Below are 45129 nucleotides of genomic sequence, written 5' to 3'. Positions count from 1 at the left end.
ATTTTTCTGGAACCGTGGTTAAAGGCTGTCGCTGGAAGCGCGAAAGGACTTATTCACATCAGTGAAGATTTTGACGATGAACTCCCAGATTTCAAAGAGTACATGGAATGAGATACCTGCTTGATACGAATGCGCTGCTTTGGTTTCTCGATAACGACAAAAAACTGAGCCACAGAGCACGACAGTTAATTGAGAGTTCAAGTCACGAAAGTTTCTGCAGCATCGCCAGCCTATGGGAGATAGCAATCAAAACGAGGTTAAGGAAACTTGATTTAGGCGAACCGTTTGAGCAGATGTTTCCAGAACAACTGCATCTCAATCGCATTGACATATTGGATATCACAGTTGATAGCCTCATAAAGCTGACTACGTTACCTTTTCATCACCGAGATCCGTTTGACCGTTTGATAATCGCTCAAGGGCTTGTTGAAAACCTCCCAATAATTAGTGTAGACACCGTCTTTGATGCTTACGGCATAGACAGAGAATGGTGAAAATACGACAAATACGGAACCAACGTTGGATTTCAAGTGAAACCAATCAAGGCAAGATTGTCGAATGGTCTGAAGAGGACCAATGCTTCATCGGTTATTGTCCAGGAGTGATTGGCCCGTGTTGTCATGGCGACGATGAAGTTGAAGTACATCGGGAGTTATGCCGGATTGTTGATGAGTGGTTGGTAATCGCTCATCAAGAAAATAAGGCACTACCACCCCCAACTATTGGTAGGAACGTTGCCGAACTCTTAACGACTGCCTGACCTAACAAGCAGGAGGAAGGATATATGTTTTTTGCCTTACTGTTGGTCACATTCGTCTTAGCGGTTGTTGTCTCATTTTGCGTTGTGAAGGTCTTTGATAAGCCGATTGCCGCCATCTTCAGGCGCATTATTCAGGACGAGATCAGCAGTGCATGGCACAAATATGTGAAATTTGCTGCTTATGTAGTTGGCATTTCCGGGGGCGTGAGAATACATCAGCTAGAAAGATATATAAGTGCACCTGCCAAAGATTCCCGGGTTTTGGAGTTGAATGACAAGCGATGGATACTAGAACTGTATCGAACCATCATCGAAACCCTTCAATCAATTGCTTGGATGTACTTAGTGGTATTTATATTTGCCTTAATTGCATACGTTATAGTTAGGGCTTTTGAGTTAAGGAGTTCCAAATAAAAGCAAATGCCCTGCAATAAGTGTGGTAAGCGGGGCTAAACTTCCGTAGAAAGGAATTTACGGTTATAATTACCTATGGATCTACAACAGATTAACATCAAGGTCTTCACCACCGAAGACAGCCATATCAATTACGAGAATTTCATCAGGGTCTTCAACAGGTGGATGGCAGAAGGGGAACCAGAAGAGTACCTGAACTACGCCGATTACTCGTTTACCCATGCGGGTCCAGGCGTTCTGCTAATTTCGGCAAGCACCAATTATAGCATTGATGCAGCCAGAAGTCGTCACGGTTTTCTCTATAACCGGAAGCATAAGGTAGAAGGGAAGAATCGCGAAAAGATTCATCAGGCGTTTACTGAAACGCTTCAAAGATGCGTTCGTATAGAAGAGGCCGAAGAACTAGAGAACGCTGTACATCTAAACGGAGATGAGATTCTGTTTTTTATTAACAATCGCCATATTGCACCGAACACCCAAGAGATGTTTGATGCGATTCAGCCGGACTTAACCGCGGTGCTAGAGCAGATGTACGGTGGGACCGACTTTACGGTTGAACTTGCATTTGAAGATATTCGGGAACGGTTTGCGGTTCAAATCTCTGCACATTCAGGCAAAGGAATTGCGGATCTACTGGCAAACTTGGAAAATAACTAGAATCGATTCTTGCGGTTCATAACGAGGGAATTTTTAGATGCACAACTTTAGTAGTGAGCAAATTGAACGATATAGTCGGCACATTATCCTCAAAGAGGTTGGGGGAATGGGTCAGACCAAGCTGCTTGAGTCGAAGGTGCTTCTCATAGGTGCAGGTGGGCTTGGGTCACCGGCGGGACTGTATCTCGCAGCAGCCGGTGTTGGAACACTCGGAATCGTTGACGATGATGTTGTGGATGTGAGTAACCTCCAGCGACAGGTTCTCCACGGGACGAGTGATGTGGGAAAATTGAAAACAGAGTCCGCAAAAGAGACAATCGCAGACATCAATCCAGATGTTAAAGTTGTTACACATACCGAGAAAATTGTTTCAGCGAATGCGTTTGAAATACTTGAGGGTTATGACCTGATTGTTGATGGGTGTGATAACTTACCGACCCGCTATTTGCTGAATGACGCCAGTGTGATGCTTGGTAAACCGATTGTGCACGGCAGCATCTTCCAGTTTGAGGGGCAGGTGACAGTTTTCCATCCTGGCAGGGGACCGTGCTATCGTTGCCTTTATCCATCGCCGCCGCCCCCTGATATGGTGCCAAGTTGTCAGGAAGCGGGTGTGATAGGTGTGTTGCCGGGCATTGTCGGGAATGTGCAAGCCGTTGAAGCCATTAAGGTTTTACTTGATATAGGGAAACCGTTGGTCGGTCAACTCCTTCTGTTTAATGCATTGTCGATGGAGTTTAAGAAACTCACACTTCGCCAGGACCCTGAGTGTCCCGCCTGTGGGAAGAACCCAACGATTCACGAACTGATTGACTATGAGGAGTTTTGCCAAGTACGTTGGTAATCCACTATCAACCCCAGATAATAAGCAGCCCCAAGACACAGAAGTGCGGAGTCTTGGGGCTTTTTGTGCACGCTCAAGGGTGTGCTGCAGAGCGATATGTTTGTTCTTGACAGCATCTATGATGGGTGCTATACTAAAGCCTATTCTAAAAAATAAGTTACACACGAATAAAGCCTATCGAATCGTGAGGCTGCGAAGATTTGAGCCTTGAGGATCGGTATAATATAAATTCTGTGAAAGGAGCTTTTGTAGCATGTTGAAAAGAAGAGTGATTTTACTGGGATTGATTCTATTTGCGGCTGCGTTGGTAACAACCGTACCCCACGCCAGCGGACAATGGAATGTGTTACAACAGATGGACATGGAGGATGTTCGGGACTACAATGGAGTTGCTTTTATCAGCCCCAAGGAAGGCTGGGTTGTCGGTATTTCAGCATTGGATATGGACAGTCCGGGATATATTGGGCACACTAGAGATGGCGGCAAAACGTGGGAGAAAGCGGAAGTCCCTATTGAGCAGATGCTCAACGATATCTACTTTTTCGACAAAAAACATGGATGGGCAGTTGGCCAAGAGGGCATGATTGTCGGCACAACGAATGGCGGCAAGCGCTGGGATGTCCAGACAAGTAAGGTTGGGAACTGGCTTAAGGGTGTCCACTTTGTCAATCCCAAAATCGGCTATGCGGTTGGGATGAATGAAACAATCGTTCAAACCACGAACGGTGGTAAACAGTGGAGCGTGCTTCGCGGTGGTGAAGTGGCGGCTGCCGTGGGTGACGAAGAAACAGTCGTACTTAACGCTGTCCAATTTCTTGATGAATCTACCGGCTGGGTAACGGGGGTTCGGATCAGTCCTGAGACCGGGGGGCAAGATGGCCTAGTCCAGAAGACCACTGACAGTGGACAAACCTGGGTGGATCAACCCACAAATATCCCGGATATTCTTGAGGACATTTTCTTTGTCGATGCCAACAACGGTTGGGCGGTCGGAGAGAACGGTATTGTTCTTCACACCACAAATGGCGGCGATAGTTGGGATATCCAAACGAGCGGCACGGAGGAGAAGCTATTGAGCGTCAGTTTTGCCGACAGTGCGGTCGGTTGGGCAGCCGGCGGAGGGCTAGGTGTCAGTATTATCCTTCATACAACCGACGGCGGAGCAACATGGGAAGTGCAGACCATTGATGATCCAATTATCAGCAAGGTGCCGGCAAACAGCATTTTTGTGCTAGATGCAAGCAACGTTTGGGTTACCGGAAATAATGGTTTTGTTGTGTCATCTTCAAAGTAGAATTTAGCAGTTTGAGTACGATATTAGGATAGGAGAATCCATTTTCAAAAAATTGAGGTGATAGATGAATTTTGCAGATCGAATGGACCGTTTGGGAACGGAATCTGCCTTCGAGGTACTTGCCAAAGCCAAAGGATTAGAAGCACAGGGAAAAGACATAGTCCATCTCGAAATTGGTCAACCCGATTTCATAACCCCTGGGAACATTATCGAGGCCGCTTTCAAGGCGATGAAGGATGGTCACACTGGATATGGGCCCTCCGCGGGTTTACTGGAGTTTCGCGAAGTGATTGCTGAACATATTTCAGAAACGCGGGGTGTAGAGATTCATCCGGACGAAGTAACCGTGACGCCCGGTGCCAAACCTATCATCTTCTTTACCATCTTGGCACTTGCCAATGAAGGAGATGAAGTTATCTATCCTAACCCTGGATTTCCGATTTATGAATCGGTCATTGATTTCATCGACGGGAAGGCAGTCCCTTTGCCGTTGCGCGAGGAGGTTGATTTTCGCTTCAGGATTGAAGATCTTGAGGCTTCTGTTTCCGATCAGACGAAGCTGCTGATCATCAACTCACCCCAAAACCCGACAGGCGGTACATTGGCAAAAAGCGATTTGGAAGCAATCGCCGAGTTAGCGATTAAGCACGATTTCTATGTGTTGACAGATGAGGTCTATTCACGGATCCTTTATGAGGGCGTGCACGATAGCCTTATCAGTCTACCGGGCATGAAGGAACGGACGATTCTACTTGAGGGTCACTCCAAAACCTATGCTATGACCGGCTGGCGGTTGGGCTATGGGATTGCTCCTATAGAACTAGCGGATAAGATTACACAACTGACCATTAATTCCAATTCCTGCACGGCAACCTTCACGCAATTTGCGGGGATCGAGGCACTAACGGGACCACAAGACTTTGTCCACGAAATGGTTACTGAGTTCAGACATCGGCGTGATGCGATTGTTGATGGTCTCAATGCGATTGAGGGCGTGAGTTGTATCAAGCCCCTCGGCGCGTTCTACGTATTCCCCAATGTCTCACGACTGCCCCTCTCCTGCCAAGATCTATCGGACTACCTACTTGAGGACGCAGGCGTTGCCGTCCTACCCGGTACTGCGTTTGGTAAATATGGCGATGGCTACTTAAGACTATCGTATGCCAATTCGTTGGAGAATATCCAAGAAGCCTTAGCCCGGATGGATTCGGCAATTTCAAGGATCCGGTAATTGCCCTTAATTTCCGAAGGTAGATTTAATGCCCAATAAAGCGACCGCTCGTGTTCCAGCGAGCACCACAAACTTAGGTCCCGGTTTTGACGTCCTTGGGCTCGCCCTGCAACTCTATAGCACAATTTCGCTTGAAGAAATTGACAAAGGAACTGAGATTAAGGTCACCGGCGTCGATGTAGATAAGCTCTCCAACAACGAAAGTAATATCGCTTACCGTGCGGCAAATTTGGTATTCAACAAGTGCGGGTATAAGCCGAAAGGGCTGCGATTGGGTCTAACAAATGGCGTTCCCGCAATCCGGGGACTGGGTGGCAGTGGCACAGCCATACTCGGTGGTCTGTTGACAGCGAACGTCCTATGCGATGCCCCTTTTTCGCGTACTGAATTGCTCGATTTTGCCACTGAGTTTGAAGGGCATCCGGATAATGTTGCTGCATCGCTGCTTGGTGGTTTGGTCATATCTATGATGCAGGGTGGCCACGTCCATTCGATCCAATTGGATTGCGATTTGGATCTGCGGGTGGTGGTGGCAATTCCCGATTTTTCGTTGTCAACCAAAGCGGCCCGTAGCGTTCTGCCCCAAACCGTCGATTTTGCTGATGCAATCCACAATGTGAGTCGTTCGTCTATGTTAGTAGCAGCCATTGCAACAGGTAAATTAGAGATGTTATCGCTTGCCATGGCAGATCGACTCCATCAACCGTATCGAACCTCCCTCATCCCTGGATTTGATGATGTCGCCGAATCTGCGATGCGTGCAGGCGCATTAAGTGTGGCGCTAAGTGGAGCAGGTCCCAGCGTTGCAGCCTACTGCACAACATCAACAGATCAAGTCGGTTCGGAAATGAGCCAAGCTTTCAGCCGAAACCAGATTTCTTGCGACATCAAGGTGTTACCCATCGATTCTGCCGGGGCAACTGTGCAGATGAATGGACTATAACCACCTGAGATCTGTTGTCTATATCCCTAACGAATCCACCGATTTTCCCCTCCCACCCTCTAGTTTTCTGTTTCATTCACCATTTACTATGCGTTTTAAGAAGTGAGGAAGCGAAGAAATGATGAACACAGATACCGCGACAATCTATGCGAAGGGCGGTGGGGGCGGAAACGGCTGCATCAGCTTTCGCCGCGAAAAGTTTGTGCCGCGCGGTGGTCCGAATGGCGGCGATGGGGGACACGGCGGAAGCGTTATTTTGGAAGTTGCCGAGGGAATAAGTACGCTCATTGATTGCCGATATAACCCCCACCAGGTTGCGGAGAATGGTCAACACGGCATGGGGAAATTGATGCACGGGGCGGACGCTGACGATCGAGTCGTCAAAGTCCCAGCAGGTACGATTGTGCGAGTACCGGAAACAGAAGAAGTTATCGTTGATTTGAAAATGGTCGGACAGCGTGCGGTTATCGCACGTGGTGGGATTGGCGGCAGAGGCAATGCGCGATTCAAGAGCAGCACGTTCCAAACCCCACGTGTCGCCGAAAAGGGGGAACCAGGGGAGGAACGTAACGTCACGCTAGAGGTCAAGTTGATTGCGGACGTTGGCTTGGTCGGTTATCCGAACGGCGGCAAATCGACACTGCTTGCACGCACCTCCGCGGCAAAGCCGAAAATTGCGGACTATCCGTTTACAACGCTGACCCCCAACCTAGGGGTTGTCCGAGTTGATCCTGAACAGAACTTCCTGCTCGCAGATATTCCCGGTCTCATTAAGGGGGCGCACGAAGGTGCCGGACTGGGCCATGACTTTCTGCGACATATTGAACGCACGAAGATGCTCCTCCACATCATCGACGCTGCTTCTGTCGATGGACGCGATCCAATCGCCGACTACGAACAGATCAACATGGAACTCGAACGGTACAACCCTCGCTTGATTCGCCTGCCACAGTTAATTGTCCTCAATAAAATTGACCTTCCTGATGCACAGACCAATTTGCAGCGAGTCAAAGACTACTTCGGGAAACGGCGTGTTTTTCCGGTCTCTGCAGTTACCGGCGACGGGATAGCCCGGCTCATTAGAGCAACATATCAACTCCTGCAGCGGATAAATGAGCGGATTCGTGAACAGCAAGAAACTACGGAACCTCAACCGACCTTCCACCTCCCCAAACCCAACGAACGATTTGAACTCGTCGCGCGGTCAGGTCGTTTTATCGTGCGTGGCGAAGAACCTCGTCGCGCTGTTCTCATGACCGATATGGACAATGACCAAGCACTGGTTCTCCTCCATCGAAAACTAAAAAAAATGGGCGTCCTGAATGCGCTCATCAAAGCTGGTATCACGGACGGCGATACCGTCCAAGTCGATGCCTTCGAGTTTACATATAGCGCTGATGAAATCAACACAAATTGAACCACGTCAACTGTTGGCGCGCGCTCGACGCGTCGTCGTGAAGGTTGGCAGCACGACCGTCTCAAAGAACTTCGACCTTAATCCCGAGCGATTGGATGCGTTGGTGCAAGATCTCGCCTCGGTGAAGCAAAAGGGTAAAGAGATCATCCTCGTCACCTCTGGTGCAATCGCTGCTGGCACAGGAAGATTAGGGCTCACACAACGTCCACAGACGCTCCCCGGACTGCAGGCCGCAGCGTCAGTGGGGCAGACCCGCCTGATGCACGCCTATGAACAGCGATTTTCACAATACAGCCAGATCACCGGGACGATGCTTCTGACGCAGGATGACTTCAATTTCCGCGAACGTTATACACATATGAGCAATACCTTACGCGCACTTCTGCGACTTGGTGTACTTCCAATCATCAACGAAAATGACACGGTCGCGGTAGAGGAGATCAAGGTCGGCGACAATGATACGTTGGCGGCGTATGTGACTAATCTCGCAGAAGCGGATTTGCTAATTATCTTGTCGGATCAGGATGGATTTTATACCGCAGATCCTCGCAAGGATCCCGGCGCAAAATTAATCAGTTTCGTCTATGACGTTACTGATGAACTCAAACGGTCGGCGGGAAGTGCTGGTAGCCAGAGTGGCACCGGCGGTATGACAACGAAACTACACGCTGCTGAAATTGTGACCGGATCGGGTGAGATGATGGTACTTGCAAATGGCACCGAGTTCCAAGTTGTCAGCCGCATACTAGCGGGGGAAAAGATCGGCACGTTATTCCTCCCACAGGAGCGGATGTCAGGACGGAAGCGGTGGATTGCCTATTCGCGCCCACCAAAAGGACATCTATTCGTGGACGGAGGGGCACGCCGTGCGTTGGTTCATCAAGGTAGAAGTCTTTTACCGTCCGGGATTCAACGGGTAGAGGGAAACTTTAATCACGGAGACACCGTCTCCTGTCGAGACGAAAACGGCATTGAACTTGCCAGAGGGCTTGTTAATTATAATACTCATGAATTGAAACGGATTATGGGTAAGCAGACCAGCGAAATTGAAAAGCTACTCGGCTACTACTCTTATAACGAAGTGATTCACCGGGATAATTTGGTTGTGATGCACAGGATAGAAACGTGAGAAGCGTATGGTGCTCAATCCAAAATATCCAATAATTGAACATGAACAGGCTGCCGAGACTGTTGCGGATTTCTTTGCCGTTTCCCCAAAGGTTCAAGCAGCCTCTGACAAAAAAACGGGCTTCAAAGATTAAATCTCTGAAGCCCGTCGATTACTTTAGTGTTTAAGATTGGATTCGGAATATCGATTTAGCTCAATTTATCAAGTTCACTCAATACCTGATTCACGGCAAGGGTGTTGTCTGGTGGGGCATCTTCGACATGCTTGAAAGCAATATTGCCTTCCGAATCAATGATGATAACGCCGCGATTCGTGATTCCGACCTCTTCAAGTGCCATCCCAAACTGCTTTGATACTTCAAGATTCATGTCGGCGAGGAGCGGGAATTTAACACCACCAAGTTGCTCGCTCCATGCTTTATGCGCAAACGCTGAGTCACGGTTAATCGCGATGATATCAGCATTTTTCGCGCGAATCTCATCAACCTTTTCATTAAAATCAGGAATCTGTTCGGAGCAAACTGGCGAGAAATCGAGTGGATAGAATATCACCACTAGATTCTTGCCTTTGAAGTTGTCCAGAGAGACTTCTGTATCCTCGGCACCGAGAGTGCCAGCAAGTTTAAAATCAGGTGCAGTGCTTCCTACATCTGCCATATAAGTAAACCTCCTCCTAAAAGTCTTGTTGTGATTCAATAGTTGGTACAGTTGTGTTTGCGCCGCAAAGTCTATCACACATTTATGGATGTGTCAAGTGGAGAGTCGGGCTATGAATATTTGAACATCGAGCAGACAAGGACAGACAGATTGCTTGGGGATTATTATGGGCATGCCTAGCCCTTGTCAATGAACCATCGCCGCCACCGCTGCCAGATTAATTTTCGCTTGAGGCTTTTCACATGGATCCGATGCACAAACAACTGTTTTCCTTCCAGCTCAAGCACAGGAATTAATTCTTTATATTTTATGAATAAACCCAAATTTGCTGTGATGTCGATTTCTTCAATCTGGATTGGGAATTGCGCTGCGATCGATTCTAGGCATTCCTTCGCTTCATCGCAAAGCGGGCAATCAGCTTTCGTGTAAAGTTGGAGTTTGATTTTATCCATTAGTTGGGGACCTCAGATTTTATGGCGGTGTATTGGGCTGATTAAGCGATGGGCAGATAGGCAGTAATCAGACACATCTCTATTTTCGCAAAAGTAGGTATCAGCGTCAAACTTTTTTAGCACTATTCTCGCTTGACATGGGGGTTGCCATGAAGTATAATCATGCTTTTCAAACTTTTTGGGAGACCTATCATGAATCTTGTTTCGTTAAAAAACTGGTCGACAGAAGATGTGATCGCGGTTGTTGAGGGCAGCATCGCAATCAAAAACAACCAAGAACAGTATGCGAATACTACGAATCGGCGCAGCCTTGCCATGCTTTTCCAGAAGACCTCAACCCGAACCCGTTGTGCTGGGGAAGTCGGTATGACTCAATTGGGTGGTCATGCCGTTTATCTGGATTGGCGTACCACCAATTTCGCGCTTGCAGATTTGCGCGATGAAATTCGTGTACTGTCGGCTTATTCAGATCTTATTCTCGCTCGTTTTCTCAAACATGCAGATGTCGTGAAAGCAGCCGAGAGCGCAACGGTTCCGGTCATCAACGGGTGCTGCGACCGTTACCATCCGACCCAAGCACTCGGTGACTTGATGACCATACAGGAAAAATTCGGACGTATCGAAGGGATTAAGCTCACTTATATCGGGGTGCACAATAACGTATGCAACTCGTTGATTACCGCCGGGCTAAAGACAGGCATGGAAGTAACGGTCGTTGCGCCGGAGATGAATCCTGCAGCTGTCGATGAGGAACTCTATGAAACAGCGCGTAAAGCGGGGACCTATAAAGCATCAGATCAGCTCCACCCAACGATTGCAAACAGTGATGTTGTGTATACAGACACATGGGTCGATATGGAGTTTTTTACGGATCCATCGTTTAAGGAGGAGAAGGAACGACGAATTGAAACCCTATCACCCTATCAGTTGAACGCTGAGTTACTCGCGGGGCAGGAGGTCCTCGTTATGCACTGTCTGCCCGCTCACCGTGGTTATGAGATTTCGGGCGCAATCGTTGAGGACCCGAGATCGATTATGTTTGATCAGTCGGAGAACCGACTTCATAGCATGAAAGGATTAATCCTGAAACTGTTGGGAGCACTATGAGTTATTTCACTCACCTCGAATGCAGCCGTTGCGCCCAAACCTACGACCCCAACCTCCCACAGAACTTGTGCACGGAGTGCGGGAAGCCTCTATTTCCGCGTTATGCGTTGGATAAGATTGCTCAAACTTGGGATAAATCTTCCCTATCGGGACGTGAGGCATCAATGTGGCGATATGCCGAACTTCTTCCCGTAATTGACTCGCGCCACATCGTTTCCCTGAATGAGTCGATGACACCGCTCCTGCCAGCACAACGGCTTGCTGCCTTCTTAGGACTCGAAGCGTTGTGGGTGAAGGATGAGTCCCGTCTGCCAACCGGCAGTTTTAAGGCGCGTGGATTGGCAATGGCGGTTTCCAGAGCCAAAGAACTCGGATTAACTAAACTCGCGATTCCGTCCGCAGGTAACGCAGCGACTGCACTCGCTAGCTATGCAGCCCAAGCGGGGATGGCGGCGCATATCTTCATGCCCCAAGATGTTCCGCCGTTTAACCGTAACACCTGTCAACTGGCGGGCGCAAATGTTACGCTCATTGACGGATTAATTACGGATGCGGGAAAAATCGTTGCCGAGCGTAAGGAAGATGAAGGGTGGTTCGACGTTTCAACCCTCAAAGAACCGTATCGCGTTGAGGGAAAAAAGACGATGGGCCTTGAGATCGCGGAACAGTTTAATTGGGAGCTTCCCGATGTCATCGTCTATCCGACGGGAGGAGGCACGGGAATCGTCGGAATGTGGAAAGTATTTCAGGAGTTGGAAGCTATCGGGTGGATTGATGAGAAACGTCCGCGTATGATCTCCGTACAGTCGACGGGTTGCGCGCCAATCGTCAAAGCGTGGCAGGACGGTGCAGCTGAAGCCGAACCGTGGTCAAACGCACATACATCTGCCGCCGGCTTACGAGTGCCACAGGCTGTCGGCGATTTTTTGATTCTCGAGGCTATTTACCAGAGCAATGGTGCTGCAGTTGCCGTCACCGATGGCGAAATACAGGAGGCAATGGCAACCTTGGCAACGCAGGAAGGCATTTTGGCTTGCCCTGAAGGTGCAGCAACGGTTGCGGGACTCTGTAAACTGCTGAAAGCCGGGGAAGTTCAGCCGGATAACAGGGTGGCACTGTTCAATACAGGTGGATATCAGGCGTGAATCCGCCTGTCAACTCTTTATTCGAAATGTAGATAAAAACTATGAACGAAACAACGTCAATTCTTGAAATTACCAAGCTGACCAAGCATTTTGGCGGCGTGACCGCCGTGTCAAATGTTGATATATCTGTGCAAGAAGGACAGATTGCCAGCCTAATTGGTCCCAACGGCGCGGGCAAAACGACACTTTTTAACTGTGTCACAGGACTGGAACCTCCATCCGAAGGGAGCGTCAAGTTTCAAAATCGAGACGTTGTTGATCTGCGTCCGGATCAGATTGCGGAAATTGGAATGGCGCGCACATTTCAAAACATCCGGCTGTTTTCTGAACTGACGGTGTTAGATAATGTGAAAATCGGGAGGCACTGCCGGTCAAAAAGCCGCCTCTGGAACTCAATCAGTCGTAACCAAAAACAGCGTCAAGAAGAATCACACATCACGTCGCATGCGTTTCAGCAACTCAACTTCGTGGGATTAGAAGGCTTTCGGGATCAGCTTGCCGGCAATCTTTCTTATGGCGACCAGCGACGAATTGAAATTGCACGGGCGTTAGCGATGGGGCCAAAACTGCTGCTTTTAGATGAACCCGCGGCGGGCATGAACCCGCAGGAAACACAACAGTTAATAGAACTCATCCATGCGATCCGTGACAAAGGAATCACGATTCTGCTGATTGAACATGACATGAAAATGGTCATGCAGATTTCAGACTGGGTTACTGTAATCGCTCAGGGAGAAAAGATCAGCGCTGGCGAACCTGAAGCAGTTCAAAACGATGAGCGTGTAATCAAAGCTTATCTTGGGGAATCCTACGATGCTCAAACTTAACGAGATTCACACCTACTATGGCAATATTCGGGCCATCAGGGGTGTCTCCTTTTACGTTGAAGAAGGGGAAATGGTCTGTTTGATTGGAGCCAATGGAGCGGGCAAATCAACGACATTGATGACAATATCGGGCATCCATCACCCCGCGCAAGGGACAATTACCTTCGAGGGGGACGATTTGACCGAGACCTCAGCAGAAAAGCGCGTCCAATTGGGAATTTCGCAGGTACCCGAGGGGAGACTGATTTTTCCTGAAATGACAGTGTTAGAGAATCTTGAACTTGGTGCATTCCTGCGCAAGGATACCCCCGGCATCAGAGAAGATCTTGATCGGGTTTTTGATCTTTTTCCAGTTTTGCGTGAGCGAAGAGGGCAGCAGGGCGGCACATTGAGCGGTGGTGAACAGCAAATGCTGGCTATCGGTCGTGCGCTTATGTCACATCCCCGTCTCCTGCTGCTTGATGAACCTTCGCTTGGACTTGCACCACTTCTGGTTGAGCAGATTTTTGAGATAATTCAAGAAATTAACAACCAAGGCACCACTATTCTTCTGGTTGAGCAGAACGCGTATCTCGCCTTACAGACTACCCATCGCGGCTACGTTATGGAGACAGGGGAGATAGCTATCGAAGGCACATCATCGGAACTTTTGAACGATGCACGAGTACGGGAGGCGTATCTAGGGGAATAGCGACGGGGCAGGAAGATTTTTTTTGGCTGCGAGGATTGGATTTCACTTGCGCCCCCGAGCAAAACATCGTGTTGAGGGACAGAAACTCAGCTGCGCTTGATAGTGAATCCCTTCAAGTGTTCAACCCAACCTACGATACTTCGCAAGCTAGAGGCAGCGGGGCGCATTCAACCCGTAAACAGAGCGGTGACATTCAATGTGGGTGGGGATCAGGCGTGAAAGCGTTTTTGGGTTGCCATAACCTGCTGGACACCCATTTCTCTCTCAACAGCGGGTGGTTTGTTGCTGTTGACCGCTTCTAAAATGAGGACGCCCACAGCGAGTACAAGAACAGCAGCACAACAAATAACTCCCCACTTCCCCTTCAAAATCTCCATGAATAGGAAAGTCATACCGAGTAACACATAAAATATACCCGCATAGATACTTCCTATTGCCAAAGAATACACCCCAATAGAAATAATGATAACTGAAGCCACAAGACCGAGAGGTTTTCTGATTGCCATTATTTTATCTCCGATGTGATCTATATGCAGTAGGAGATTTAGTAACAGCAAGCCAATACAAACTGCACCGATGGCGACAGCCCCTTCATTGAACCCTTTTCGCCAAAAAGATAGTGCGAAGAAAAAAGTTACCACTACCGGCACATATTGTAGGATTCGTGCAATATGGCGAATTTTCTTGTTTCCTAGCATTCTCATAAAATTCCTCCTCTGCTCTTTTTTGGTTCAGTAATATACAAGACAGTGTGGAGTGTTTTTTTCGGGGTTCGTAGGAATAGGATTCAAATTTCTCTATCTTCAAGCCGTGTCCAACCCCGTCCGGGGTGGAATGCCCCTGCTCCATGAAAGCGCTCCCGGATTCTACGAAATTCTTCTGGGCTGCGAACCTCCTGCTCCGGGTGTTCGGGATTACGCAGGACAAAATCGGCTTCTGGCGGATAACATGCCATAGTAACTGTTTCGCGTTCCGGCGTATAGGATTCCGGACCTTCATCTGCGTTGTTTGGGGCTTCAGCACTTTGGTAGCGCAAGTCTACGCTCCAGCGCACCTGTTCACTGTGATTTTCAAATGAGGCATGTGGGGTCAAGTTGGTCATGAACAACACATCCCCTGCCTTCATCTCCATCGGAATGGGTCCCGTGTCTGGAAATTCATCGGTGGGTATTTCGAGGAACCCACCATGTCCCCCGGTATAATGCCGATAAACGCCCCGCCGATGCACCTTGGGCATCACGTAGAGACAACCGTTATTCCGGGTCGAATCAACTAGAGGAATCCAGCAGGTAACGAGCAGGTGTTTATCACAGTGAGGGAGGAAATACCCGGAGTCTTGATGCCACGGCACTTCACCACGTTCCCACTCTGGTAGTTTCGGGCGAATACGATACGCAGAAGCACCAATAATGGTGGGACCGATAAGGCTTTCGACGCAAGAGAGTAGGGGAGAGTGGGTGAGCATACCGAACATTGATGCCCCACTAAAACCACCCCCGCCAGACCCCATGACACCTCTGGTAATCTCTATCGCAGCGTCGAGGTTGGATTTTCTGATATGCCCCAAACGGTTGCCGAAAGGTTCGTCGGGATAGATGTTCTCCAGGACGCCTTCAGCTTGCAGGCGTTTCGCTTCTGCGTCGACTATTTCGCTAAGCGCATCTTGGATTGGTTGTAGGGCTTCTACCGAAAAGACACCCGATTTCACCACATATCCCTCTTCATTAAACTGTTGTAACTCCGTATTGGTAAGGCTCATTGATATCTCCTCCAAAGTTGATTTAGTCCGTTTTAGCGATTTTCTATAATTGCTCAAAAATAGTGATAGGTGGTTATGGATTTGTTTAGTGTACCAAAATCGAAACAGAAAAGGCAAGCAGGAAAAATATGAGTAAAAAAAAGACATGGGATGTCATTGTTGTACGGGATGTTACGGTCCCCATGCGAGACGGCGTGAATTTGGTCGCAGATCTCTACTTTCCGGCGGCAGACGGTCGTCCGTTGGAGGGCAAACTGCCCGCTGTTCTGCAGCGAACCCCCTACAAGAAGGAAAGTTACGAGAACATGGGGAGTTTCTTCGCCAAGCACGGTTACCTATCGGTGGTGCAGGACTGCCGTGGTCGCTTCAAATCTGGTGGCGATTTTTTCCCGTTTCGAGATGAACCGCAAGATGGTTATGACACAGTGGTCTGGCTTGCGAATCATCCGTCTTGTAACGGGAAGGTGGGTATGTATGGCTGTTCTCACATGGCTTGGGTGCAGTTCCACGCGGCAACACAGAACCCGCCGGGATTAGCCACAATAATCCCGTATGAAGGTCCCATCAATGCGTATCACTACAGTATGCGTGGGGGTGGTGCGCTGCATTTGGGGCTTTTGAAGTGGATTCTTGAAACGGCAACAACTAGCCAAGAAGCACAGCAAAATCCCGCTATCGCCGAAGCGGTTCGGACGATGAGTTCAGGTCAGAACTTTCTGAATTGGGCGTCTCGAATCCCGTGGAAACGCGGACAGACGCCGCTCAGTATTACGCCCAAATATGAAGACGCTGCCTTTCAACTCTACTTTGAGAACTACGATTATACGGACTTTTGGCGTCAACCCGGCTTCGCGATGGACGAGTATTTTGACTGTTTTCCGGAGATACCCATTTTATGGGTCGTTGGTTGGTATGATTGGTATCCACGCACCATTATCGACGGTTACCAGAAGATGGTGAAGATGCAGCGAGAAAACCAATATCTCCTTGTCGGTCCTTGGACGCATAACAACTTTAATTCGTTGTGTGGGGATGTGAATTTCGGAACGACAGGAACGATTCACAACTACGACGATTTCTTGAATTTGGAGTTGGCATGGTTTGATCGCTGGCTCAAGGACGATCAGGGCGCTGACATTGGAACGCCGGTCAAGGTGTTTGCTATGGGTGGCGGGAACGGGAGACGCGACACTAACGGAAGGCTGAAACACGGTGGAGAATGGCATTACGGCGACATTTGGCCCCCCAAAGGCATTGAACCAACACCATTCTATCTACACTCAGAGAGTCTGCTATCGCGAGAGAAACCGAGTCAGGAAAACGCAGGAACGTCCTATACCTATGATCCACGGAATACGGTTTCGAGCAATGGCCGTTGTATCATTCCCTACGGTCCAGCCGCCGAGGGCGGGTTCTCCGGGATGGGACCACGCGATCAGATTGATTTGGAAACCTTGCCGGGGCACGGCATTCCGGGTATGCCCATTGCTTCCCGTCCAGATGTATTGGTTTTCCAGACCCAACCGCTGTCCGAAAACATCAGAATTGCCGGAAATATAAAGGTAATCTTGTGGGTATCGTCAGATTCGCCCGATACCGACTTTTTTGTGAAACTGATTGACCTTTATCCCTCAAGTCCCGATTATCCGACGGGTTACGCCTTCCCTGTGTCCGAAGGTATCCTCCGTGCACGCTATCGGGAGGGGTGGGAGACATCGAAGCCCATGGAGCCGGGGAAGATATATCAGATCGAGATCCCGCTTGAGCCATCCGCTAACCTGTTTGCAGCAAACCATCGGATTCGTGTCGATATATGTAGCAGCAATTTCCCAAATTTTGACATCAACCGCAACACCGGTGATCCGAATGATGGGCGGTGGCGTATCGCTGAAAACACGATCCATCATGAGATGAATCACGCTTCCCACATCGTGCTGCCCATATACCTTCTTGATTCTTAAGTCTCCGAACAAAGGACAAGTGCACCTGTGTAGGCATGGGCGAAATTTCGATTACCAATGGGAGCAAATTCGGCATTCCCGAAGAAACCGATAATCGGCAGATCCGGAAATTTTTCCTTGATAATCTGAATATCGTGATTTGGCTCACCGTATAGCCCAGCCCCCCTGCCCAAGCAATTGAAGTAAAGCCCGAAAGCTGGTGGATGTGCCTGCGCGCTTTCATGCAGCCGATTCACAATAGCCTGAATATCTTCTGAAGCCGCAAAAGGATTTCGCAAGTGAAACTGTACGATTTGTCCCGTTTCGATTCTCTCTGCAACTCCGATTGCAGCATTCTGTGGATCGATGCCTGTGATGTTACGAATCAGATAGTCGCCCGGTTGTGGTGACCGATTTGATTTATCCATAGCGATACCTACAAAAATCATTCTGCCTGAACGCTGTATATCTTCCTCGGTTAGCAGTGCAAGTGATTCTTGTAACACCTCTACCGCTTCCCTACCATCTAGCTCAAAAATCAGGTTGTCCTCTGCGCCAGTGATTTCAACCGGACTTCCAATCGGTTGGCACCCTTGTGCGACGCCAATCTCGGTGTGGAAATTCCCCGTCAGCAGTACACCTGCGACACTCGATTCTGTAATCGCCGTCCCACACCATTGGTGCATTTGACCGCTCATCGGATCTCCAGATGCAGCCCCTCCAACGATGGGAAGCGTATCTCCATGTCCTCCGATCTGTTGGACCAGTTCAGCAGGTTGGACACATCGCACATCCGGCAAAACGACCAAGAGTGACTTTTCACGGAGTTCTGGCTGTATTTGATTGCGTATCGCCGTGCCGGCAGGAGCTGCTCCATCTTCGGATACACAGAAGGAAAGAGCAGACAACTGGTCTGAACGTAATACAAGCACAGCAACGACGGATTTTCCCTCAAACTCGCCGTCTGACGTGAGAATACCCATCCCGCTACAACCGATTAGATGTTCGCACCCCGATGTCTTCTGTACTTCTTCACATAATTGTGCGTACTCACTTTGATAGTCTGCCGTAGCGAAAACAAACGCGAGGTCGGCTTTTGCCAATTTTGCCTTGCCCATTGCGATTGTGGTCGCTTGTTCAGCGGCTTCAGAGCCTGAAGCACTGAGACTGTGACCAACACCAGCACGTATCATTGGTCTCACCTTGCCTTTCTGTAACTCAGAATACTAGATGGCTGGTCTACTATGATTATTCTCTATTATCACGCTCTATAACGTTGTAATTGCGGAGTAGATCACAGTTTCCCGTCTATGATGACAAATTCCAACCGGTCGTGAGCCTCGCGTAGGGCGGCTTCGACACTTTCAGGGGAGTTGCCCCTCGCAAAGATAAATCCAAGATACCTCGCACCTTCCGGCAGAGGAAGGACTTCCTGCCCAATCGGGATGCTGATGGTAACCTCCTCAATGCCTGAGACCTGTTCCGCGTCGGTTTTGCCTCGTACCTCCTGCAAAATTCCGGCGCGAGGAATAGGAATCATCATCACGCCAGCCGGCTGCCGTTCACGCTGTAACGAATCAACTTCCATCCCGATAGCGTGTCGAATGATGAGTTCTTCAAGCGAGATCCCTGCGCCAAAGCGCAGCGTACGCGCACAAAGCCCACCAATTGACCGAGCGGCGATTTCGATTATCCATGCGCCATCGTCATTGACTCGCAGCTCCGCATGGACGGGTCCTTCCCGCAAACCTAGCACTTCTGCTGTTCGTGCCGTGCACGATATAATGTCGTTTTGGACCTCGGCTGGCAAGCGGGATGGGGTGACGTAGAGTGTTTCCTCGAAGAAGGGGCCATCTAGTGGGTCGGGTTTATCAAAAATAGCTAGTACCTTCAGTCGCCCTCGAATCAGGATGCCCTCAAGAGCGACTTCTATCCCCGGTATAAAATCTTCAACAAGAATTTGCTCTGTTCTAGCATCCTTTCGTGATTTAACGTCGGACAAGCCTAAAATGCTAACAACTCTTTGGAATGCCGTCACAAATTCCTTCAAATTATTCGCACGGATGACACCCCGACTCGCGGAAAGAGAAAGCGGCTTGAGGACACATGGAAAGTTTACAGCAGTTGCAATTTCGGCTGGATCCGCCCTGATTGAGACAAGTTCGAAGTGCGGTGAGGGGATACCTCCCGTTGCAAGCACTTTTCGCATCTGATATTTGCTGCGGGTGGTGCGAGTAGATTCCACGGAATTATGCGGTAGGTACAACGCCTTGGACACCATTGACACCACAACTGTTGTGTCGTCGTCAACCCCTACAACCGCATCAATAGGGTGCGTTTGCGCGAATGCAACGATGTCCTCCGTTGCCTTCTCAGGTTTTCTGAAGTTAATGACCAAGGACTTTCGAGGCGATAACTCAGACAACGTTTGCGGTTGATCTGATCCAATCGCAACCGCCACCCCTAACTGCGATGCCGCTGAGAGAAATGCCTTGGCGCGATATGTTTTCGTGGGCAGGAGCAGAAGAATACGTTTCCTATTTGGGTTCATAGCAGATCTTCCAACTGGAGGCTGGTAGCTATTCAAGGTTCAATTGGGAAATTATACAAGACCTATCCATCTAAAGCAACCGGAAAAAGGCACATAGAATGCAATTGCAATTCGCTACGTTCTATGTTAAACTATGAAAGTTCCGAAGGAAGTTTGGCAACTTTTTGAGAAACCATCGATATGACGTTATCCACCAATGCTGATAAATTGATAATGGAGATTCTTTGCGCTTAGAACTCACATGCCTAATTTCAAGGAGTGAAAAAATGATGTACCGAAAGTTTTTGGGCATCTTTGCCCCTATCGCAACCATCAGCATTTTAGCGGGGTGTGCACCCAAGCCACAGATTGAAGTCTATATGGAACCAATTGCCGGCAGAAAACACGCCCAAATCGATGAACAAACAGGCTCTATCTCCGTGGAGCAGCGCGGCGTTCAAATTACGCTTGAACCACTCGATGAAGTGGAACTGTTTGAACTCACAGAAGATCCACGGATTAATCCGTTTCTTGGGATTGACCGTTGGGGGAACGTTGAACCGCTGTATACCGTCTTCGGTATTCGCATAGAAAACAGATCTAATTCGCGGGTTATTGTTGATCCCACAGCAATTTTAGTCGATCTAAACGGTGAGCAGTATGCCACCCTCCCTTATGACTACTTCAAAGAACTCTATGAAAACATAAGACCAAGAACAGTGGCATTCTACGACCCGGGATATCGATACCGTTATCCTTACCCACGTTCTTACTATCGGAGTCCCTACCGTCGCTATTACCCCCCCCCATATAACTATCGTTTAGGATACCGGTACCGCTACCCTTACACACCGTATCGGGTGTATGATTACTATCCGGATCCAGCTGCAGCCAATCATGAACGACTAGTTGCGCGTGAAACGGTGTTCGATGGCGGGCGGCTGTTCTCAGGTGCGCAACGTGAGGGACTTTTGGTGTTTGATAGACTGGACATCGGCACGACGGATGTAAAGGTTATCTTGCCGAAAGTTCAAATTATCAATAAGAAGAAAAAACGGTCGGCATCTGATTTCGTTTTTGATTTTCGACAAGTTGTCAATGTAAAAGAATGAAATCTTTGACAAAGCTAGACCGAATCACTTAAATTGTCAGCAACGAAAAGTAGATCGTGATTTCGTTGCTGACAGCTTTTTGTCTGAAGATGAATCCATCAAGGAGGTATATATGAAGAAAAACAGAGCGCGTTCAACCGCCTCGCTTGTCATTTATGTCGTAACATTTGTTATGATTGTGGGTTTTGCACTTACCGGCTGTGAAAAAAGAAATGAGATTAAAGTCGCTGTTGCGGGTCCCTATACCGGCTCTGTTGCTGCTTTTGGAGAGATGATTAAGCGTGGTGCGGAACTCAAGGCAAAAGAGATTAATGCTGCCGGTGGCGTCAACGGCAAAACACTAACGCTTATCTTTGAAGATGATACCGGCAAAGAGAAAGAAGCCAGCCTGGTTGCAGAGCGAATCGCGAGCAATCGGCAGATTCTTGCAGTCGTTGGACACTTTAATAGTTCCTGCTCGTTAGCTGGTAAACCGATCTATAAACGTGCTGGTATAGTTGAACTCTCGCCTGGCTCGACCAACGTCCGTGTTTGTGCCGGTAGCGAGTGGACATTCAGAAATTTGTACCGTGACGATTTTCAGGGAGCGTTTGTAGCTAGGTATATCAAGAATGTATTGGGAGACATTCAAAAAGTCGCCATCTTCTTCGATAATGATGACTATGGGCGTGGTCTTAAAGATGGTTTTACCGAGGTTGCTGAAGAACTCGGTCTTGAAATCGTCGCAGCTGAGGCATACGATCGCGATAACACCGACTTTAAGGCGCAACTGACAAGCATTAAGGCGAAGCAACCGGATCTGATTTTTCTCTCAGGGTTGTACAGTCAGGCGGGATTAATCGCCTCACAAGCCCGTGAGGCAGGCATCACAGCGCAACTCTTTGGTGCGGATGGCGTTGATTCTCCGGATTTCCTTGAAATCGCTGGCGACGCGGCCGAAGGCACGTATGTCTCGACACCATTTGTGTTTGAGCTCGGCGGACCCGAAGCGCAAAGGATGGCGGTGGCGTTTGAGGAAATGCATGGGGTCGCTCCGGATACTTGGGCAGCGCTAACTTATGATGCGGTCGGCATGATTGTCGAAGCGATCGAAAAAGGTGGTGAAAATCGCAAAGCCATTCGTGATCATTTAGCGTCAATTGACAGTCCTGAAAAAGGGTACACCGGCATCACAGGTTTGACCTATTTTGATGAGAATGGGGATTGCACCAAGCCGGCTTATGTCAAGATTGTCAAAGATGGTCAGTTTGTGCCTGCTGAGGGGCAGATGCTTAGTACAGAGTAACGTGCAAGGCGGTGTCTCACGTAGCTGCTGTGGAACCCTGTTCTGTGCTTCGCTGACTTACCCGTTGACATTTCACACATAACGTCGTAGGAGTTTTTAATTTTTTTATGGCCCAATTTCTGGAACAAATTATTAACGGACTCGTGCTTGGCGGCATCTACGCCCTAATTGCCGTGGGCTATACGATGGTCTACGGCATCATCCAGCTCATCAACTTTGCACACGGCGAAATTTTTATGTTCGGTGCGTATTTTGCCTTCTTATGTGTCACGACCTTCGGCCTTTCATTTTGGGTTGCATTACCACTTAGCATGACCCTGTGCGCGTTGATGGGGATGTTGATTGACTTCGTCGCCTACCGGCCGCTCCGTAACGCCCCACGTCTCTCCGCCCTGATTACCGCCATTGGCATGTCCCTGATGCTGCAAAATCTCGCTCGCTTGATTTGGGGGGCAAGATGGCGCAAATTTCCCGCCGAAGCAACACCCACGCTCTTAACGGGCAATACTATCCCCTTACCCGGTGGGGCACAAGTTTCATTCCTAGATGTCTTTATTATCTTGCTCGCCATCGGCTTGATGATTGGCTTAAACCGGTTAATTCACTTAACAAAAATTGGAAAAGCGATGCGGGCTTGCGCTCAAAACAGAATCGCAGCAAGCTTGATGGGCATTGATACCAATCGCGTAATCACCGTGACCTTTGCAATTGGATCCGCACTGGGGGCCGTTGCCGGTGTCATGGTTGGGCTGCGTACTACAAAGGGGTCGCAGCATTTGCCGCCGCTGTGCTTGGAGGGATTGGTAACATTACCGGCGCAATGCTTGGCGGCGTGGTACTCGGGGTTGCCGAAGCCCTCGGTGCTGGCTACATCTCTTCTGAGTACCGTCTGGCGATTGCTTATATCATTATGATTCTCGTTATTATCTTTCGACCGTCTGGACTGTTGGGGAAATCAACAGCGACACGGGCTTAATCCAATAAACCAACATGCCGAAAAAGCTATTTACTTCCAAAACCATTATCCTCCTTGCAGCGATACTTCTATTTCCGCTTATAACCTACGGCTCAGACCGTATTGTAGATCTGTTATATGAACGCAACATGGTCTTACCGCTACCAAGCGGAGACTACATCCTCCGAGTCGTGGTGCAGGCTTGCCTCTATATGCTACTGGCTTTAGGGCTCAACATCGTGCCGGGATTCACAGGATTACTTGATTTGGGATATGTAGGATTTTACCTCGTCGGTGGGTATACGGCGGGGCTGTTGATGGCAAGGCTCGGTTGGAGCTACTGGATTGCGCTGCCACTTGCTGCAATTCATGGCGCACTCTGGGGTCTATTACGCGGTGCTCCTACCTTGCGTCTAACAGGAGATTATTTTGCCATCGTGACCTTTGGGTTCTCGGAGCTCCTTTTCAGAATCGTGAAAAATGAGGAATGGCTCATCGGTGGTCCCAACGGATTTGTAAATGATATTCCAGCCCCTACCTTTTTTGGATATGAACTCTACGAATACTGGCAACAGTATTACCATATCCTGATCTTGTTGGCTCTTACAGTTATCGTTGTGTATCGTTTGCAGAATTCGCGTGTCGGGCGAGCGTGGGCGGCAATCCGAGAGGACGAACGGGCAGCAGAGAGTATGGGGATTAACCTCCGCGAATACAAATCCCTTGCCTTTGCTGTCAGCGCGGCAATTGGAGCCGTTGGCGGTGCATTCTTTGCACAATTTCAGGTCAATATCAGTGCAGGTGCATTTGAATTTTGGGAATCTATCTTCATCCTATGCATGGTCGTACTCGGTGGCCTGGGCACCATCAAGGGCTCAGTTATCGGGGCCGGCCTCCTAGGGGTTTTAGGAGAGCTCCTACGTCCATTCGGTGGATGGCGCTATCTAATTTTTGGCATTATCCTAATCCTTATAATGCGTTTCCGTCCAGCAGGATTGCTATCAATGAAGGAGCAAGCCTAACCACAGACTCAGCAAGCGGTCAAGGGCCGATTTCGTTTTTGATTTTCGACAAGTTATGAACGTAACAGAATGAGACCTTTGACAAGATTAGACGGAATCACTTAGATTGCCAGTAATGAAACTTCGTTGCTGGCATTTTTTTGTGGCAGGACATACAGATGAGATAAAAAAGGAGCAAATATGCAGTAAAAAGCACCGTGGTTTTATAGTAAGGCAGGAGTGGCTATCCTACTCCTAGCGTTATTGACGATTCTATATGTGGTATCTGCTTGGGCACAAGAAAGCGGAGAACCTTCTGCCCTTGATAAAGCTAACGCGACAATTGGCGCGGTTCTCTTTTTTGACATCGCCTTTGGTTCTATTCAGATTGATGAGGGCGACCGAGATGGAAATCCGGTGCTGGACGCATCCGGCAATCCCCAGAAAAAGGTTATTAGTCTTCCTTTTCTTATTGTTATCCTAATCCTCGGTGCAATCTTTTTTACTTTCTGGTATCGCTGGATCAACGTGCGGGGATTGAAGCACTCCATCAACGTCATTCGAGGGAAATATGATAACCCAGAGGACACCGGGGAAATCTCCCATTTCCGTGCCCTGACAAGCGCGTTGTCTGCAACGGTTGGTCTCGGCAACATTGCAGGCGTAGCGATTGCTATTCAGTTAGGCGGTCCGGGCGCTGTTTTTTGGATGCTTATCGCAGCGGTATTCGGGATGACTGCAAAGTTCAGCAGTTGTACTTTATCCCAACTGTATCGGCAGACAAATGCAGATGGTAGCATCTCCGGCGGTCCCATGTACTACGTCGATATCGGATTGAAACAGCTGGGAGGCAGTTGGGCACCTTTGGGGAAAGTGCTAGCAATCATGTATGCACTGATGGTCATGGGAGGTGCCCTCGGTGTCGGAAATATGTTTCAGGTAAATCAGACAGCCGAGGCGTTTCGGAGCACTTTCGGACTTTCAGCAGGCGCGAACTGGATCATCGGTATTGTAATAGCAATTTTGGTGGGGGCAGTGATTATCGGTGGGATTAAACGAATTGGCGCAGCGACCTCTAAAATTGTACTTGCCATGTGTGGTTTGTATGTATGTGTTTCGATTCTAATAATTTTGATGAACTTTACCAAAATCCCTGAAGCCATCGGTCTTATCTTTAGCATGGCTTTCACAGGTAATGCTTTCTACGGCGGATTTTTTGGCGTACTGGTCTGGGTATCAAACGCGCATCTTTTTCAAATGAGGCGGGAATCGGCAGTGCTGCTATCGCTCACGCAGCAGCAAAGACAGAAGAACCTGTTCGAGAGGGTATCGTGGCGATGGTTGGTCCCTTCATTGATACTATCATCGTATGTTTGATGACGGCGATGGTAGTCATCATTACGGGCGCATGGAATGATCCCAACCTATCACAGTCTGATGGCGTTACGCTAACGACAAAAGCGTTTGAAAGTGCCATAGGTTGGTTCCCGTTGATCCTTACCATCAGTATCGGGCTGTTTTCCTATTCCACAATGATTTCTTGGGCTTACTACGGCGAACGGGGTTGGATCTACCTGCTCGACCATTTCGGTGGTGCCGGCCTAAACACTGTTATCGTTTTCAGAATTATTTTTATCCTTTTTGTTATCGTTGGTGCAGTCAATAAATTGGATGCTGTTTTAGACTTTTCGGATGCGATGGCTCTCGGTATGGCTTTCCCGAACATCATTGGAAGCCTCCTCCTTGCACCGAGGGTACTAGGAAAAGTCAGGGACTATTGGAACCGTTACCAATCGGGCGAAATGCAACAGGTTTAATAAATGGTGCAAATGTGAGACTGTAGTGCTTCCCCGTAGCCCAAGATTCCTAAGCCAATAAATCAACCGAGGATCTTGGGCTACAACAGGTCACATATAACGATAGAAGTTCAGCCGGATAGCAATGGTAACTGCACAGGCTGCCCTGTTTCATAGCACTGTAAAGCGGCGAAAGCAATCTCGTGCGTTTTAATAGCATCCTCTAGATTACAGTGCGATTCTTGATCATTCAAGATGGAATCAACAAAGTGATCCATCTGTCCTTGGAACGGATGGTGCGTGACATCGGCACTGTCTGGCATGATGGCTGGAATCTCCACCCATCCATTCTGTCCCGGATATTTGTGTGACCAGACCCGATTGTCTTTGATCGATCCACGGTTGCCAAAAATCTCAAGTGGGAAGGTATAGGGCATGATGCATCCGTAATTGACAGATACCTTACCCAACACACCGTTGGCAAATTTGACAAGACAGATTTCAAAATCGTCATATTCCAGCGGTGGTGCCTCCTGCCATCGGGACGTGAAGTAGTCATACTCCTCCGAAACTCCTTTGCGATAGCCCCCGGAATAAGCGAACACTTCGATGGGATCGGCAGCTTCGTACTTACCTTTGGCAGCAAACCAGCGAAGTGAATCAGCGGCGTGGCAGCCACCTGTAATCATCGCGCTCACACCTGTTGATTTCTTTCGGGCGTCCTCGTAACCTGTCCACCAACTAGCGATATCGTGCTGATAATCTGTTTCGACAAAGTAGGGATCGCCAATCGCGTTATCGGCAACCATTGCTTTGAGGGTCTCAAAAAGGGGATTCCAGCGTAAGACGAAACTCACTATTGTCTTCACCCCTGCTGATCGGACTGCATCACGCATCGCCTTGATTTCTTCTAGACTATTGGCAATCGGCTTCTCAATAACAACATGTATCCCGCTCTCTGCTGCGGCAATCGTATTTTCTGCATGTAAGTATTGAGGCGTACAGACAGAAACGATGTCTACACCATCATGCTTGAGGGCTTGCTCGTAGTTATCATAAAGCCCAATACCCTCTAATCCCGCCTCCGTTGCACGCGCTTGACAACTTGTTAATTTCCGGCTTGAGATTGCAACTACTTGTGTGTGTGGATTTGTTTCAAACGCTTTAATGTGTTGCGTCGATACCCAGCCTGCTCCGTGTACTAACACCCCTAATTTTTTTTCAGACATCTTAATCTCCTCTTTCTGTTTCGTAGTCTTGATAACAGCATAAATCAATCCTTCAATCAAGTCAACCCTTTTTCGGAACCGCCCTGGCAACCTGCCCTGGTACTCCCAACCGCTGAGATGGCACTCGCCATACTTTCACGTTGACATCGATCTGAGAATTCGTATAATCAAGCCCACATTGTAAAGGTGATTATGGGAGAAGAGAGAGTAAGGCCACGAACTAGCTTAGGTCAGGTTCATCAGGGAACACACTTGAACTCAAGGAGAGAAACGGATGCGTTATCCAGCCAACCAGCAGGTGGTACAAGGAGCAGATCACAACTTTGACGCCAATGTTTATACGCGTCTAGGTGTCAAACCGTTCATCAATGCTAACCTTCCCTTCACGTTTCTGAGCGCGACGGTGGTATGGCCAGAGGTGCGCCGTGCAATCGATGAAGCAGCGCATTATATGGTTGATGTGGTCGAATTGCAAAGGGCTGTGGGCAGACGGCTTGCGGAAATTTCGGGTGCGGAATCCGGCCTGGTCTCTTCTGGTGCTGCGGGATCTATGGCGCTGGCAACAGCAGCATGTATCGCCGGCACCGATCCGGAGAAGATTTGGCAACTGCCTGACACCACGGGTCTTAAAGATCAGGTGATTATGTGGGGTGGACGTAGTATCTTTGACAGTGCGTTGCGACTAGTGGGAGGCAAGCCGGTAGTGGCTAAGTCGCTGGACGCACTGCGTCGCTCCATCAACGATAAAACCGCCATGCTTTGTACGGGATATTCCGCTGATCCAGATCCTGTCAATCCACCTCCGCTAGCAGAGATGGTGGCGATATGTAAGTCTGCCGGTATACCCGTATTTGTGGACGCAGCCGGTGGTATCCCGCCCATTGACAATATCCAGCGGTATGCACGCATGGGCATAGACCTGTATGGGTTTAGCGGCGGCAAAGGGTTACGGGGACCGCAAGCTAGCGGCCTGTTGCTCGGGCGCCGGTACCTGATTGAGGCAGCGCTTGCCAATGCCACCCCAGTTGAGGGTGCCGTGTGCCGCGCAATGAAGGTCGGAAAGGAAGAGATTATCGGTTGTATGGCAGCGCTTGAAAAGTGGCTGACGATTGATCTTGATGCGTTGTATCGCGAACAGACGGAAACTCTGAAAATAATCGCGGGGTATGTTGAATCTGTGCCCGGTATTGAAACTAAGATTGAACTCCGTAACGGTAGTAACCGCTTCATGCAGTTGATTGTGGATTGGGATGAAGAGGCTTTGGGGCTGACTGTAGATGAGTGCGGACGCGAGTTGCGCGAGGGGAGTCCGCCTATATCGGTGCTGTGTAACTATAATCCTTATGTGACGAGGGTCCGCGAATTTTTCCCCCCGGCTCCCCCTGATGCAAGATTAGTCAAGCGGCAGAGTAGTCCACTGACAGTGTTCTCTCTCAGCCTTCAGCCCGGCGAAGAACGGATTGTTGGCACCCGACTTCGTGATGTATTGTTTGCAGCACGTGCCAGGACCTCGGCACGGTAAGTTGAGGGAATCAGGGCACTAGAACCTTACCAACCCCAAACATGAATCTGGGTATTCATATCAAATGGGCAAGAAAGCTTTTCAGACATTAGTGCTAACGGCGCCGAGTCGTGAGGTTCAAGGGCAAAAATAGGAGAACGGCACAGAATGCAAGTATCCATTGCCACTCTTGGATAAGCGGCGCAAAACCGAATATTTGTTGCGTTGTTGGCAGATAGACGATAGAGAGATGCAGCGCAATACACGCCAAGATAGTAAAACATAAGGGCAGATTTGCCCTTATCCTTTGAAAAACAGATTCCCAGAAAAGGCGATGGCACTGAAAACTCGAAATCAACAGCCCAAAAATCAATGTGGTACATGCTGCCGTTTGTGCGGTGGCATGAGGGTTCTGCGGAGTCGCATCTGTATTTACAGATGTAAGAATAAAACTAAAAATAGTCATTGATGCGATGACAATGCTGCGCAGCATCATATCGTAGAAATCCGCTCGTGATAGGAAGGGTGGAATCGTTTGCGGTCTGCTATATCTAATATCACCACGGATGCGATCGCATCCCAAACTCATCAGTGGTATCAAACTTACCAGTAAATGAACCCAGAACAGCTGCAGCAGGGTCAACGGCATAGGTAAATCACGTAGCGCGGGAAAAAAGAAAGCGAAATGCGGTAGCGCGTATCCGATGACAAGCGTGAGAACCTGTGCAAGGCTGCAGGAGAGCAGCCAGCGCATTGAACTTCTCAAGTTGATATATGATTCACGGACCTGACGCATGAGATCTGTGATGACACCAAAGCCCTCGTTAAGTACTACACACCCTGCGCGGTGTTGTACAATATGGGATGAGCGCGCAGCGGAAGCGAAACCGACATCTGCCATTCGCATCGCCCGCAAATCGAGTGGTGATTTTCCCCAGAATCCAACAGAATAACCGAGACGCTTTAGATGTTGTACCAAGTTCTGTTTTTGTTCAGGGGTAGGGCGGCAATATACAAGTAAGCGATTTACAATCGATTCATACTGCTCATCACTGAAATCAGCCAAGTCTTCTTGCGTAACAACACCGTGTTTATCTTGAACAATAGCCAATTCTTTGGCGATATCTAGAGCGGCATTCCTGTCTCTATCTGTTATTGTGACGATTTTTAGTCCTGCATCTAGACTGGATTGGATACTCTGCTTTGAATCAGGGTACTCTAACTCCATAAAAGTGATAAAGCCTAAAAAGGTCATGTTATGTTGCGTATCTTCGAGCGGGGGCGGAGTGTTTAGGTTTCGATAGGCGACAGCGAAAGCTTGAGTTTTGCTATTTGATAGGTATTCAATTGCCTGATGTATCAACTGTTTCTGGTCGAAACTCATGTAGTTAGCATTTCCATCGACCTGAATGCGGTGGCAAGTTTGCAGGATTGCCTCTGCATCACCGAACATCAATTTTAAGAACTTCCCGTCTTGGAGTGCAAAAACGAGTGTTTTATATGGGCATTCTGATGTCTGAATCTGTTCATCAATCTTGGTGAAGGCTTCATTATAACGCTCCAAGTCAAATCCAATTCTTTCGGCAACTTGGTTCAGCGTATCGCTGATGCTTACTTCCACTACAGTCGAAGCTTCCGCCATACCACTCCTGCTTGTATCAGCAGCACAGTGGCTTGCAAGCAGAATTAGCAGCGGAAATTCTCGTGGCATTTCTGAATCGGGTAAGGCCGTTAAAATTGTAGCTTCATCAGTCTCAGCCGATATGTGTTCATCACGGGATTTCAACCAAGCTTCCCACGTCTCGCGATCGACGAGACTGTCATCGACAAAAACGTGCGAAACAGCCATCTCCTCCGTCATAAAATTGCCTACTTCATCAACGCATACCGTCGTAAGTTTGCCCAATCTTTCCAAATTGACAAGATTACGGATTGCGACTCCTTTCTGTAAAAGTGTATAAGCGTGTTGGGTTAGGATGGCCCGACTCGCTGAGGCAATCCCTTCTGGAATCGCAGCCACAACAAAGCCAAAACTAAGAAACAGGATTTCACTCCAATGGGCACTTTTATCTTGAAGTAGAAACGCTAGGCCGATCGCTACCGCTCCTAAAATTCCCCCGATAATTTGGAAATAATCGTAAAAGAGGCCCATCTGTACTTCCGCTTCGGCATCTAGGTCAACCATAGCGGGCGTACGCTTATCGGATCGGTTTATCTCCAGCTGATCGTTGATTCCAACAACAATTGCGCGTGCTTCTCCTTCCAAGACATAGGTTCCGGCAAAGATCATATTACTTTGCTTGTTGGGTGACAGATTTGGAGTGGAGATATCTTCATCGTTTTTGTGCGTGTAGGCGGTCGTTCCGAACACCGGCGCCTCATCGACCACCAAGGCATCAGCCTCAACGATGCGAGCATCAGCCGGAACATAGTCTCCTTCCTTCAGGAGCAATAGATCCCCGGGGACAATGGCGTTAGGGGGTAGTTTGAGAACACCCCCATCTCGAATAACGGATACACTGACCTCTAAATGGGTTTTAATAGCCTGAAGTTGAGAGTGCGCCCGCCCAGCGTGAATGAATCTCCAAAGGACATGAAAACAAAGAATGGCCGAAAATACTAGGATTTCGTGAATCGTGCGTTGAAGGTAGAAAAGGAGGCAAATAACAACGAACAGGAGTATGACTGTTAAATTGGCGAATTGTCTTAATAAGAGAGCAAAGAATGAACGGTCATGGGTTTGCAGGAGTTCATTGCTGCCGTATTTTCCACGTTGGGAAGTAGCTTCCTGACTGCTCAACCCATGATCGAGGTCTGTTTTGAATTCATGTAGAAGATGTGGGATCTTTTGGGAGTACCAATTTGACATGGTTCAAAGTTCTTGTCTGAAAACTTCAGAAAGTATGAGAGATAAAACAGTTTACCAAGGATTCAGCAGAGTCAAATAGGACCTGTCCGATAAAATCTGCTCTGTGCTAAAGAGTGGAGGTATATTCTACCACGTAATCATATGTCTGAAAACAAAAAAAGCCTCGCTTAATGACGAGGCTTTGAATTTAACAAATCTAATGGAATAAGCGGCTAGAATTCGGGACGTTGTGGATACACGCTAATTTTCCTGCGAAACTTATCCTTCCGCTCAAACCAGACATAGCCATCAATCTTCGAGAAAAGCGTGTAGTCGTTCCCAACCCCAACGTTCCTTCCGGGGTGGATGTGTGTGCCTCGCTGTCGAACCAGAATGCTCCCAGCGGTCACAACACTGCCAGAAAACCGCTTGACACCAAGCCGTTTACCGATACTATCTCGTCCATTACTCGTACTTCCGCCGCCTTTTTTATGAGCCATTTTCGTTTTCCTTGTTGGGTGCGTTATTTCCGTCTCGTATTTCAGTAATGCGTAATCGGGTAAATTGCTGCCGGTGTCCAAGTTTCCGCTTATAACCCTTGCGCCTTTTCGACTTGAAAACGATAATTTTTTTGTTCTTAGCTTGTTGTACTACTTCGCCGACGACAGCGGCATCTTCAAGATATGGTGTGCCGACTTGCACGTTGCCGTTACCATCGCCTATAGCCAATATTTCTGATAGGGTCACTTCTTCACCGGCAGGCGCATCTAACTTTTCAATGTCAATTAGCGTATCCACCTGAACACGATGCTGTTTCCCACCCGAGGCAAATACAGCATACATCTTTCTTTCTCCTTAAAAAAAATCTGTGTAGTGTTAGCGTCCCCTGCAAATCAAGCGGGGACGCGAGTAAGAATTATAACAGAAATTCTCTCCACAGTCAATGTTAATTCAAGTAAATCTCGCGATTTGAACCTTCTGCAAAGATTTGATAATCCTCAAGATGCACATCCGCGTCCCCTTGCAGCCGAATCTGTATATTCATAGATTTTTCAAGTTGGCGCAATCTACCGGCTTTCTCGTCGAGCAGATGGGATACAATGTGTTCATTTGCAACCACCCTCAAACGTCGTTTCCGGGATTTCCGTTGCGCTTTCTTGATAGATCGGAGCAGATCAATCGTGATGGTAGCAGTTGAAAGGACTGAACCGTGTCCATCACAATAGGGACAAGATTCAGTCAGAACAGTCGCTAAACTGGGACGGGTCCGCTGCCGTGTCATTTCCACAAGTCCAAGATCGGATATGTGTAACAGGTTAGTTCGAGCCCGATCTTTGTCTAACGCCTGCTGCAGCATCTTATAGACCATTCGTCGATGCTCGGGGTCATCCATATCAATAAAATCAATGACGATAATTCCCCCAAGATCTCTTAGACGAATCTGCCGCACGACTTCTTCAACAGCCTCTAGGTTTGCACTCAAGATGGTACTGTCGGGGTCTCCTTTCCCGACAAATTTCCCTGTATTGACATCAATAGAGACCATCGCTTCGGTCTGTTGAATAACGAGGTGCCCACCACATTTGAGCCATATTTTTTCACTCAGCGCCTTTTTGATTTCTTTATCAATGCCGTAGGCTTCAAAAATGGGTGTAGATTTGTCATAGAACTTGACCTGTGAACGGAGTTCAGAGCCAGAAGATGAAAGATAGTCTATTGCGTCCTGATATTGCTCCTTGGAATCAATGACAAGCCGCTTGACTTCACTTGTGAATGAATCTCGAATGACTCGAACAATGAAACTGTGTTCCTTATGGACAAGGCTAGGAGCCTGTATCTTGTCGGCCTGTTGTACAATCCGTTTCCATTGGCCAACTAGGTACTGAATCTCTGTGGCGAAATCTTTCTCACTTTTTCCTTCAGCAGAGGTCCGAATAATAAATCCACCCTCGACGTCAGCCCGTATCGCTTCAGCAATGTCCCTGAGACGCTGCCTCTCTTCTGCTGACTCAATCCGGCGGGACACACCGATGTTCGACGCGGTGGGCAGATAGACAACATAACGCCCAGGCAGCGTGATACAGGTTGTTACACGGGGTCCCTTTGTCCCAATCGGCTCTTTTCCAACCTGCACTAGGATCTCTTGGTTTGGGTGAATAAGGTCGCTGATAGAATACGGATATCCCCTTCCGGGTTTTGGTGAATCGTTCGACTTTCTATTTAGATCGAGTTTTGTAGAATCGTCATTGGAACTATCCTCTTCCAGATCGCGAACAATATCTGAAATATGCAGAAAAGCGTGTCGTTCCAGTCCAATGTTCACGAAGGCAATCTGCATACCCGGAAGCACGTTCTCTACACGACCCTTATAGGTGTTGTTAAGCGTATGCTCGTCATTTTTGCGTTCAATATCGATCTCGGTTAGAACGCCATCTTCAAGTACGGCACATCGCGTTTCATACTCATCGTCAGAAATGATAATCTCTTTTTCCATTGTCGCCTCCGTCCTTAAGTTCAAGAACGAGGTCACACAACTCACAACCGGTCTATCTATGGAGGCAACGAACAAAACAATCAGGCTTAGGAAAAAGTAATCTTTTAATCATTTTAATCAATAGTGGTAATCCGTATGCTTTTGCATTATCCGGGCATATCATACAATATCGCCCCGGCGTAAGACCTACGATAGATACAGCTTCACGGTTTTCTTGTTCGCTGTTACTGCACCATCACTAAACTCATGATAATCTTCACCATGACGGCATCCAGAACCGAAACGTGAAGTGCTTCGCTGATCACGTTTCATGTATTGTATCCAAGCTCTTGAACTATTGAGAATCTTGTAAGAACCTGAAAATTAAAAGATTAATGAGCACGCCCACTGTCACTAAACACGTGACAAAACCTCATGAGAACAGGATAAACACCAAAGCTGCTAGACCGTTAGGAGCGGGAAGAAAGTAAGTGGGGTATGAGGAAGAGTTTGTATAGGCCCGCACTAGACGGAAAGTGTTGTTCAACGAAATTCTTCACAGGTTATCTGTGAGTACACTCTTTCAACCTGATTCGTTTAGAACCTTAATTTTGTTCGCGCGGAGTCATTGTGACCACTGGTATAATCAATTCTCCCGTTGAGATGCCTCCATGTTGGAAACCACCTCGGAACTGGCGGGTATATTCATTGAATTGATTGGGGTAAACAAAGTAATAATCTTCTTTTGCAATAATGTAGTTTTTACTTGAGTTTTCGGCAGGTAGTCTATACCGTTTCGGATCATCGATATAAATAGCTTGATCGGTATCGCAGCCTAAATTTGTACCCACTTTGAAGCGCAGACTCGTAGAGGTTTCGCGGTTGCCGTACGCTCTTGATGGTCGATTACAGAGGACCGAACCGTGATCTGCTGTTAGTACGATAACGGCATCCTGTTTCGAGATGATTTTTAAGATCTCGAATAGCGCCGAGTGAGCGAACCACGATTTTGTTAGAGATTGAAAGGCGGATTCATCCGGCGCAATCTGTTGAAGAATGTCTGACTGTGAACGCTGATGCGTCAGCATATCAATGAAATTCACGACCAGAGCGGATAGGCTGATTCGATCAAACGAAGAAACTTGGCGTATAAACTCATTGCCACCTTTGATATCGAAGATCTTAAAGTACTTTAATCCCGATTTAAGTTTGATTCCTGCACGTTGGAGTTGGAGTTGGAGGAGTTGCCTTTCGTAACGATTCGTGCTGGTTTCGTCCGCGGCATCCTCCTGCCAATACTGTGGAAATCTTTCCGCTAGCTCTTGCGGAAACAGACCACTAAAAATCGCATTACGCGAGTAGAGCGTTGCGCTCGGTAAAATTGAAAAATAGTAATCCCTATCAATATAGAAATAGGGTTGGAGTACCGGTTCAATTGCTATCCAATGATCGAGTCGTAGACAATCAACGACGATCAGATACACCTGGCGTTCCTCACGGAGGTGGGGGATAACAAATTTATCAACAACATCAACAGACAGAATAGGAGAATCCTCGCCCTTTAACCACCGGAGGTAGTTTTCCTGTACATAACCAGAAAATAAAGCGTTACATTCTTTTTTTTGCTCTAAATGTGTTTCTTCAAGTCCTGTTTGTGCCAAGTGATTAAACTCACGGTCCCACTCGAGTAATTTCAGATAGATTTCTATCCATTCCCGCCAGTCTGGATCTGCGTCCTTAGTGGCACGGATTTGGTTAAAATCGTGGGTATAGTTACGTGGCACCTGTGCTTCAACGATATTCGTCTGATCCAGTACACGCTTTAGGGTCGAAGCGATTTGCGCGACACCAATGGGTTTCACCAAAAAGTCGCTAACCCGTTTTCCTAGCGCCTCATCAATTAACCGATCTTCGCTGCCTTGCGTGACCATAATCACTGGTAGTATGGGGTTAATTTCACGGATTCGGTCCAATGTTGACATACCATCTTGCCCTGGCATCACCTGATCCAGCAAAACAGCGTCGTAGTAGGATTCCTTGAGTAACGAAATCGCATCAGTTCCATTGGAAACTGGTGTGACATCGTAAGACTTCTCGCGGAGAAGAAGAATGTGGGGTTGCAGTGCGTCAATCTCGTCATCAACCCAAAGGATTTTACGTGTTATGTTTTGCGCTAACACTTTGTTCCCCTTTCTTTCTCTCCTTAGATTTCATCCAGAACAGTGACACTTTCGTCAGAAGTTTAGCTGTTTTCTGATCCTCAGCCGTTTCTACGGGCAATACAATCTCGAAGGTTGTCCCTTGGGAACTAGTATGAACGAGTCGAATCTGCCCATGATGATATGCTTCAATGATTCGCTTGACAAGCGTCAAACCAAGTCCCCATCCATGCTTCTTCGTTGTCATCCCTGGACGAAAGATTTTATTTCTGTTTTGCCGGGGAATTCCTTGTCCATTATCTCTATACCGGATGACAATCTGATGCTCCTTTGGATGGAGTCGTGGGTCAATTTCGATGACGCCATTTTCTTTGTCTATTGCATCAAGTGAATTCCGGATCAGATTTTCAAAAACCCATTGTAACAGATCTGCATTCGCTACAATTTCGGGAAGTTTGCGGTCAACGACGCGCAATTCAACCTGTTTGCTCAGATTTGGCAAACGCTTTTGGAAGTAAGCAACGGCATCGCCGATAACTGTGTTAATATCGATACGGGTTTGTTGTGGATACGATCCAATTTTGCCGAAACGTTCTGTAATACGTTGGAGTCGAGTAAGATCGCTCTGCATATTAGCATAAATTTCGGTAGTCTTGCTGTCTCCTTGCTGCTTGTCCAACTCCATTGATAGCTCGACCCACCCCATCAGGGAAGAAATCGGTGTGCCGAGTTGATGCGCGGTCTCCTTTGCAAGCCCACCCCAAATCGACGCTTGCTCCACGGTTTTAATCCGTCGATAGCTCAAAAAGCCGACAATCAAGATGGTCGAGAAGACTACGACCAACACGATGGGCATAACGAAGATGATGTAGTCAGGGGTTACCTCGTAGTACAGATGACCTTGAAGGGGCCTGCCGGGGTTGGTTTGCAGTAAGACAAAGCGCCCCATGGCTTTGGAATTATGAACAAGTCTCTTCGCCCGCTCATATTGCTCCGGCGTAGCAATCTCCGCTTTAAGCCATTGATCCCAGATCTTCCACTGCCGGGGATTGTCCTTCAAATCCGTGATGACAAACGGGAGTCGATCAATTGCATTAGCATCCGCTTCGCCATGATAAAGATACCCATCAGACATGAAATTATGGAGCGGTATTGGTTCGTTCCGTTTCATCCTATTGAGAATATCAATAAGTTTTGACTTCTCAGCGTCAGAGAGCGGGATGCCATCATCAATTTTTTTTTCAATAATCTTATCGCTAAGATTTTTAGCGATTTGGACTTGACCATCGTCGGCATCTGTCATAATAAATGAGAGCCGGCTTTCAGTCAACAACTCCTTATTAATAATCTGGCTTAGTTGGCTTTGGAGTTGCCCATCATTGAGACTCAGCAGCACAGCCGTAAGATGTGCCAATGGTTCTACCTGCTTCACAAAAACTTCATTATGTTGGAGAAGCCGTCGGGTATAATACACGAAGGCAAGCGAAAGAATCACCAACCCAACAACGAAGTAGGTAAGCAAGAAATTGGAGGCGGCGTAGCCCGTGGGAACAGTTCTCTGACGTTTGAAAAACATCTGTGTGCCCTAATCAAGCACGACACAAATTTGCGTGCGCACGAAATATATGTTTGGTAGTATTGTATCAGACAACATAGTGTAAAGTCAAGGACTCGTTTGGCGCATTTCAAAAACAGGCTTGACATCACTCTGTGGATTCTTTTATAATCAACCTTAGTTCCTTCCACGCACGCCATGAGTACACAAAGGAGGTTTAGATGCGATCTGCCGACAATAGAATCCACTCCATCATCTTGATATTATCCCTATCCTTCTGGATTGGCTGCCAAGGCGGTGCTTTCAACATCGGCGAGATTGGGACTAGCGAGAATCCGCTCCAAAAATCAGGCGAGTTGACGGAAAATGAGGTGTGGGCGGGGAAGATCCAAATTGTTGGTGATGTCATCGTCCCTGAAGGGAAGACGCTGACCATCCGATCCGACTCGGTTGTCGGTCTCGATTCGGAAACTGGCACTCATCAACTGATTATCCGCGGGTCGCTGTATGCAGAGGGCGATCCAGACCGTATGATTATATTTGGTTTACTCGGATCCGAAACAAAACCGCCCAAAACTGGCGATTGGGTGGGCATCCGATTTGAAGGAACGAGTCCCAACTCTCATCTGAGTTACTGTCGTATTCAGGAAGCTGACATAGCGCTATCGTCCGAATCCGATGGCGTGCAGATTGAAGGCTGTTTGCTACAAAACAACAAGATGGCAATTCTCTGTAACGATAGCTCTCCAACGATAAGCGACAACCAAATTGACAAAAATGGCACAGCAATTAAATGTCTGAAAAATGCGTCCCCAGAGATAACTCGAAACTCCATCCTAGCAAATGAGCTAGGGATTGTCTGCGATGATGACTCCCGACCAACGATTCATTACAACGAAATATCCAGTAACTATCAAGATGCGATTAGGTGTCACGCCTCTGCTTCACCTGAGATTGTGTCAAATAACATCACTGCCAATGGAGGTTGGGCGGTATATGATGGTGGCCGCCTACGCGAAAATTACATTCGTGGGAATAAGGAGATAGGGCCTGACGTCGTTGACCGCGGCACGGGACGCGAGAGTGGGCAATTCTACGGTGTAGACGAAGTTTTAGATCCGCTCGCAGCGCCTGTGCCTGACGCCGGGACACAACGGGAAGGGTACTAGGCATGATATGACAAAATCCACTCAAAACTCAGTAGGTCACCATAATTGGCCCACTTGGGTTGGCACAGATGAAGCGGGCAAAGGGGATTATTTTGGGTCGTTGACTGTAGCGGCTGTATATGTCAATTCCGAGATCCGTGAACTACTGCACACATTGGGGGTCCGTGACGGGAAACAACTCTCCGACTCGCGGGTTAGGAAGCTGGCGCAAGAAATGCGGTTGCATTGTGGTGATAATATCTCACAGTTTAGTCTTGAACCAGCTCGATATAACGAACAGTACACTGTATTCAGGAAGAGAGGACAAAATCTGAACCACCTCCTTGCATCGCTGCACACTAGGGTGATTCAGGAACTCCTCAAGCGTGTGAATTGTCGTTACATCCTTGTAGACCGTTTCGCTAAGGAGGAAGTATTGGAAACAGAGTTGCAGGTTGCTCTGAATCCCAGCATCAGGTTGGTGCAAATGCCGAAAGCGGAAGGTGATATCGCTGTCGCTGCTGCATCAATTATTGCCCGTGACATTTTTCTTCAAGAACTAGAACAACTTTCTAATAAATACCAAATCCAGTTACCCAAAGGCGCGTCACAAGTCATTGACACAGGCAAACGGTTTGTTAAACAGCACGGCGCTGAATCTTTGCGTCATGTCGCTAAGCTGCACTTTCGGACAACGACGGACATTTTAGGAAATGAGCAGTAAACCGAAAACACAATAAAAGGAGGGAGAACGTTATGTTGACTCGCTTAAAAGTTTCTGGATTCAAAAACCTTATTGATATTGATGTTCCCTTGGGCCCCTTTACCTGTGTTGCCGGTGCAAACGGCACGGGCAAATCGAATCTGTTTGATGCGATTCAGTTTCTCAGTGCCTTAGCCAACGATACATTGATAAATGCAGCCCGGTCAGTGCGCAGTGAGGAGGGCATCGTATCGGCGATAAGGATACTACGGAGATGTGCTTTGAAGCGGAGATGATAATTCCCCAAGAAGGGATAGATGACTTGGGGCAGCAGGCAAAAGCAACTACGACGTTTCTCCGTTACCGTGTTGCACTTGCGTATCGTGTGGATCATAGCTTACCCTCGCTGGGCACCCTCGAACTCATTGAGGAGAGACTTGAGCGTCTAAAATTAAATGACTGGAAAAAACATCTGCCATTCGCGGATCAAAGAAAAAGATGGCGCGATTCTGTATTAAAAGGTAGGAGAGCGGTCCCTTTTATTTCAACTGAAGATCAGGAAGGGAATTGCGTTATTAAGTTACATAAAGATGGCGGAAGTAGTGGCAGGCCTCAAGCTATTCTGGCGAAAAATCTTCCACGCACCGTACTTTCTACTGTCAACGCCGCGGAGAGTCCAACAGCACTGTTAGCGCGTCGTGAAATGCAGTCTTGGCGGTTACTACAATTGGAGTCTTCTTCGCTGCGTGAACCTGATGAGTTCACAACGCCGCCCGGCTTAGGTAGCGATGGCTCTCACTTGCCAGCGACCTTATTTGGACTGGCACGGTCTCAAGAAAACACAAATCCAACCTCTAACGGGCAGCAGATATATGATCGGGTCGCCGCTCGGCTATCAGAACTGATTGACGATGTTGCTTCGGTCGGGATTGATCGAGATGAACGACGTGAGCTACTCACTTTGGAAGTCAAAGACCATAGCGGTACAATTCACCCAGGGCGCTCGCTTTCTGATGGAACGTTACGCTTTCTAGGACTATCAATTTTAGAATTAGACCCACAAGCGAGTGGTCTCATCTGCATGGAGGAACCGGAAAACGGTATTCATCCAGCACGAATTCCCTCGATTTTGCGGCTACTTCAGGACATCGCCACCGATGTGGGGCACCCTGTTGGACCGGATAACCCACTATGTCAGGTAATTGTTAATACACATTCCCCAATATGCTTTTGATTGCAGACTTGAGAGAGATGGTACAGAATAATCAGCGATTTAAGGGGGTGCGCTTTAGCTGGTTACCCAATACATGGCGGGCAAAAGCTCTGCCGGACGTTCAATCTGTAGCCAAAGGTCAGTTGTTGGCTTACCTAGGGTCTACTGAACCGATAGACTCGGAGTCTACTGAGCCAATAGACTCGTCACCGAAACCAAAGCTGAAAAAACCCCAACGAGTTATAGACAGTCTCCAACTCTTACTTTTTGATTATAGTGGTCCAGAATGACAGAGCTACGGTATACCCTAGTGACAGATGGTAGTTCAGATATTGCATTAATCCCGATTCTTACCTGGTTATTGAGAGAGAATGGTGTGGCGTATGCCATTCAATCTGCATGGGCAGACTTGAACAGGATTCCCCACCAAAAGCGAAGGCGATTAGAAGATAAAATTCACTGGGGTCTCGAGCTCTATCCTTGTGATCTCTTGTTTGTTCATCGAGATGCCGAAAGAGAACCACGGGAGAACCGTGTCAGCGAAATTACGACAGCAATCCAAAGCGTTGTTATCTCCGTTCCGCCAAGGATTTGTGTTGTGCCAGTTCGTATGCAGGAAGCGTGGTTACTGTTTGATGAACCAGCCATCAATCATGCAGCTGGAAACTCTTCTAATCGCCAATCGCTATATCTGCCTGCAATTAGTCGGCTAGAGGACTTGCCAGATCCGAAAACGGTACTGCATGAGCGTCTCAAGCAAGCAAGTAACCTCAAAGGACGGCGTTTAAGCGGGTTTCCGGTGAGTGAATATGCCCGTCGTGTTACTGAGTTCATTCAGGATTTTTCCCCCTTGCGTGCATTATCTGCCTTTGCTGCTTTGGAAAGTGAACTCCAACAGATAATCAAACAGCAGGGCTGGGATACATAATGAAATGATAGGACTTCGATAAGGGTTATGGAAAAGCTATTTCGGGAACCGCTCATATTTTGAAAAGAAACTCGCTCAGAATATAAGGCTGTCATTGAAGGGCATGGGATGCGCCGAGGTGCGGCGCATATACGGACGCATTCTAGTGATGCTGCAACCCGAAGCGGATGTTGCAGCAGTCCAAGAGCGGTTGGGCAGGGTCATGGGAATAGCTCATTTTGAACTGGTCGCTGCCGCGGAACTAACGATTGATGCTATTCAAGATGCGGCATTGGAGCTCGTCAAAGATCAGCAGTTCAAGACGCTTAAAGTTGAAACGAAACGGGCAAACAAACGTTTTCCGCTGACTTCGCCTGAAATAAGTGCGGCGGTGGGGGCGCATCTGCTCGGCGCGACCGGCGCATCAGCAGATATGTACACGCCTGACTTGCGCTGCAACATTGAAATTGTCGACGAAGCAGCATACATTTATGTGGAAAAACTTCGAGGGGTTGGCGGGCTGCCAGTGGGTGCGAGCGGGAAAGTCCTCGTCATGCTCTCTGGCGGGATCGATTCGCCGGTTGCCGCTTGGCGGATGATGAAACGCGGTGTCAAGGCACTCTTCATACATTTTTACAGCTATCCCTACACAGACAGAGCATCGCTTGAGAAAGTAGAGGAACTTGCTGAGATCTTGGCGACATGGAACTATCGGACACAGATTTTCCTTGTCCCATTCGCAGAAGTTCAACAGGAAATTGTAACTCGGACCCCTGCGCCGTTTCGGGTCATCCTCTACCGCCGAATGATGGTACGTATTGCGCAGCAGATTGCAGCCGCTGCAAAAGCGGCGTGCCTCGTCACCGGCGAAAGTCTCGGGCAGGTCGCCTCGCAAACGCTGGGCAACCTTCGCGTGATTGAGGAGGTTGCGGAGATTCCTATTTTGCGTCCACTGATTGGCGACGATAAAGCGGAGATTATGGACTTGGCGGAGCAGATCGGGACCTTTGAAATTTCGACGATCCCTCATGATGACTGTTGCTCGCTCTTTGTTCCTGAACATCCAGCGACCAACGCATCGCTTGAAGCGGTTCAAGAGGCGGAGGCAGCACTGGATGTTGATATGTTGGTGCAGCTAGCGGTGGAGTCGGTCGAAAGAAGGATAGTTGACAATTCTAAGTTCTGACTTTTGGTGAATTCTACAATTACTTATACACCTTCAATGCACAACCAACCCCCTAAATCCCCCTTATCAGGGGGACTTTTGAAACTTCACAAAGGAAAGTTATTGGTGAACGTCTCCTTATTTCTATGATTCACCATAACTTCTTTTACGCAGTTTCCGTGAGAATTGCTTTCAGTCGTTCTGGATAGTTCGTCAGAATCCCGTCAACACCGATTTCAATGTAAGCCTGCATATCTTCGGGGGTATCCGCGTAGAAGACGTGCACAATTCGTCCCGCGGCATGTGCCTTTTGAACAAACTCCTGAGTCGTAATGTCCCGTCCGGGCTGCATCGTCCGAAGTCCCATCTCTACCGATTTACGGATATATTCCTCTGGGGTACGATTCGCACGAAAGATCCGACATTCGATCCGTAAGTCAATATCAGCGAAAATTCCAACGCTTGCATCGCTGCATGTCAGAATGGAATCCTCTACCATGTGAAAGTCATTCAACGCCTTTGCGACCTTGCGTTCATAGTGTCCGTCTGGATTACCGCCTTCCTTGAGATGAACATTAAGCTCCACCTTCCCCTGCACGAGCTCCAAGGTTTCTTCCCATGTCGGCACACGTTCGCCCCGAAACTGTTCACCAAACACCCCTCCGGCATCAAGGGCTTTGATTTCGGTCAACGTGAGTTCCGAAATCGCACCCGTGCCGTCAGTTGTCCGATCCACGGTTGAATCGTGCATGACGATTAGATGGTCATCCTTTGTCAGGTAAAGATCGAGCTCTATCTCATCAACGCCAATTTCTAACGCCCGCTGAAAAGCGAGCAGTGTATTTTCGGGGTAGTTTCCTGATGCACCCCGATGGGCAACATTAGCAACCATTTTTATACCTCTTGAACTCACAGTGAAAACCTGCTAAAGTAGGCAAATATCTTTCTGCTATCAGAAGTGAACTCAATCGTAACACGGGCTAAAAGCGTTCGTCAATGCAAAAATGGTATGTAGGATACGGATGGACATTAACCGTCACAGAAGGAGATTTCATGGATGAAATGCGTCTACAAACAATCCTAGAAGGTTTTCGAGAACGGAAGATTATGGTTGTCGGGGATTTTTATCTCGACGCCTATTGGATAGTTGATAAAACGAAATCAACCCTGTCGCTAGAGACTCCTTGGCATACGAACCCTGTCGTCGAGCAACGCTACAGTCCAGGTGCGGCGGGGACTGTTACCAACAACCTTGCCGCGCTAGAGGTCGGGGAAATTTACACGTTAGGAGTGATTGGCGAGGATGGGTTTGGCAGCACCTTGCTCGACCGGTTAGAAGCCAATGGCAGCATCACAGATTTTATGATTACTGCTCCGGATCGGTTTACCCCCACCTATCTTAAACCCATCCATCGCGGCTATGAAGGGATTGAAACGGAAGGCCCCCGATTTGATATAGAGAATCAATCTATGATGCGGTCTGAAGTGGAGGATAGAGTGATTCGCGCGCTGCGTGAATGTGTGCTACAAGTGGAGGGGATCATTGTTGGAGATCAGATGCCACATGATAATTGGGGAGTGGTAACAGATCGGGTGCGATCAGAAATCTGCCAACTTGCTGTAGAGTTTCCCGACAAAATCTTTTTTGTGGATTCTCGGACACGGATCGGAAAGTACCGTCATGTCATTATCAAACCGAACCGATTTGAGGCGAAACGCGCAGTCGATCCGGATTGGACTGATGGAGAAGTCGATATAGAGGAAGTAAAGCGATGTGGGCAGATCCTGATGGAGCAGACGGGAAAGCCACTTTTTGTAACCGTTGGTCCGAAGGGCATCTTGGTATTTCACAACGGACAGGTCGAACATGTACCGGGTATCCCACTTGACCAAGAGCTCGATCCGGTGGGAGCGGGGGATAGCGTTTCTGCAGCGATTATTGCGACACTTTGCGGTGGCTCTAGCTACCTTGAAGCGGCGCAGGTCGGAAACCTTGTCGCATCGGTTACCGTTACTAAAATTGGGACAACGGGCACCGCTTCACACACTGAGGTGATCGAGCGATTCGGGCAGATCTGATTTTTAACGTGAGATTTCCCTTGAACAGTCCATAAAGAAGTGATATACTTATGCTATGTATAGTATATAGGGCTTACACAAATTTGGCACACGGGAGTAGATTTTTAATTTTTAACCCCCGAAATCCCCCTTATCAGGGGGACTTACGAACGCGCTGCGTAAGTCCTAGTATATTGAAAAACGGCGGTTTTGAGACTGAAGAAT

Annotated in this window: 38 protein-coding genes and 3 pseudogenes; 27 read left to right on the top strand and 14 right to left on the bottom strand. The window is 48.1% G+C overall.

The window, feature by feature from the left end:
- The first annotated feature begins 107 nt into the window (after positions 1-107).
- The 10 genes from J4G02_05285 to proB all read left to right on the top strand — a co-directional run bounded on the left by J4G02_05285 (position 108) and on the right by proB (position 8689).
- Positions 108-494, top strand: a complete 387-nt coding sequence (locus tag J4G02_05285) for a type II toxin-antitoxin system VapC family toxin (GenBank protein ID MCE2393991.1) — start codon at positions 108-110, stop codon at positions 492-494.
- Positions 488-760, top strand: a complete 273-nt coding sequence (locus J4G02_05280) for a hypothetical protein (GenBank protein ID MCE2393990.1) — start codon at positions 488-490, stop codon at positions 758-760. The genes J4G02_05285 and J4G02_05280 overlap by 7 nt, the downstream gene beginning before the upstream one ends.
- Positions 761-784: 24 nt before the next feature.
- On the top strand, positions 785-1174 hold the full coding sequence (locus tag J4G02_05275) for a hypothetical protein (protein ID MCE2393989.1): 390 nt from the start codon (positions 785-787) through the stop codon (positions 1172-1174).
- 75 nt (positions 1175-1249) lie between these two features.
- Positions 1250-1831, top strand: coding sequence for a hypothetical protein (locus J4G02_05270; GenBank protein MCE2393988.1), 582 nt, complete (start codon positions 1250-1252; stop codon positions 1829-1831).
- Between the two features lie 37 nt (positions 1832-1868).
- Positions 1869-2675 (top strand): molybdopterin-synthase adenylyltransferase MoeB, encoded by an 807-nt coding sequence (gene moeB / locus J4G02_05265; protein ID MCE2393987.1) that lies wholly within the window; start codon positions 1869-1871, stop codon positions 2673-2675.
- 253 nt (positions 2676-2928) lie between these two features.
- Entirely contained in the window at positions 2929-3969 is a 1041-nt protein-coding gene (locus J4G02_05260) for a hypothetical protein (protein ID MCE2393986.1), read from the top strand.
- Between the two features lie 64 nt (positions 3970-4033).
- A complete protein-coding gene (locus J4G02_05255) occupies positions 4034-5200 on the top strand; it encodes a pyridoxal phosphate-dependent aminotransferase (protein MCE2393985.1) in 1167 nt (388 codons plus the stop codon).
- Between the two features lie 28 nt (positions 5201-5228).
- Positions 5229-6143 (top strand): homoserine kinase, encoded by a 915-nt coding sequence (locus J4G02_05250; protein MCE2393984.1) that lies wholly within the window; start codon positions 5229-5231, stop codon positions 6141-6143.
- A 121-nt stretch (positions 6144-6264) separates the two neighbouring features.
- Positions 6265-7560: a GTPase ObgE gene (gene obgE / locus J4G02_05245; protein MCE2393983.1), complete on the top strand. Its 1296-nt coding sequence runs from the start codon at positions 6265-6267 to the stop codon at positions 7558-7560.
- On the top strand, positions 7541-8689 hold the full coding sequence (proB, locus tag J4G02_05240) for a glutamate 5-kinase (protein MCE2393982.1): 1149 nt from the start codon (positions 7541-7543) through the stop codon (positions 8687-8689). The genes obgE and proB overlap by 20 nt, the downstream gene beginning before the upstream one ends.
- A 188-nt stretch (positions 8690-8877) precedes the next feature.
- Here proB and J4G02_05235 read toward each other — a convergent pair whose 3' ends face one another.
- The gene (locus J4G02_05235) at positions 8878-9345 is read right to left on the bottom strand and encodes a redoxin domain-containing protein (protein MCE2393981.1); all 468 of its coding nucleotides are present in this window, start codon (positions 9343-9345) and stop codon (positions 8878-8880) included.
- Between the two features lie 176 nt (positions 9346-9521).
- Complete coding sequence (locus J4G02_05230) at positions 9522-9797, bottom strand: glutaredoxin family protein (GenBank protein MCE2393980.1); 276 nt, start codon at positions 9795-9797, stop codon at positions 9522-9524.
- A gap of 192 nt (positions 9798-9989) precedes the next feature.
- On the opposite strand from J4G02_05230, the gene argF reads away from it, so the two are divergent.
- Genes argF through J4G02_05210 form a run of 4 tightly spaced genes read left to right on the top strand, consistent with a single transcriptional unit; the run spans position 9990 to position 13567 of the window.
- A complete protein-coding gene (argF, locus tag J4G02_05225) occupies positions 9990-10904 on the top strand; it encodes an ornithine carbamoyltransferase (GenBank protein ID MCE2393979.1) in 915 nt (304 codons plus the stop codon).
- Positions 10901-12049, top strand: a complete 1149-nt coding sequence (locus J4G02_05220; GenBank protein MCE2393978.1) for a threonine synthase — start codon at positions 10901-10903, stop codon at positions 12047-12049. The genes argF and J4G02_05220 overlap by 4 nt, the downstream gene beginning before the upstream one ends.
- A gap of 41 nt (positions 12050-12090) precedes the next feature.
- Entirely contained in the window at positions 12091-12876 is a 786-nt protein-coding gene (locus J4G02_05215; protein ID MCE2393977.1) for an ABC transporter ATP-binding protein, read from the top strand.
- On the top strand, positions 12863-13567 hold the full coding sequence (locus J4G02_05210; GenBank protein MCE2393976.1) for an ABC transporter ATP-binding protein: 705 nt from the start codon (positions 12863-12865) through the stop codon (positions 13565-13567). The genes J4G02_05215 and J4G02_05210 overlap by 14 nt, the downstream gene beginning before the upstream one ends.
- 209 nt (positions 13568-13776) lie before the next feature.
- On the opposite strand, the gene J4G02_05205 is transcribed toward J4G02_05210, so the two are convergent.
- A complete protein-coding gene (locus tag J4G02_05205) occupies positions 13777-14271 on the bottom strand; it encodes a hypothetical protein (protein MCE2393975.1) in 495 nt (164 codons plus the stop codon).
- 83 nt (positions 14272-14354) lie between these two features.
- Positions 14355-15326, bottom strand: a complete 972-nt coding sequence (locus tag J4G02_05200; GenBank protein ID MCE2393974.1) for a phytanoyl-CoA dioxygenase family protein — start codon at positions 15324-15326, stop codon at positions 14355-14357.
- Positions 15327-15454: 128 nt separating this feature from the next.
- On the opposite strand from J4G02_05200, the gene J4G02_05195 reads away from it, so the two are divergent.
- A complete protein-coding gene (locus tag J4G02_05195) occupies positions 15455-17287 on the top strand; it encodes a CocE/NonD family hydrolase (GenBank protein ID MCE2393973.1) in 1833 nt (610 codons plus the stop codon).
- On the opposite strand, the gene J4G02_05190 is transcribed toward J4G02_05195, so the two are convergent.
- Together J4G02_05190 and J4G02_05185 are read right to left on the bottom strand one after the other, a co-directional pair.
- On the bottom strand, positions 17284-18459 hold the full coding sequence (locus J4G02_05190) for an FIST C-terminal domain-containing protein (protein ID MCE2393972.1): 1176 nt from the start codon (positions 18457-18459) through the stop codon (positions 17284-17286). The two genes, J4G02_05195 and J4G02_05190, sit on opposite strands and share 4 nt — an antisense overlap.
- Before the next feature lie 101 nt (positions 18460-18560).
- Entirely contained in the window at positions 18561-19817 is a 1257-nt protein-coding gene (locus J4G02_05185; GenBank protein MCE2393971.1) for an ATP-grasp domain-containing protein, read from the bottom strand.
- A 266-nt stretch (positions 19818-20083) separates the two neighbouring features.
- Between J4G02_05185 and J4G02_05180 the strand changes: the two genes are divergently transcribed.
- From J4G02_05180 to J4G02_05160, 5 genes and pseudogenes are all read left to right on the top strand, one after another.
- Positions 20084-20908, top strand: coding sequence for a hypothetical protein (locus J4G02_05180; GenBank protein MCE2393970.1), 825 nt, complete (start codon positions 20084-20086; stop codon positions 20906-20908).
- 112 nt (positions 20909-21020) lie between these two features.
- Positions 21021-22193, top strand: a complete 1173-nt coding sequence (locus J4G02_05175; GenBank protein MCE2393969.1) for an ABC transporter substrate-binding protein — start codon at positions 21021-21023, stop codon at positions 22191-22193.
- 107 nt (positions 22194-22300) lie between these two features.
- Positions 22301-23169 (top strand): annotated as a pseudogene (locus J4G02_05170) (branched-chain amino acid ABC transporter permease).
- Between the two features lie 128 nt (positions 23170-23297).
- Positions 23298-24170: a branched-chain amino acid ABC transporter permease gene (locus tag J4G02_05165; protein MCE2393968.1), complete on the top strand. Its 873-nt coding sequence runs from the start codon at positions 23298-23300 to the stop codon at positions 24168-24170.
- Positions 24171-24389: 219 nt separating this feature from the next.
- A pseudogene (locus J4G02_05160) lies at positions 24390-25966 on the top strand (alanine:cation symporter family protein).
- Between the two features lie 110 nt (positions 25967-26076).
- Here the strand turns inward: J4G02_05160 and J4G02_05155 are convergent.
- Positions 26077-27174 (bottom strand): Gfo/Idh/MocA family oxidoreductase, encoded by a 1098-nt coding sequence (locus J4G02_05155; protein MCE2393967.1) that lies wholly within the window; start codon positions 27172-27174, stop codon positions 26077-26079.
- 274 nt (positions 27175-27448) lie between these two features.
- Here J4G02_05155 and J4G02_05150 point away from each other — a divergent pair, with 274 nt between their 5' ends.
- Positions 27449-28696: an aminotransferase class V-fold PLP-dependent enzyme gene (locus J4G02_05150; protein ID MCE2393966.1), complete on the top strand. Its 1248-nt coding sequence runs from the start codon at positions 27449-27451 to the stop codon at positions 28694-28696.
- Between the two features lie 94 nt (positions 28697-28790).
- On the opposite strand, the gene J4G02_05145 is transcribed toward J4G02_05150, so the two are convergent.
- The 6 genes from J4G02_05145 to J4G02_05120 form a co-directional block, all read right to left on the bottom strand.
- On the bottom strand, positions 28791-31544 hold the full coding sequence (locus J4G02_05145; protein MCE2393965.1) for a cation-transporting P-type ATPase: 2754 nt from the start codon (positions 31542-31544) through the stop codon (positions 28791-28793).
- 212 nt (positions 31545-31756) lie between these two features.
- On the bottom strand, positions 31757-32023 hold the full coding sequence (rpmA, locus tag J4G02_05140; GenBank protein MCE2393964.1) for a 50S ribosomal protein L27: 267 nt from the start codon (positions 32021-32023) through the stop codon (positions 31757-31759).
- On the bottom strand, positions 32013-32366 hold the full coding sequence (gene rplU, locus J4G02_05135; GenBank protein ID MCE2393963.1) for a 50S ribosomal protein L21: 354 nt from the start codon (positions 32364-32366) through the stop codon (positions 32013-32015). The genes rpmA and rplU overlap by 11 nt, the downstream gene beginning before the upstream one ends.
- A gap of 103 nt (positions 32367-32469) precedes the next feature.
- Entirely contained in the window at positions 32470-34017 is a 1548-nt protein-coding gene (locus tag J4G02_05130; protein MCE2393962.1) for an Rne/Rng family ribonuclease, read from the bottom strand.
- A 584-nt stretch (positions 34018-34601) separates the two neighbouring features.
- Positions 34602-36176, bottom strand: coding sequence for a response regulator (locus J4G02_05125; protein MCE2393961.1), 1575 nt, complete (start codon positions 36174-36176; stop codon positions 34602-34604).
- A complete protein-coding gene (locus J4G02_05120; GenBank protein MCE2393960.1) occupies positions 36151-37731 on the bottom strand; it encodes a HAMP domain-containing histidine kinase in 1581 nt (526 codons plus the stop codon). The genes J4G02_05125 and J4G02_05120 overlap by 26 nt, the downstream gene beginning before the upstream one ends.
- 200 nt (positions 37732-37931) lie before the next feature.
- On the opposite strand from J4G02_05120, the gene J4G02_05115 reads away from it, so the two are divergent.
- The 5 genes and pseudogenes from J4G02_05115 (at position 37932) to thiI (ending at position 42867) form a co-directional block, all read left to right on the top strand.
- Positions 37932-38879, top strand: coding sequence for a right-handed parallel beta-helix repeat-containing protein (locus tag J4G02_05115; protein ID MCE2393959.1), 948 nt, complete (start codon positions 37932-37934; stop codon positions 38877-38879).
- Between the two features lie 7 nt (positions 38880-38886).
- Entirely contained in the window at positions 38887-39582 is a 696-nt protein-coding gene (rnhC, locus tag J4G02_05110) for a ribonuclease HIII (GenBank protein ID MCE2393958.1), read from the top strand.
- A 32-nt stretch (positions 39583-39614) separates the two neighbouring features.
- Positions 39615-41064 (top strand): annotated as a pseudogene (locus J4G02_05105) (AAA family ATPase).
- Positions 41061-41702 (top strand): hypothetical protein, encoded by a 642-nt coding sequence (locus tag J4G02_05100; GenBank protein MCE2393957.1) that lies wholly within the window; start codon positions 41061-41063, stop codon positions 41700-41702. The pseudogene J4G02_05105 and the gene J4G02_05100 overlap by 4 nt, the downstream one beginning before the upstream one ends.
- Before the next feature lie 82 nt (positions 41703-41784).
- Entirely contained in the window at positions 41785-42867 is a 1083-nt protein-coding gene (thiI, locus tag J4G02_05095) for a tRNA 4-thiouridine(8) synthase ThiI (GenBank protein ID MCE2393956.1), read from the top strand.
- 145 nt (positions 42868-43012) lie between these two features.
- Here thiI and J4G02_05090 read toward each other — a convergent pair whose 3' ends face one another.
- Complete coding sequence (locus tag J4G02_05090; protein MCE2393955.1) at positions 43013-43738, bottom strand: glycerophosphodiester phosphodiesterase; 726 nt, start codon at positions 43736-43738, stop codon at positions 43013-43015.
- Positions 43739-43899: 161 nt separating this feature from the next.
- Between J4G02_05090 and J4G02_05085 the strand changes: the two genes are divergently transcribed.
- A complete protein-coding gene (locus J4G02_05085; GenBank protein ID MCE2393954.1) occupies positions 43900-44925 on the top strand; it encodes a carbohydrate kinase in 1026 nt (341 codons plus the stop codon).
- Positions 44926-45129: the final 204 nt, after the last annotated feature.

It is taken from the genome of Candidatus Poribacteria bacterium (assembly GCA_021295755.1).
Lineage (GTDB): Bacteria > Poribacteria > WGA-4E > WGA-4E > PCPOR2b > PCPOR2b.
Note: the sequence above shows the minus strand (reverse complement) of the source record. Positions and strands in the feature narration are given on the sequence as shown.

Bases quoted from the DNA above. Each gene is read 5' to 3' on its own strand.
- J4G02_05285 (MCE2393991.1), top strand. From the start codon at position 108: ATGAGATACCTGCTTGATACGAATGCGCTGCTTTGGTTTCTCGATAAC.
- J4G02_05280 (MCE2393990.1), top strand. From the start codon at position 488: ATGGTGAAAATACGACAAATACGGAACCAACGTTGGATTTCAAGTGAA.
- J4G02_05275 (MCE2393989.1), top strand. From the start codon at position 785: ATGTTTTTTGCCTTACTGTTGGTCACATTCGTCTTAGCGGTTGTTGTC.
- J4G02_05270 (MCE2393988.1), top strand. From the start codon at position 1,250: ATGGATCTACAACAGATTAACATCAAGGTCTTCACCACCGAAGACAGC.
- moeB (MCE2393987.1), top strand. From the start codon at position 1,869: ATGCACAACTTTAGTAGTGAGCAAATTGAACGATATAGTCGGCACATT.
- J4G02_05260 (MCE2393986.1), top strand. From the start codon at position 2,929: ATGTTGAAAAGAAGAGTGATTTTACTGGGATTGATTCTATTTGCGGCT.
- J4G02_05255 (MCE2393985.1), top strand. From the start codon at position 4,034: ATGAATTTTGCAGATCGAATGGACCGTTTGGGAACGGAATCTGCCTTC.
- J4G02_05250 (MCE2393984.1), top strand. From the start codon at position 5,229: ATGCCCAATAAAGCGACCGCTCGTGTTCCAGCGAGCACCACAAACTTA.
- obgE (MCE2393983.1), top strand. From the start codon at position 6,265: ATGAACACAGATACCGCGACAATCTATGCGAAGGGCGGTGGGGGCGGA.
- proB (MCE2393982.1), top strand. From the start codon at position 7,541: ATGAAATCAACACAAATTGAACCACGTCAACTGTTGGCGCGCGCTCGA.
- J4G02_05235 (MCE2393981.1), bottom strand. From the start codon at position 9,345: ATGGCAGATGTAGGAAGCACTGCACCTGATTTTAAACTTGCTGGCACT.
- J4G02_05230 (MCE2393980.1), bottom strand. From the start codon at position 9,797: ATGGATAAAATCAAACTCCAACTTTACACGAAAGCTGATTGCCCGCTT.
- argF (MCE2393979.1), top strand. From the start codon at position 9,990: ATGAATCTTGTTTCGTTAAAAAACTGGTCGACAGAAGATGTGATCGCG.
- J4G02_05220 (MCE2393978.1), top strand. From the start codon at position 10,901: ATGAGTTATTTCACTCACCTCGAATGCAGCCGTTGCGCCCAAACCTAC.
- J4G02_05215 (MCE2393977.1), top strand. From the start codon at position 12,091: ATGAACGAAACAACGTCAATTCTTGAAATTACCAAGCTGACCAAGCAT.
- J4G02_05210 (MCE2393976.1), top strand. From the start codon at position 12,863: ATGCTCAAACTTAACGAGATTCACACCTACTATGGCAATATTCGGGCC.
- J4G02_05205 (MCE2393975.1), bottom strand. From the start codon at position 14,271: ATGAGAATGCTAGGAAACAAGAAAATTCGCCATATTGCACGAATCCTA.
- J4G02_05200 (MCE2393974.1), bottom strand. From the start codon at position 15,326: ATGAGCCTTACCAATACGGAGTTACAACAGTTTAATGAAGAGGGATAT.
- J4G02_05195 (MCE2393973.1), top strand. From the start codon at position 15,455: ATGAGTAAAAAAAAGACATGGGATGTCATTGTTGTACGGGATGTTACG.
- J4G02_05190 (MCE2393972.1), bottom strand. From the start codon at position 18,459: ATGATACGTGCTGGTGTTGGTCACAGTCTCAGTGCTTCAGGCTCTGAA.
- J4G02_05185 (MCE2393971.1), bottom strand. From the start codon at position 19,817: ATGAACCCAAATAGGAAACGTATTCTTCTGCTCCTGCCCACGAAAACA.
- J4G02_05180 (MCE2393970.1), top strand. From the start codon at position 20,084: ATGATGTACCGAAAGTTTTTGGGCATCTTTGCCCCTATCGCAACCATC.
- J4G02_05175 (MCE2393969.1), top strand. From the start codon at position 21,021: ATGAAGAAAAACAGAGCGCGTTCAACCGCCTCGCTTGTCATTTATGTC.
- J4G02_05165 (MCE2393968.1), top strand. From the start codon at position 23,298: ATGGTCTTACCGCTACCAAGCGGAGACTACATCCTCCGAGTCGTGGTG.
- J4G02_05155 (MCE2393967.1), bottom strand. From the start codon at position 27,174: ATGTCTGAAAAAAAATTAGGGGTGTTAGTACACGGAGCAGGCTGGGTA.
- J4G02_05150 (MCE2393966.1), top strand. From the start codon at position 27,449: ATGCGTTATCCAGCCAACCAGCAGGTGGTACAAGGAGCAGATCACAAC.
- J4G02_05145 (MCE2393965.1), bottom strand. From the start codon at position 31,544: ATGTCAAATTGGTACTCCCAAAAGATCCCACATCTTCTACATGAATTC.
- rpmA (MCE2393964.1), bottom strand. From the start codon at position 32,023: ATGGCTCATAAAAAAGGCGGCGGAAGTACGAGTAATGGACGAGATAGT.
- rplU (MCE2393963.1), bottom strand. From the start codon at position 32,366: ATGTATGCTGTATTTGCCTCGGGTGGGAAACAGCATCGTGTTCAGGTG.
- J4G02_05130 (MCE2393962.1), bottom strand. From the start codon at position 34,017: ATGGAAAAAGAGATTATCATTTCTGACGATGAGTATGAAACGCGATGT.
- J4G02_05120 (MCE2393960.1), bottom strand. From the start codon at position 37,731: ATGTTTTTCAAACGTCAGAGAACTGTTCCCACGGGCTACGCCGCCTCC.
- J4G02_05115 (MCE2393959.1), top strand. From the start codon at position 37,932: ATGCGATCTGCCGACAATAGAATCCACTCCATCATCTTGATATTATCC.
- rnhC (MCE2393958.1), top strand. From the start codon at position 38,887: ATGACAAAATCCACTCAAAACTCAGTAGGTCACCATAATTGGCCCACT.
- J4G02_05100 (MCE2393957.1), top strand. From the start codon at position 41,061: ATGACAGAGCTACGGTATACCCTAGTGACAGATGGTAGTTCAGATATT.
- J4G02_05090 (MCE2393955.1), bottom strand. From the start codon at position 43,738: ATGGTTGCTAATGTTGCCCATCGGGGTGCATCAGGAAACTACCCCGAA.
- J4G02_05085 (MCE2393954.1), top strand. From the start codon at position 43,900: ATGGATGAAATGCGTCTACAAACAATCCTAGAAGGTTTTCGAGAACGG.